The 57,671-nt window shown below is 37.3% G+C and carries 51 protein-coding genes, 1 CRISPR repeat array and 1 riboswitch (2 of these 53 cut by a window edge); of the genes, 29 read left to right on the forward strand and 22 right to left on the reverse strand.

Features of this window, described 5'->3' with window-relative positions:
- A protein-coding gene (gene rpoC / locus FLB_RS13830) for a DNA-directed RNA polymerase subunit beta' (RefSeq protein ID WP_064716541.1) crosses the window boundary here: on the forward strand, positions 1 to 1,556 show its end. It extends 2,755 nt beyond the left edge of the window; 1,556 of the gene's 4,311 nt are visible here — the last part of the coding sequence; its start codon lies off the left edge, out of view; its stop codon occupies positions 1,554 to 1,556.
- 108 nt (positions 1,557 to 1,664) lie between these two features.
- Positions 1,665 to 1,967 carry a DUF3467 domain-containing protein gene (locus FLB_RS13835; protein ID WP_064716542.1) on the forward strand — a complete coding sequence of 101 codons (303 nt, stop codon included), beginning with the start codon at positions 1,665 to 1,667 and terminating at the stop codon, positions 1,965 to 1,967.
- 86 nt (positions 1,968 to 2,053) lie between these two features.
- Here the strand turns inward: FLB_RS13835 and FLB_RS13840 are convergent, their stop codons facing one another.
- Positions 2,054 to 3,643: a peptide chain release factor 3 gene (locus FLB_RS13840; RefSeq protein WP_064716543.1), complete on the reverse strand. Its 1,590-nt coding sequence runs from the start codon at positions 3,641 to 3,643 to the stop codon at positions 2,054 to 2,056.
- A gap of 475 nt (positions 3,644 to 4,118) precedes the next feature.
- On the opposite strand from FLB_RS13840, the gene FLB_RS13845 reads away from it, so the two are divergent.
- From FLB_RS13845 to FLB_RS13865, 5 genes are all read left to right on the forward strand, one after another.
- Entirely contained in the window at positions 4,119 to 5,522 is a 1,404-nt protein-coding gene (locus FLB_RS13845) for a peptidylprolyl isomerase (RefSeq protein WP_064716544.1), read from the forward strand.
- 75 nt (positions 5,523 to 5,597) lie between these two features.
- Positions 5,598 to 6,551: an AAA family ATPase gene (locus FLB_RS13850; RefSeq protein WP_064716545.1), complete on the forward strand. Its 954-nt coding sequence runs from the start codon at positions 5,598 to 5,600 to the stop codon at positions 6,549 to 6,551.
- Positions 6,552 to 6,878: 327 nt separating this feature from the next.
- The gene (locus FLB_RS13855) at positions 6,879 to 9,650 is read left to right on the forward strand and encodes a bifunctional aconitate hydratase 2/2-methylisocitrate dehydratase (protein WP_064716546.1); all 2,772 of its coding nucleotides are present in this window, start codon (positions 6,879 to 6,881) and stop codon (positions 9,648 to 9,650) included.
- A gap of 123 nt (positions 9,651 to 9,773) precedes the next feature.
- Positions 9,774 to 12,041 carry an aconitate hydratase gene (locus tag FLB_RS13860; protein ID WP_064716547.1) on the forward strand — a complete coding sequence of 756 codons (2,268 nt, stop codon included), beginning with the start codon at positions 9,774 to 9,776 and terminating at the stop codon, positions 12,039 to 12,041.
- A gap of 240 nt (positions 12,042 to 12,281) precedes the next feature.
- The gene (locus tag FLB_RS13865; protein WP_064716548.1) at positions 12,282 to 13,727 is read left to right on the forward strand and encodes a peptidoglycan endopeptidase; all 1,446 of its coding nucleotides are present in this window, start codon (positions 12,282 to 12,284) and stop codon (positions 13,725 to 13,727) included.
- 1 nt (position 13,728) lies between these two features.
- Here FLB_RS13865 and FLB_RS13870 read toward each other — a convergent pair whose 3' ends face one another.
- The 7 genes from FLB_RS13870 to cas1 form a co-directional block, all read right to left on the reverse strand.
- The gene (locus FLB_RS13870) at positions 13,729 to 15,030 is read right to left on the reverse strand and encodes a TIGR00341 family protein (protein WP_064716549.1); all 1,302 of its coding nucleotides are present in this window, start codon (positions 15,028 to 15,030) and stop codon (positions 13,729 to 13,731) included.
- A gap of 29 nt (positions 15,031 to 15,059) precedes the next feature.
- Positions 15,060 to 15,602 carry a YceI family protein gene (locus tag FLB_RS13875; RefSeq protein WP_064716550.1) on the reverse strand — a complete coding sequence of 181 codons (543 nt, stop codon included), beginning with the start codon at positions 15,600 to 15,602 and terminating at the stop codon, positions 15,060 to 15,062.
- A gap of 79 nt (positions 15,603 to 15,681) precedes the next feature.
- Positions 15,682 to 16,227 (reverse strand): acyl-CoA thioesterase, encoded by a 546-nt coding sequence (locus FLB_RS13880; RefSeq protein WP_064716551.1) that lies wholly within the window; start codon positions 16,225 to 16,227, stop codon positions 15,682 to 15,684.
- 3 nt (positions 16,228 to 16,230) lie between these two features.
- A complete protein-coding gene (locus FLB_RS13885; RefSeq protein ID WP_064716552.1) occupies positions 16,231 to 16,596 on the reverse strand; it encodes a hypothetical protein in 366 nt (121 codons plus the stop codon).
- A 5-nt stretch (positions 16,597 to 16,601) separates the two neighbouring features.
- Positions 16,602 to 17,972 carry a DNA recombination protein RmuC gene (rmuC, locus tag FLB_RS13890; protein ID WP_064716553.1) on the reverse strand — a complete coding sequence of 457 codons (1,371 nt, stop codon included), beginning with the start codon at positions 17,970 to 17,972 and terminating at the stop codon, positions 16,602 to 16,604.
- 123 nt (positions 17,973 to 18,095) lie between these two features.
- Positions 18,096 to 18,783: direct repeats of the CRISPR family, unit length 38 nt; unit sequence AGTTGTGGTTTGATTAAAGATTAGAAGACACGATATTT.
- Between the two features lie 110 nt (positions 18,784 to 18,893).
- Entirely contained in the window at positions 18,894 to 19,223 is a 330-nt protein-coding gene (cas2, locus tag FLB_RS13895) for a CRISPR-associated endonuclease Cas2 (protein WP_064716554.1), read from the reverse strand.
- Positions 19,214 to 20,107 (reverse strand): type II CRISPR-associated endonuclease Cas1, encoded by an 894-nt coding sequence (cas1, locus tag FLB_RS13900; protein WP_064716555.1) that lies wholly within the window; start codon positions 20,105 to 20,107, stop codon positions 19,214 to 19,216. Before cas1 ends, cas2 begins: the two co-directional genes overlap by 10 nt.
- Positions 20,108 to 20,267: 160 nt before the next feature.
- On the opposite strand from cas1, the gene FLB_RS13905 reads away from it, so the two are divergent.
- The gene (locus FLB_RS13905) at positions 20,268 to 21,458 is read left to right on the forward strand and encodes an ectonucleotide pyrophosphatase/phosphodiesterase (RefSeq protein ID WP_064716556.1); all 1,191 of its coding nucleotides are present in this window, start codon (positions 20,268 to 20,270) and stop codon (positions 21,456 to 21,458) included.
- Between the two features lie 236 nt (positions 21,459 to 21,694).
- On the opposite strand, the gene FLB_RS13910 is transcribed toward FLB_RS13905, so the two are convergent.
- From FLB_RS13910 to FLB_RS13940, 7 genes are all read right to left on the reverse strand, one after another.
- Positions 21,695 to 22,528 carry an outer membrane beta-barrel protein gene (locus tag FLB_RS13910; protein ID WP_064716557.1) on the reverse strand — a complete coding sequence of 278 codons (834 nt, stop codon included), beginning with the start codon at positions 22,526 to 22,528 and terminating at the stop codon, positions 21,695 to 21,697.
- Positions 22,529 to 22,664: 136 nt separating this feature from the next.
- Positions 22,665 to 29,765, reverse strand: coding sequence for an MBG domain-containing protein (locus tag FLB_RS13915; RefSeq protein ID WP_064716558.1), 7,101 nt, complete (start codon positions 29,763 to 29,765; stop codon positions 22,665 to 22,667).
- 149 nt (positions 29,766 to 29,914) lie between these two features.
- Complete coding sequence (locus tag FLB_RS13920) at positions 29,915 to 30,841, reverse strand: methionyl-tRNA formyltransferase (protein ID WP_082923302.1); 927 nt, start codon at positions 30,839 to 30,841, stop codon at positions 29,915 to 29,917.
- Between the two features lie 4 nt (positions 30,842 to 30,845).
- Positions 30,846 to 31,970 (reverse strand): ABC transporter substrate-binding protein, encoded by a 1,125-nt coding sequence (locus FLB_RS13925; protein ID WP_064716560.1) that lies wholly within the window; start codon positions 31,968 to 31,970, stop codon positions 30,846 to 30,848.
- Between the two features lie 78 nt (positions 31,971 to 32,048).
- Complete coding sequence (locus FLB_RS13930) at positions 32,049 to 32,594, reverse strand: phage tail protein (protein WP_082923303.1); 546 nt, start codon at positions 32,592 to 32,594, stop codon at positions 32,049 to 32,051.
- 26 nt (positions 32,595 to 32,620) lie between these two features.
- Entirely contained in the window at positions 32,621 to 33,169 is a 549-nt protein-coding gene (locus FLB_RS13935; RefSeq protein ID WP_064716562.1) for a phage tail protein, read from the reverse strand.
- A gap of 63 nt (positions 33,170 to 33,232) precedes the next feature.
- Entirely contained in the window at positions 33,233 to 33,775 is a 543-nt protein-coding gene (locus FLB_RS13940) for a phage tail protein (RefSeq protein WP_064716563.1), read from the reverse strand.
- A gap of 249 nt (positions 33,776 to 34,024) precedes the next feature.
- On the opposite strand from FLB_RS13940, the gene FLB_RS13945 reads away from it, so the two are divergent.
- The 4 genes from FLB_RS13945 (at position 34,025) to FLB_RS13955 (ending at position 35,718) form a co-directional block, all read left to right on the forward strand.
- Entirely contained in the window at positions 34,025 to 34,609 is a 585-nt protein-coding gene (locus FLB_RS13945; RefSeq protein WP_064716564.1) for a pseudouridine synthase, read from the forward strand.
- Positions 34,610 to 34,651: 42 nt separating this feature from the next.
- The gene (locus FLB_RS14290; protein WP_157490622.1) at positions 34,652 to 34,825 is read left to right on the forward strand and encodes a hypothetical protein; all 174 of its coding nucleotides are present in this window, start codon (positions 34,652 to 34,654) and stop codon (positions 34,823 to 34,825) included.
- The gene (locus FLB_RS13950; RefSeq protein WP_064716565.1) at positions 34,812 to 35,183 is read left to right on the forward strand and encodes a type II toxin-antitoxin system VapC family toxin; all 372 of its coding nucleotides are present in this window, start codon (positions 34,812 to 34,814) and stop codon (positions 35,181 to 35,183) included. The genes FLB_RS14290 and FLB_RS13950 overlap by 14 nt, the downstream gene beginning before the upstream one ends.
- Positions 35,184 to 35,253: 70 nt before the next feature.
- The gene (locus tag FLB_RS13955; RefSeq protein ID WP_064716566.1) at positions 35,254 to 35,718 is read left to right on the forward strand and encodes a tRNA (cytidine(34)-2'-O)-methyltransferase; all 465 of its coding nucleotides are present in this window, start codon (positions 35,254 to 35,256) and stop codon (positions 35,716 to 35,718) included.
- Positions 35,719 to 36,181: 463 nt separating this feature from the next.
- On the opposite strand, the gene FLB_RS13960 is transcribed toward FLB_RS13955, so the two are convergent.
- From FLB_RS13960 to FLB_RS13975, 4 genes are all read right to left on the reverse strand, one after another.
- Positions 36,182 to 36,967, reverse strand: coding sequence for an ABC transporter ATP-binding protein (locus FLB_RS13960; RefSeq protein ID WP_064716567.1), 786 nt, complete (start codon positions 36,965 to 36,967; stop codon positions 36,182 to 36,184).
- A gap of 186 nt (positions 36,968 to 37,153) precedes the next feature.
- A complete protein-coding gene (locus FLB_RS13965) occupies positions 37,154 to 37,567 on the reverse strand; it encodes a GxxExxY protein (protein ID WP_064716568.1) in 414 nt (137 codons plus the stop codon).
- A gap of 291 nt (positions 37,568 to 37,858) precedes the next feature.
- Positions 37,859 to 38,830 (reverse strand): iron ABC transporter permease, encoded by a 972-nt coding sequence (locus FLB_RS13970; protein WP_231891089.1) that lies wholly within the window; start codon positions 38,828 to 38,830, stop codon positions 37,859 to 37,861.
- 61 nt (positions 38,831 to 38,891) lie between these two features.
- Positions 38,892 to 40,034, reverse strand: coding sequence for an ABC transporter substrate-binding protein (locus FLB_RS13975; protein WP_064716591.1), 1,143 nt, complete (start codon positions 40,032 to 40,034; stop codon positions 38,892 to 38,894).
- 261 nt (positions 40,035 to 40,295) lie between these two features.
- On the opposite strand from FLB_RS13975, the gene cobU reads away from it, so the two are divergent.
- The 7 genes from cobU (at position 40,296) to FLB_RS14010 (ending at position 48,434) form a co-directional block, all read left to right on the forward strand.
- A complete protein-coding gene (gene cobU / locus FLB_RS13980; protein ID WP_064716569.1) occupies positions 40,296 to 40,811 on the forward strand; it encodes a bifunctional adenosylcobinamide kinase/adenosylcobinamide-phosphate guanylyltransferase in 516 nt (171 codons plus the stop codon).
- Positions 40,812 to 41,128: 317 nt separating this feature from the next.
- Positions 41,129 to 42,808 carry a nicotinate-nucleotide--dimethylbenzimidazole phosphoribosyltransferase gene (gene cobT, locus FLB_RS13985; RefSeq protein ID WP_064716570.1) on the forward strand — a complete coding sequence of 560 codons (1,680 nt, stop codon included), beginning with the start codon at positions 41,129 to 41,131 and terminating at the stop codon, positions 42,806 to 42,808.
- A 389-nt stretch (positions 42,809 to 43,197) separates the two neighbouring features.
- Positions 43,198 to 43,638: an IS200/IS605 family transposase gene (tnpA, locus tag FLB_RS13990; protein WP_064716571.1), complete on the forward strand. Its 441-nt coding sequence runs from the start codon at positions 43,198 to 43,200 to the stop codon at positions 43,636 to 43,638.
- A complete protein-coding gene (locus tag FLB_RS13995) occupies positions 43,635 to 44,435 on the forward strand; it encodes an adenosylcobinamide-GDP ribazoletransferase (protein WP_064716572.1) in 801 nt (266 codons plus the stop codon). Before tnpA ends, FLB_RS13995 begins: the two co-directional genes overlap by 4 nt.
- Complete coding sequence (gene cobC / locus FLB_RS14000; protein ID WP_064716573.1) at positions 44,420 to 44,962, forward strand: alpha-ribazole phosphatase; 543 nt, start codon at positions 44,420 to 44,422, stop codon at positions 44,960 to 44,962. Before FLB_RS13995 ends, cobC begins: the two co-directional genes overlap by 16 nt.
- Positions 44,963 to 45,222: 260 nt before the next feature.
- A riboswitch (cobalamin riboswitch) is annotated at positions 45,223 to 45,489 on the forward strand.
- 31 nt (positions 45,490 to 45,520) lie between these two features.
- The gene (locus tag FLB_RS14005; protein ID WP_064716592.1) at positions 45,521 to 47,374 is read left to right on the forward strand and encodes a TonB-dependent receptor plug domain-containing protein; all 1,854 of its coding nucleotides are present in this window, start codon (positions 45,521 to 45,523) and stop codon (positions 47,372 to 47,374) included.
- A gap of 4 nt (positions 47,375 to 47,378) precedes the next feature.
- On the forward strand, positions 47,379 to 48,434 hold the full coding sequence (locus FLB_RS14010) for a YncE family protein (protein WP_064716574.1): 1,056 nt from the start codon (positions 47,379 to 47,381) through the stop codon (positions 48,432 to 48,434).
- 72 nt (positions 48,435 to 48,506) lie between these two features.
- Here the strand turns inward: FLB_RS14010 and FLB_RS14015 are convergent, their stop codons facing one another.
- Both FLB_RS14015 and FLB_RS14020 read right to left on the reverse strand, forming a co-directional pair.
- Positions 48,507 to 49,133, reverse strand: coding sequence for an N-acetylmuramoyl-L-alanine amidase (locus FLB_RS14015; protein ID WP_064716575.1), 627 nt, complete (start codon positions 49,131 to 49,133; stop codon positions 48,507 to 48,509).
- Between the two features lie 97 nt (positions 49,134 to 49,230).
- Positions 49,231 to 50,676 (reverse strand): S41 family peptidase, encoded by a 1,446-nt coding sequence (locus tag FLB_RS14020; protein ID WP_064716576.1) that lies wholly within the window; start codon positions 50,674 to 50,676, stop codon positions 49,231 to 49,233.
- A 125-nt stretch (positions 50,677 to 50,801) separates the two neighbouring features.
- On the opposite strand from FLB_RS14020, the gene FLB_RS14025 reads away from it, so the two are divergent.
- The 5 genes from FLB_RS14025 to FLB_RS14045 all read left to right on the forward strand — a co-directional run bounded on the left by FLB_RS14025 (position 50,802) and on the right by FLB_RS14045 (position 54,412).
- A complete protein-coding gene (locus tag FLB_RS14025) occupies positions 50,802 to 51,311 on the forward strand; it encodes an RNA polymerase sigma factor (RefSeq protein ID WP_064716577.1) in 510 nt (169 codons plus the stop codon).
- On the forward strand, positions 51,298 to 51,765 hold the full coding sequence (locus FLB_RS14030) for a hypothetical protein (protein ID WP_064716578.1): 468 nt from the start codon (positions 51,298 to 51,300) through the stop codon (positions 51,763 to 51,765). The genes FLB_RS14025 and FLB_RS14030 overlap by 14 nt, the downstream gene beginning before the upstream one ends.
- A 13-nt stretch (positions 51,766 to 51,778) precedes the next feature.
- Positions 51,779 to 52,354: a DUF4252 domain-containing protein gene (locus FLB_RS14035; RefSeq protein ID WP_064716579.1), complete on the forward strand. Its 576-nt coding sequence runs from the start codon at positions 51,779 to 51,781 to the stop codon at positions 52,352 to 52,354.
- A gap of 225 nt (positions 52,355 to 52,579) precedes the next feature.
- A complete protein-coding gene (locus tag FLB_RS14040; RefSeq protein ID WP_064716580.1) occupies positions 52,580 to 53,116 on the forward strand; it encodes a DUF4252 domain-containing protein in 537 nt (178 codons plus the stop codon).
- A 777-nt stretch (positions 53,117 to 53,893) separates the two neighbouring features.
- Positions 53,894 to 54,412, forward strand: a complete 519-nt coding sequence (locus FLB_RS14045; RefSeq protein WP_064716581.1) for a DUF421 domain-containing protein — start codon at positions 53,894 to 53,896, stop codon at positions 54,410 to 54,412.
- 182 nt (positions 54,413 to 54,594) lie between these two features.
- Here the strand turns inward: FLB_RS14045 and FLB_RS14560 are convergent, their stop codons facing one another.
- Positions 54,595 to 54,669, reverse strand: a complete 75-nt coding sequence (locus FLB_RS14560; protein WP_410503418.1) for a DUF6527 family protein — start codon at positions 54,667 to 54,669, stop codon at positions 54,595 to 54,597.
- A gap of 534 nt (positions 54,670 to 55,203) precedes the next feature.
- On the opposite strand from FLB_RS14560, the gene FLB_RS14050 reads away from it, so the two are divergent.
- The 5 genes from FLB_RS14050 to FLB_RS14065 all read left to right on the forward strand — a co-directional run.
- Positions 55,204 to 55,959 carry a hypothetical protein gene (locus FLB_RS14050; RefSeq protein ID WP_064716582.1) on the forward strand — a complete coding sequence of 252 codons (756 nt, stop codon included), beginning with the start codon at positions 55,204 to 55,206 and terminating at the stop codon, positions 55,957 to 55,959.
- 1 nt (position 55,960) lies between these two features.
- Positions 55,961 to 56,356, forward strand: coding sequence for a DUF5675 family protein (locus tag FLB_RS14055; protein ID WP_064716583.1), 396 nt, complete (start codon positions 55,961 to 55,963; stop codon positions 56,354 to 56,356).
- Between the two features lie 9 nt (positions 56,357 to 56,365).
- Positions 56,366 to 56,584, forward strand: coding sequence for a hypothetical protein (locus FLB_RS14060; RefSeq protein ID WP_231891088.1), 219 nt, complete (start codon positions 56,366 to 56,368; stop codon positions 56,582 to 56,584).
- The gene (locus tag FLB_RS14435) at positions 56,571 to 56,747 is read left to right on the forward strand and encodes a hypothetical protein (RefSeq protein ID WP_197488971.1); all 177 of its coding nucleotides are present in this window, start codon (positions 56,571 to 56,573) and stop codon (positions 56,745 to 56,747) included. Before FLB_RS14060 ends, FLB_RS14435 begins: the two co-directional genes overlap by 14 nt.
- 594 nt (positions 56,748 to 57,341) lie before the next feature.
- Positions 57,342 to 57,671, forward strand: partial view of a fibronectin type III domain-containing protein gene (locus FLB_RS14065; protein WP_064716584.1) — the 5' end (the start) only. The gene runs 1,737 nt beyond the window's last position; only the first 330 of its 2,067 coding nucleotides appear in the window; its start codon is at positions 57,342 to 57,344; the stop codon falls past the right edge of the window.

Below are 57,671 nucleotides of genomic sequence, written 5' to 3' on the forward strand. Positions count from 1 at the left end.
CTACTGGTAAGATGACGCAAAAAGGAGAAGCTGTTGGAGTTATTGCTGCACAGTCTATTGGTGAGCCAGGTACACAGTTGACATTGCGTACATTCCACGTTGGAGGGGTTGCCGGAGGTATCTCTGAAGATTCTAGTATTATTGCTCGTTTTGCAGGTAAATTAGAAATCGAGGATTTAAAAACAGTTAAAGGAGAAGATAGCGAAGGAAACTCTGTTGATATTGTAGTGTCTCGTTCTACTGAATTGAAATTAATCGATGAAAAAACAGGTATTTTATTAAGTACAAACAATATTCCTTACGGTTCTAGTATCTATGTAGCCGATGGTCAATCAGTTGCTAAAGGAGAGGTTATCTGTAAATGGGATCCATATAACGGGGTAATCGTTTCTGAATTTACTGGTAAAATTGAATACGAAGATTTAGAGCAAGGACAATCGTTCATGGTTGAAATCGATGAGCAAACTGGTTTCCAAGAAAAAGTAATTTCTGAGTCAAGAAACAAAAAATTAATCCCAACATTACTGGTTTACGGTAAAGATGGTGAATTGATACGTTCTTACAACTTACCAGTTGGAGCTCACTTGATGGTAGAGAATGGAGAGAAAATTAAAGCAGGTAAAGTATTGGTGAAAATCCCACGTCGTTCTTCAAAATCAGGCGATATCACGGGAGGTTTACCAAGAATTACAGAGTTGTTAGAAGCTCGTAATCCATCTAATCCAGCGGTAGTTTCTGAAATTGACGGGGTCGTTTCTTTTGGAAAAATCAAAAGAGGTAATCGTGAAATTATCATCGAGTCTAAATTTGGTGATGTTAGAAAATACTTGGTGAAATTATCAAGCCAGATTCTGGTTCAAGAAAATGACTTCGTAAGAGCAGGAGTGCCATTGTCTGATGGTGCAATTACTCCAGACGATATCTTAAGAATCCAAGGGCCAGCTGCGGTACAACAATACTTAGTAAATGAAATTCAAGAGGTTTACCGTTTACAAGGGGTAAAAATCAATGACAAACACTTTGAGGTAGTTATCCGTCAGATGATGCGTAAAGTAAGAGTTCAAGATCCAGGAGATACTTTATTCTTAGAAGACCAATTGATTCATACCAAAGATTTCATCGTTCAAAATGATAATCTTTACGGAATGAAAGTGGTAGAAGATGCAGGTGATTCTGCAGTATTGAAACCAGGTCAAATCGTTACTCCACGTGAGTTGCGTGACGAAAATTCTTTATTGAAACGTACGGATAAAAACTTGGTTGTGGCTCGTGATGTTATTACAGCAACTGCTACTCCAATATTACAAGGTATTACAAGAGCATCGTTACAAACGAAATCATTTATCTCTGCTGCTTCTTTCCAAGAAACAACTAAAGTGTTAAACGAAGCTGCTGTGGCAGGTAAGGTTGACTTGTTAGAAGGCTTGAAAGAAAACGTAATTGTAGGTCATAGAATTCCTGCAGGTACGGGTATGAGAGAGTATGACAATACTATTGTAGGTTCAAAAGAAGACTACAATGATATGATGGCTAACAAAGAAGAGTACATATACTAATTTTTAGTCATTAGTGGATAGTAATTAGTGATTAGTCTTTCGGCTAATCACTTTTTGCTATTATTGAGTTACTAATCATTGTTTATTAATCGTTAAATTTTCAGTAAGATGAAAGATCAACAAGAACAAATTAATATTGAGCTAGACGAGAGTATTGCAGAAGGAGTATATTCTAACTTGGCAATTATCAATCATTCCTCTTCGGAGTTTGTTTTGGATTTTGTGAGTATTATGCCTGGTTTGCCAAAAGCAAAAGTAAAGTCCAGAATAGTATTGACGCCACAACACGCGAAACGATTAATCAAAGCCTTGGCTGATAATGTGCATCGTTTTGAGTTAGCTCACGGTGAAATTAAAGATACAGAGCAAGCGCCAATTCCTTTGAATTTTGGTCCAACAGGACAAGCTTAAATACAAAAAAGACTTCGTTAAGAAGTCTTTTTTTTTGGAAATATAAGTAAAAACAAAAGCCAACTTTTTGAGTTGGCTTTCTTGTATTAATCAAATTCGGAAGTAAAAAATAATTTCACACTCGGGAATTTGCTTTGTGTCATTTGGATAGTAAAATCAGAATCGGCAAGAAATACAAGTTGGTTGTATTTGTCTTTGGCCAAAAATTTCTGTTTGATACGCTTAAATTCTTTGAATTCCTCGTTTTTAGCATCGTCTGGTTTTACCCAACACGCTTTATGAACAGGGAAGTTTTCATAGGTACATTTTGCACCATATTCATGCTCTAAACGATACTGAATTACCTCATATTGTAGCGCGCCAACGGTTCCAATTACTTTACGATTATTCATTTCGAGTGTGAACAACTGGGCAACACCTTCATCCATTAATTGATCAACACCTTTGTCTAATTGCTTTGCCTTCAAAGGATCGGCATTATTGATGTACCTAAAGTGTTCTGGTGAAAAACTCGGAATTCCTTTGAAACTCATAATCTCGCCTTCGGTCAGCGTGTCTCCAATTTTGAAATTTCCTGTATCGTGTAATCCCACAATATCGCCAGGATAAGAGATGTCAACGATTTCTTTTTTCTCCGCAAAAAAAGCATTGGGGCTCGAAAATTTTAGGTTTTTCTTTTGGCGAACATGATAATAGGGCTTATTTCTTTCAAAAGTTCCCGATACAATTTTTATAAACGCCAAACGATCTCTGTGTTTTGGATCCATATTAGCATGAATTTTAAACACAAAACCAGACATTTTCTCTTCTTTAGGATCGACCAATCTTGTTTCTGATTCTTTGGCTCTTGGCGATGGAGCGATGGCTACAAAGCAATCTAATAACTCTCTTACCCCAAAATTATTCAAAGCCGAACCAAAAAACACCGGTTGAATTTTTCCGTCTAAATACTCTTGACGCTCAAATTTAGGGTAGACTTCATCAATTAATTCTAGCTCTTCACGAAGTTTGTCCGCAGGTTTTGCGCCGATAATTTTTTCTAATTCTGGACTTTGTACATCAGAGAAAGCAATCGTTTCTTCAATATTTTTTCGGCTATCACCGCTAAAAAGGTTAATGTTTTGTTCCCATAAATTGTAGATTCCTTGAAAATCGTACCCCATACCAATCGGGAAACTCAATGGCGTTACAGTAAGCCCAAGTTTTTGTTCTACTTCATCCATCAAATCAAATGCGTCTTTACCCTCACGGTCTAATTTGTTAATGAAAACAATCATCGGAATGTTTCTCATTCTACAAACCGCCACTAATTTTTCAGTCTGTTCCTCGACCCCTTTCGCAACGTCAATCACCACAATAACACTGTCTACCGCCGTTAAAGTTCGGAATGTATCCTCAGCAAAATCCTTGTGTCCAGGCGTATCCAGAATGTTGATTTTTTTATCCTTGTAATTAAAAGCCAAAACCGAGGTAGAAACCGAGATGCCTCTTTGGCGTTCAATTTCCATAAAGTCACTGGTAGCCCCTTTTTTAATTTTGTTGTTTTTAACGGCTCCTGCCTCTTGAATAGCACCCCCAAAAAGCAATAATTTTTCGGTAAGTGTAGTTTTTCCGGCATCCGGATGCGAAATGATGCCAAACGTTCTTCTGCGTTGTATTTCTTGTAAAAAACTCATAGCTGCTTTAAATAGTTTGCAAAAGTACTATTTATAAACACGAATTAAAAAAAAGCAAGTACAAATCTGTTTTTTATCGATTTAAAATGAAAGTATAGCCCAGCAAAAGAAGCATTAGGAGCAGGAAACAACTAGCTTTTTTGTGATCATCGTCCCGCTATCCGTTACAATCCCCGCAAAAAAAAGCGGGGGATTTTCACTGCTATCGGGGCTAAAGAGCCACATTTTACCTTTTTGGTTTCACTTTAAATCCGCTCAATTAATGTATGTTAATAATTTTTTGTTAATAGTAGGGCCTATAGTTGTATTATGTCTTTGAATTGCTATTTTTGTTGGCAATTTATATGCTTTTTCTTAATAGTAATTTTTATAAACAGAATACGTTACAATAGATACTAAGAAGTTAAAAAGTGTAATACGCAAGAAATCAACAGAGCAAAAAATAATTTAATACATACAATTTAACCTTTTTTCGATGAAGTTTTTAAAATACAATTTTGTACTTCCTATTTGTTTCGTTTTAATGGCTTCTTTCGCAATGAATGCGCAAGAAGTGATCAAGGAAAAAACTACTGAGGTGGTAAAAGAAAATCCAGCCAAACGACAAAAAGTAGACGGAGTAATTGCAACCGTTGGAGATTATATAGTATTAGATTCAGATATAGATAAATCCTTTTTAGAAATCACAGCGGCTGGTGGTTCTGTAAGTGGTGTGTCGAGATGCCAAATGCTTGGAAAGCTACTAGAAGATAAACTCTATGCGCACCAAGCCATTCAAGATAGTGTTGTAGTTTCAGACTCCGATATCAAAGGAATGATGGAAGAACGTCTTAACTATATGGTCGAGAATTTAGGTTCTATGGATAAAGTGGTAGAGATGTATAAAAAAAGCTCCGAAGAAGAACTGAGGTCTACATTTTTTGACGTGTTAAAAGAGCAAAAACTAAGCTCAGAAATGGGTAAAAAAATTGTAGATGGCGTAGAAATCACTCCAGAGGAAGTTCGTAATTACTTTAAAGCGATTCCAAAAGCGGATTTGCCTACGTTTGGCGCCGAAATGGAAGTAGCACAAATTGTTGTTGCGCCAGTAGTAACTCAGGAAGACAAACAAAAAGTGATAGATCGTTTGAAAGGCTTCAAAAAAGAAGTTGAAGGAGGTGCCAGTTTTTCTACCAAAGCAGTTTTATATACACAAGATCCTGACGGGCGAAGAACAGGTGGGTTTTATAAAATCAACAGAAGAACACCATTTGTTAAGGAGTTTAAAGAAGTCGCTTTCAAATTAGCAGAAGGTGAAATTTCAGAACCTTTTGAAACCTCTTTTGGGTTTCATATCATTTTAGTAGAGAAAATAAAAGGACAAGAATTAGAATTACGTCATATTCTGCTTACGCCAACCGTTTCTGAAGCATCTGTTAAAGAAGCCAAAGAAAAGATCGATTTGATTAGAAAGAGAATCGTAGATAAAGACATTACTTTCGCTGAAGCAGCAAGAACACTTTCAGATGAAAAAGAAACAAGAGCCAATGGCGGAGCTTTGATCAACCCAAAAACCCAAGACACTCGTTTTGAGTTGACCAAAATGGATCCAAGTTTATACAGCAGAGTTTCAAATTTGAAAGACCAAGAGATTTCTCAGCCATTTATGGAAGAAGACCAAGGAAAGAAGACGTTTAAGATTATTACCGTTACCAACAGAATCGACGAGCATACTGCTGATTATGCTAAAGATTATATCAAGATTAAAGATTTGGCTTTAAAAGAAAAACAAATCAAAGCGGTAGGAAAATGGTTTGATGAAAAGATTAAAGAAACCTATATTAAAATTATTGGAGAGTACCGTGATTGTGCCTTCACCAATAACTGGTTGAAAAAATAATTTTTATAAAATAAATAAAAAGGGTTAGTTTTATGATTTCATAAACTAACTCTTTTTTAATTAAAACATACTTATATGTCAGATGTTGATGCGATTCATGCTTTAGTCCAAAAGCGAAACCAACTCAAATCAGAGATTGCGAAAATTATAGTAGGTCAAGATGATGTGATCGATCAAATTGTGCTTTCTATTTTTTCTGGAGGGCACGCATTATTGGTGGGCGTTCCTGGTTTGGCAAAAACGCTTATGGTGAATACTTTGGCACAAGCTCTTGGTTTGGATTTTAAAAGGATTCAGTTTACTCCAGATTTGATGCCTTCGGATATTTTGGGAAGTGAAATTTTAGACGAAAACCGACAATTTAAATTCATTAAAGGGCCAATTTTCTCCAATATTATTTTGGCAGATGAGATCAATAGAACTCCTCCAAAAACCCAAGCCGCTTTGTTAGAAGCGATGCAAGAACGAGCTGTAACTATTGCGGGTCATAATTATAAATTAGATTTGCCCTATTTTGTGTTGGCTACTCAAAATCCAATCGAGCAAGAAGGAACCTATCCTTTGCCTGAGGCACAGTTAGATCGTTTTATGTTTGCAATCAAGTTAGATTATCCTTCCTTTTTGGAAGAAGTACAAGTAGTTAAAAACACAACTTCTGATGTTAAGTTAGCTATTAATTCATTATTTACAGCTGAAGAAATAATCGCATATCAGCATTTGATTCGTCGTATTCCGGTAGCTGACAACGTGATTGAATATGCAGTTACTTTAGTGAGTAAAACGCGTCCTAATAACCCTTTGTCTAATGATTACGTAAAAAATTATTTGGATTGGGGCGCAGGTCCAAGGGCTTCGCAAAATTTGATTATTGCTGCCAAAGCCAATGCGGCTTTTAATGGTAAGTTCTCGCCTGATATTGAAGATGTGAAGGCAGTGGCTATTGGAATTTTGCGTCATAGAATCATCAAAAACTATAAAGCTGATGCCGAAGGAATTTCGGAAGAAATGATCATCGAAAAGCTTTTATAACGTTATAGTTGTCTAATTTAGAAAGGTTCTTTGTTTGAAATACAACAAAGAACCTTTTTTTATTTTAGGTCCTATTTTGATATTGATAAAAAAATCTTTTTAAAATATTGAATTGGTAAAATTTTAATATTAAATTGATTTTTTATCAATAAAAATCAGTAATGTGCTGTTTTTAGCAATAATAATTTCCAAAAAGGGGAGTTCTATTAAATTTTTTTAATTCTCAGCTTTAATTCCTAAATTTGCATAAAAAAATAAAAACACTTAATTATTATGGCTTTTGGTATTGAAAAAAAACAATAAAAAGGGTCATTAACATACTACATTATGAGCATTTATCACGATTACATCAAGGAGATCGAAGAACGAAAAATCCAAGGATTACACCCTAAGCCAATTGATACTGCTGAGTTGTTGAGCGAAATCATTGCGCAAATTAAAGATGTTGATAATCAATATCGAGCTGATTCTCTTCACTTTTTCATTTACAATACGTTGCCAGGTACAACTAGTGCTGCTGGTGTAAAAGCAAAGTTTTTGAAAGAGATTATTTTAGGAGAATCTGTTGTGAAAGAAATTACTCCTGCCTTTGCGTTAGAGTTGTTATCGCACATGAAAGGTGGCCCTTCTATAGAAGTGTTGCTTGACTTAGCATTAGGTAATGATGCTACTATCGCTAAAGAAGCAGCATCAGTACTTAAAACACAAGTGTACCTTTATGAAGCTGACTTAAACAGACTAAAGGTAGCGTTCGAAAGTGGTAATGAAATTGCCAAAGAGATTGTTGAAAGCTATGCACAGGCAGAATTTTTTACTAAACTTCCAGCAATAGCCGAAGAAATAAAAGTAGTTGCTTATATAGCTGGAGAAGGTGATATTTCGACCGATTTATTATCTCCAGGTAACCAAGCTCACTCTCGTTCGGATCGTGAACTTCATGGAAAATGCATGATTTCACCTAAAGCACAAGAGGAAATTAAAGCGTTGCAAGCACAACATCCTGATAAGTCTGTAATGTTGATTGCAGAAAAGGGAACCATGGGAGTGGGTTCGTCAAGAATGTCTGGTGTAAACAATGTGGCACTTTGGACTGGAAAACAAGCCAGCCCTTATGTACCATTTGTAAATTTTGCACCGATTGTAGGTGGAACAAATGGAATTTCACCAATTTTCCTTACCACTGTTGATGTTACGGGTGGAATTGGAATTGATCTTAAAAACTGGGTTAAAAAATTGGATGCAGAGGGAAAACCTCTTCGTGATGAAAATGGAGAAGTGATTCTAGAACAAGCATATTCTGTGGCAACGGGTACGGTTTTTACCATAAATACTAAAACCAAAAAACTGTATAATGGCGATCAAGAATTGATTGACATTTCTAAAGCATTTACGCCTCAAAAAATGGAGTTTATCAAGGCGGGAGGTTCTTATGCCATAGTTTTTGGTAAAAAAGTACAAACTTTTGCGGCTAAACTTTTAGGAATCAAAATTCCTTTGGTGTATGCTCCATCTAAAGAAATTACAATCGAAGGACAGGGCTTAACAGCGGTAGAGAAAATATTCAATAGAAATGCGGTTGGTACGATTTCAGACAAAGCATTGCACGCTGGTTCTGATGTTCGTGTAACGGTAAATATTGTAGGCTCACAAGATACAACAGGTTTGATGACGGCACAAGAATTGGAGTCTATGGCGGCTACGGTTATTTCACCAATTGTTGATGGCGCCTATCAATCGGGTTGTCACACGGCTTCGGTTTGGGATAAAAAAGCACAGGCAAACATTCCGAAACTGATGCAATTCATGAACGATTTCGGATTGATTACAGCTCGTGATCCAAAAGGAGTTTATCATGCTATGACAGATGTAATTCATAAAGTATTGAATGATATTACAGTTGATGATTGGGCGATCATTATTGGTGGTGACTCTCACACCCGTATGTCTAAAGGAGTTGCTTTTGGAGCTGACTCAGGAACCGTGGCTTTGGCTTTGGCTACTGGTGAAGCATCAATGCCTATTCCAGAATCAGTGAAAGTTACATTCAAAGGAAGTATGAAAGAATACATGGATTTCCGTGATGTTGTTCATGCTACACAAGCCCAAATGCTTAAGAAGTTTGGTGGAGAAAATGTCTTCCAAGGTAGAGTTATCGAGGTGCATATTGGAACACTTACTGCGGATCAAGCCTTTACTTTTACTGACTGGTCAGCTGAAATGAAAGCCAAAGCGGCTATCTGTATTTCTGAAGACAATACTTTAATCGAATCATTGGAGATTGCCAAAAGCAGAATCCAAATCATGATTGATAAAGGAATGGATAATAAAAATCAAGTGCTAAAAGGCTTAATTGATAAAGCAAATAAGAGAATCGCTGAAATTAAATCAGGAGAGAAGCCTGCTTTAACGCCAGATGCAAATGCTAAATACTACGCAGAAGTTGAAGTCGATTTGGATCAAATTGCTGAACCAATGATTGCTGATCCAGATGTAAACAACGCTGATGTATCTAAACGATATACTCACGATACCATTAGACCTTTGTCTTTTTATGGAGGAGATAAAAAAGTAGATCTTGGCTTTATTGGTTCTTGTATGGTGCATAAAGGCGACATGAAAATTTTGGCACAAATGCTTAAAAACATCGAAGCACAAAACGGTAAAGTAGAGTTCAAAGCTCCTCTAGTAGTAGCTCCACCAACGTATAATATTGTTGATGAGTTGAAAGCGGAAGGCGACTGGGAAGTATTACAAAAATATTCTGGTTTTGAATTTGATGATAATGCACCGAAAGCTGCTGCACGTACGGAATATGAAAATATGTTGTATTTAGAGCGTCCAGGGTGTAATCTTTGTATGGGTAACCAAGAAAAAGCTTCGAAAGGAGATACTGTAATGGCTACATCTACTCGTCTTTTCCAAGGAAGAGTAGTAGAGGACGCAGAAGGTAAAAAGGGAGAATCCTTACTTTCTTCTACGCCAGTGGTAGTCTTGTCTACCGTTCTTGGTAGAACACCAACTATCGAAGAGTACATTGCAGCTGTTGAGGGAATCAACTTGACTAAGTTTTCGCCATCAAACAAACAATTAGTGATGTAATTCTTTAATAAATATTTATAAAATGCAAAGCCCGAGTATATTAACTCGGGCTTTTTTTATTTGCTACTTTATTTGTCGTAAATTGGGATGTTCAAAAATGAATAACTAAAACAAATTTATCTTATGGCTTTTGATATTGAAATGATTAAGAAAGTGTACGCCAGTATGGCTGAACGTGTTGATGCTGCTAGAGAGATTGTTGGTCGGCCTCTTACGCTAACAGAGAAGATTCTTTACAGTCATCTCTGGGATACTAAGGCAGTGTCTGTTTACGAAAGAGGAAGGGACTATGTAGATTTTGCGCCTGACAGGGTAGCTTGTCAAGATGCCACCGCACAAATGGCTTTGTTGCAATTCATGCATGCGGGAAAGAAAACAGTAGCTGTCCCAACAACCGTTCATTGCGATCACCTGATTTTGGCCAAAAACGGAGCTAAATCTGATTTGGCTGTAGCCAATACGCAATCGAAAGAGGTATTTGATTTTTTATCGTCGGTTTCTAATAAATACGGTATTGGATTTTGGAAACCAGGCTCAGGAATTATTCATCAAATTGTCTTAGAGAATTATGCTTTTCCAGGCGGAATGATGATCGGTACCGACTCACATACCGTAAATGCAGGTGGTTTAGGGATGTTAGCCATAGGTGTTGGTGGAGCTGATGCGGTAGATGTAATGTCAGGGATGTCATGGGAATTAAAGTTTCCAAAGCTTATTGGTGTAAAATTAACAGGTAAATTATCAGGATGGACGGCACCCAAAGATGTCATTTTGAAAGTAGCCGATATTCTAACTGTGAAAGGAGGAACTGGAGCTGTAGTAGAGTATTTCGGTGAAGGCGCCATTAGTATGTCTTGTACCGGTAAAGGAACGATTTGTAATATGGGAGCTGAAATTGGTGCGACGACTTCTACGTTTGGGTATGATGATGCTATGCGTAGGTATTTAGCAGCTACGGGACGTCAGGATGTGGTTGATGCTGCAGACGCTGTTGCTTCCTATTTAACTGCCGACCCTGAAGTATATGGTAATCCTGAACACTATTTTGACCAATTGATTGAGATTAATTTATCAGAATTGGAGCCTCATATCAATGGACCATTTACTCCAGATAGAGGAACTCCAGTTTCGAAAATGAAGGCAGAAGCAGCAGCGAATGGTTGGCCTATAAAAGTAGAATGGGGACTCATAGGTTCTTGTACCAATTCTTCTTATGAAGATATGGCTCGAGCCGCTTCTATTGTGGAGCAAGCGGTGGCTCATGGAATTACCCCAAAAGCGGAATTTGGAATTAATCCAGGCTCTGAGCAAATTCGATATACTATAGAGAGAGACGGAATTATTGCCACTTTCGAAAAAATGGGAACCAAAGTGTTTACCAATGCCTGCGGTCCTTGTATCGGGCAATGGGATAGGGCAGGAGCGGATAAAGGAGAAAAAAATACTATTGTACACTCATTCAATCGTAATTTTTCTAAACGAGCCGATGGGAATCCCAATACACACGCCTTCGTAACTTCCCCGGAAATGGTGGCAGCGCTAGCGATTTCAGGAAGATTGGATTTTAACCCACTAACCGATAGTTTGTTGAATGATAATGGAGAACCCGTGAAATTGAATGCTCCTTTTGGTGATGAATTGCCCAAAAGAGGATTTGAGGTGGACGATACGGGTTTTCAAGCTCCGGCAGAGGATGGTTCGAAAGTACAAATCGTAGTTAGTCCAACTTCAGACCGCTTGCAATTATTGGCTCCTTTTGAAGCTTGGGATGGCAAGAACATAACTGGTGCTAAGCTTTTGATTAAAGCTTTTGGCAAATGTACTACAGATCATATTTCTATGGCTGGCCCTTGGTTGCGTTTTCGAGGCCATTTGGATAATATTTCCAACAATATGTTGATTGGAGCCATCAATGCTTTTAACCAAAAAGCAAACGAGGTGAAAAATCAATTAACGGGAAGTTATGACGCAGTTCCAGCGGTTCAGAGAGCTTATAAAGCAGCAGGAATTCCTTCTATAGTTGTGGGGGATCATAATTATGGAGAGGGATCTTCAAGGGAACATGCGGCAATGGAACCTCGATTTTTAGGCGTTAAAGCCGTTTTGGTAAAATCATTTGCACGTATTCATGAAACAAACTTGAAAAAGCAAGGCATGTTGGCTTTGACTTTTGATAATGAGTTGGATTATAATAAAATACAAGAAGACGACACCATCAATTTCTTAGACTTAACTGAGTTTGCACCTGGAAAACCCTTAAAAATAGAAGTAGTTCATGCAGAGGGAACGAAAGATATGATTTTGGCAAATCATACCTACAATGAAAGTCAAATAGGTTGGTTTGTGGCGGGTTCTGCATTAAACTTAATCGCAACGGCAGGTCAAGCGTAATACATGTAAAAAATTTATGGTAAGCTCCTTAGGTAACTTTGGAGCTTTTTTGATGATCTAGGATGAATTTATGAATTGATTTTATAATAGTTTTAACATTTTTAAATTGCCAAAAAAAGGTATATTTGTAATTCTTGATAAAAACGATGTTTTTAATCTAAAAAAACCGTTTTTTTTAATCTAATTTCTGTGAAATAGGCTTTTTGATAAAAATAACACCACAATTTGTAAAAAATAAGGATGAAGTACTTTAGAATACTATTTGGGCTCTTGGTTTGTACCACTACAACTGTTTTTTCACAAGAAAAATTTATTGAACATAAAATTTCTCAAGGGGAAACTATTTCTACCATAGCCGAAAAGTATCATGTGAGTCAAAAAGTAATTTTTGATTTAAACCCAAAAGCTTCAGGGATTTTAAAGTTAAATTCGGTTTTGAAAATTCCAAATAAGAAGTATAAAAAGGAAGCGGCTCAAAAAGAATTAGCACAGAAAAAGAAAAATACCAAGGAAATTCAGTACGAAGTTTTGCCTAAAGAAACCTTATTTGGTATTGCAAAAAAACATAATCTTACCGTAGAAGCCATAAAAAAAAGTAATCCTTCCATTGAGAAGGTAGGATTGCAAATTGGGAAAAAAATAAAATTAGTAGTTCCTGAAAACTTCGAATTAAAAGAAGAGCCAGCCATTGCTTCGGTAAGCGAATCAGAACAAAACACAGCGATTTCCTCAAATAATAACCCTATTAGTGAGTTTATAGTTCCAAATACGGTGAACGAAGAGCAACAAATTCATGAAGTAGTAGCAAGTGAAACAAAGTATGGCATCGCTAAGCGCTATGGAATTTCAGTCCAAGAACTTGAAAAATGGAATCCAAGTATTGTTGCCAAAGGCCTTGAAATTGGGAAGAAACTGAATGTACCATTGCAAAACAAAACAAATGAAGGGGGCAAAATAGTTGAAGTTTCAAATCCGTCTCCAGTTAAGACAGAAACTCCAGTTACCGTAGCCAGTGAGCAAGTTGTGACACAAACATCAGCCACTAATGCTAGTACTTCTGCTGAAACAACAGCAACTATTCATGAGGTTTTACCAAAAGAAACAAAATTCGGTATTGCTAAAAAATACGGAATTACGGTCGCAGCATTAGAAAAATTAAATCCCTCGATTCATAAAAAATTAAAAGTTGGCGAAGTACTAAAAATTAAAGAAGGTGGTAATGCCATAGCCGTGAATGAAACAGAAGCTAAGGTAGATGCGGCAGTTGCTGAACCTACTTCTACTAATTTTTTTGGGGATTACTCCATCGCAGATGATTTAATTGCCAAAGCGTCTGATAATTTAGGCATTCGTTATAGGCCAGGGGGTACAACAAGAGCCGGTTTTGATTGTTCTGGCTTAATGTGTTCTACGTTTAGTGCGCTGGATATAAAATTACCGCGTTCTTCAAGTCAACAAGCGAATATCGGCATAAGAGTTACACCAACAGAAGCCCAAAAGGGAGATTTGATTTTCTTTAAAACCCGAGGCAGTGGACGAATCAACCATGTAGGTATGGTAGTCGATGTAGTTGGGGAAGAGATTAAATTTATTCATTCTTCAACAAATAATGGTGTAATTATTTCTTCTACAAAAGAAGGATATTATAGTCGAAATTTTGCACAGGTGAATCGTGTGTTGAAATAGATTAATCTTCTTTTTCGCGATAAACTGCTATACTATTTCGGGAGATTCTTTTCTTAAGCCATTCTTTTAGTTTTTCTTCATCATTGGGAGTTAGATTTTTTGTACTCTTGTAAATGGCAATCGTTTTGGTAAATGTACTGTCACTATTTTCATTAAAAATGTGGTTGGCTACCGAAATGTTGCTTATTTCAGGAAACAAAATGGCAATTTCCTCTCGTAATGCATTATTGTTGTAGCTATACGATTTGAGTTTGTTTTCTAAATTCAGAATCATGACATCTTTTTCGTTTTCTTTAGCTTTTTCGGTAGCATTATTTTCCAATATGTATTTCTTGATATCAGTGGTGTCTTGCTTAATGACTAATTCAGTATTGTCGATATGATATTTTTTAAGCAATGCACTTAAGTTTTGAATTTCGAGCTTGGTTATTTTTTTATTTAAAAAAGCTAACTCAATACTTCTTGGGTTTTTGTTGTAATTGATTTTTTGGTACAAAATAGCAAACCCTTTGTCGTTAAATTCATCATTTAAAAAGAGCTCTACTCTTTGTTTGTATTGCTTTTCTTGGGCTAATAAATAGGCAAAATAGACACTGGGTACAATCAATAGCACGATAAGGGTTGAAATGGTATATTTTATTTGTTTGCGGTATTTTGGATTAACATGATTGACTTCAGGATACTTTAAATATTTTACAATTACAAAAGTGGAAATGCAAATGAATACGCAATTGATGGTGTAAAGAAAAAGCGCTCCTAGAAAATATTTCCAGTTCCCTATGGCTAAGCCATAGCCTGCGGTACATAAAGGAGGCATCAATGCAGTAGCAATAGCAACACCAGGAATAGGATTTCCTTTTTCGACTCTTGTGATAGCGATAACTCCTACTAGTCCACCAAAAAATGCAATCAGAATATCATAAATATTGGGTGAGGTACGCGCCAACAATTCAGATTGGGTTTCTTTAAACGGACTAAGGGTAAAATAAATCGTGGAGACCAACAAACTCACTAAAGTGGCAATAATTAGGTTTTTGGCTGCCTTTTTTAACAATTCAAAATCATAAATTCCCAAACTAAATCCCGCACCAACAATTGGTCCCATCAAAGGTGAAATGAGCATAGCGCCAATAATAACTGCGGTTGAGTTTACATTCAATCCCACCGAGGCCACCACAATAGCACATGCTAATATCCAAACGGTCGAACCTCTAAAGGAAATGTTCGACTTTACGTTTTCTAATACTTTTTGTTTGTCTTCTTCTCCTTTATGTAAATCAAGGAAATTTTGTAGTCTATTCATAGTTTATAATTATTTTGAGTGCCAATTTCTTATTCTAAAACCACAAGTTTTAAAGTAGTTTGGACTTGCTTGGATATTTTAGTAGCTACAATAAATGGTATTTCGATATTGAAATCATCTGTGTTTAAAACAAACGAGGAATTGATTTCCATGCCTTTGGGTACTTTTTTTAAGGAAGCTTTACAAATAATGGGCTTCGATTTACCGCGTATTTTGATGGTACCTTTTATTTGGTATTCAGTAGGTTCTTCCGTAAGTGATTTATAATCAAATTTGTCAATAGTACCTATGAATGTGGCTTTGGGATGACGGTGGCTTTCTAAGTAATTGTCATTAAAATGTGCGCGCATTAAGTCTTTTTTGAATTGAAATTGTTTGATGAGAATAGTGCAACTGATTGCGCTGGTTTTTAATTTTACCAAACATTTCACGGATGGGTTGACAGCTTTCACTTCTTCGAATAAAGGAACCGAAGCTTCAAAATAGACGAACCCTTTAGAAGTAGACAAACACTCCTGAGCATGAATAGGTAAGAAGTAGAAAAATAAGAAAAGAAAAGAGATTTTTTTCATAGGAACCAAGAAATTGAATCTCTTAAAGTTACATTATTTAATTGTTTTTAGCAATTATATTTTAGTAGACTATTTTCTCTTATAATTTTAAACGAATACGGTATTGCGAAAGATGTGCTAGATTTTCTGGAGAACAATATTCAAATTCTTCTTCATGTACTTCGTGCACTTTTTTGAGTTCGATTTGTTTTAAACAATTACTAAAGCGACGTACATCATCTAGGTTTTTGAGTTCTAATCCCGGAACGGAAACACTTTTGCCACTAGCGTCTTTGGCAACCATCGTAAAATAGGACGAATTACAATGCTTAATGGCGCCCGTTTGGATGTTTTCGGCTTCTACTCGGATGCCTACAATCATTGAGCTTCGTCCTACATAATTGACTGAGGCTTTCATGGTGACCAATTCGCCAACTTCTATTGGCTGTAAAAAATTTACAGTATCGACAGAGGCGGTGACACAATAATTTCCAGAAAATTTAGAGGCACTAGCAAAAGCAATTTGATCCAACAAAGATAAAATATAGCCTCCGTGAATTTTGCCACTAAAATTAGTATGCGAAGGCAACATCAATTCTGAAATAGTAACATGAGAAGCAGATACGGGTTTGAATTCGGTAGTCATTCCTTATCGATTATTAAATGGAGAGGCTTCTTTTTGAACCGAGGTGATAAAAAATCGGGTTTCGCCCCACCACATAAAAGTACGTTTTTTTTCTTCATAAGTCAAACGAACATAGTGCCCCTGAAACAACTTTAAACTGTCGATTACAGCTTGATCTTTGTCTAATACAGAAAAACGAAAAATTTGGGCACCCGAAATGCCTTGGCTCAATTCACCTTCCCAAGTTTTGATGACCACTCCTTTGTGACTCAAGCGAATCAATTCTCCAGAGCGCACACCATCACTTACAGGGATGTAATAAATAAAAGCCATATAAATAGAAACGATTAGCACTCCAGCGAGTAGCAATAAAGCGGCAATTTTTTTCATTTGTTTTAGTTTATAAGGTTGTTGGTATCATTTTCAGCTCTTTTTAATACATTTTCGGGCAAAGCTTTTTTGGCTTTGGCCCCCATCTTTTTTAATTTTTCTACACTTACAATTAGGTTGCCTTTGCCCTCCACTAGCTTATTCATGGCAGCTCCGTATTCCACTTTACTCTCGTCGATTTTCTTTCCTATTTTGATTAAATCACCTACAAAACCTTCAAACTTATCATACAAAGCTCCGGCTTGACGGGCGATTTCAACGGCATTTTCTTGTTGTTTTTGGTTGGTCCACATACTATCAATTGTTCGCAAAGTCGCCAATAGCGTAGAAGGGGTAACAATTACAATATTCTTTTCAAAAGCTTTATTGTACAAGCTGGTATCTTCATTTAACGCAATGGCAAAAGCCGGCTCTATCGGAATAAAAAGCAATACAAAATCGGGACTTTCCATTTGGTACAAATCCTGATAATTTTTCTCCCCCAATTGATCGACATGACGTTTGATGGATAAAACATGTTCTTTTAACAACTGTGTTTTGGTCAGTTCATCGTCTTCGTTAATGTATTTTTCATAGGCAGTTAAAGAAACTTTCGAATCGACAATCATTTTTTTGCCATCAGGCAGGTTAATCACCACGTCTGGAAACACACGATTACCGGCTTCGGTAACGTGACTTTGTTGCACTTCGTATTCACGTCCTTTCTCTAAGCCCGACTTCTCGAGCACGCGTTCTAATACCAGTTCGCCCCAATTCCCTTGCATTTTACTATCGCCTTTTAATGCTTTGGTCAAGTTGATGGTTTCCTTGCTCATTTGTAAATGCATTTCGCGAAGCCCTAGAATTTGCTGACGCAGCGCCGCATGATAATCAATGCTTTCTTTGTGGGTATCTTCGACTTTTTTCTCGAATAACTGAATCTTATCTTGAAGCGGACTTAAGATATTTTTCATGTTTTCTTTGTTTTGCTCAGTAAATTTATTCGATTTTTCATCTAGAATTTTGTTGGCCAGATTTTCAAATTCTTTGGTGAATTTTTCCTGAAGTTGTTCCACCTCATTTTTTTGTTCTTTATGACGCTCTAACAAATTATCAAAATCCACTTCTTTTTTAGAGAGTTGAATGGCCAAACTATCTTTTTCATTTCGAATGATTTCTTTTTCTTGAAGACTATTTTGCAATTGTTTTTCGAAAGTAGTTTTATCAAGTATAGCTTGTTCTTTTTGTTGTTGTAGCAAATGTTGAGCAGCATTGATTTTTTCTTCTAAGCTTATTTTTTGAGTGTCAAAACGAGCCGAAAACAACAGTTTGCCTATAAAAAGACCAAGACCAAGCGCAACGATAAAAACCAATAAAAAAGAAAATAATTCAGACATGGAGGATAGTTTTTTTTGAAAAGTAAAAGTAAGAATTAAAAATGTAGTTTTAAGTGGACTTAAAGATATAAAAAAAGTCCCACCGAAGCAGGACTAAAGGTTTTCACCTACGGCATATAGCCTTATTGTGATAAGATTAAAGATTAGAAGACACGATATTTACAAATACTACAAAGCACAGGTTAAAAAAGTTGTGGTTTGATTAAAGATTAGAAGACACGATATTTGCTTTTAGGTGTTGTGATAATGATCGTTAGTTGTGGTTTGATTAAAGATTAGAAGACACGATATTTCGTCAGGAGATGTACTTATCGCGTGAGAGTTGTGGTTTGATTAAAGATTAGAAGACACGATATTTCGCTTACTTTATCGAATTCAGATTGCCAAGTTGTGGTTTGATTAAAGATTAGAAGACACGATATTTGCAAAACAAAATTACAAGTATGCGTGAACGTTGTGGTTTGATTAAAGATTAGAAGACACGATATTATTATCTCTAACGGTATTTGCTTAACGCCTGTTGTGGTTTGATTAAAGATTAGAAGACACGATATTATAATTCTTCAATCAACGGAAGTCCGCTTAGTTGTGGTTTGATTAAAGATTAGAAGACACGATATTTTCAGGAAAATATTGCAAAAGCCAGACAAAGTTGTGGTTTGATTAAAGATTAGAAGACACGATATTTGTGTGTGTGTGTGTGTGTGTGGTTGTGGTTTGATTAAAGATTAGAAGACACGATATTATTGGAGCGCAAAGGTAGTGATTGTCTGTGTTGTGGTTTGATTAAAGATTAGAAGACACGATATTAGTTGGTGTGCTACCTTCTAATAATCAAGAGATTAATTGAAAATATCGTCATAAAAAATGCCTCTTTTTTGCCCTGATAAAGCAAGATTGAGGCATTTTTTATTTTGTAGTTTAAAACAGTTCCAATTGTGTGGGTTGGGGAGCTTTTGGTACTTCGGCTTTGCCCCAAAAATTCATAATGTTGCCAAATTGTTTGTCGGTGATGCGAAGTATACTTACTTTTCCCATAGGAGGTAAGAGTTGGTGAATCCTTTTTTCGTGTACATCGGCGCTTTCACTACTGGCACAATGCCGGATATATACCGAAAATTGCATCATACTGAAACCGTCTTTGAGCAAATTACCTCTAAATTGAGAAGCGTTTCTTCTATCCTTTTTGGTTTCGGTGGGCAGGTCAAAAAATACAAATAACCACATAATTCGGTAGCCGTTTAAGTCCATAGTTTAGGATATTTTATTTTCTTGCGTTCGCCAGTATAGCATTGCTGCAAGGAACTGGCGGTTTTTTGTAACGCCACCATCAACGGACTCTTTTCGTCTTCAAAATAAACGGTTTGCGTTAGTAGTTGTAATAAGTCAGCTTTGATCTTAGTGTTGAGGTCTTGTTCTTCATGCTGATGTACGATTGCAAATACTTTTTCATCCACGAGCGGGCGAAAGGGTTCCATAATATCATCGGCCAGCGCAAAAGCATTGTATTTGCTTTTATGATGAATACCTAAGGTGTTCAATAGTCCGCTACCCGAAAGGGCTCTTGCAGTGGCGGCTCTCAAAATTGCATAACCGTAATTGAGAAAATTATTGGGATAATCACCAAATCGTTCCCTTTTGAAGGCGATGTCCGTAGTTTCAAAAAAGCGTTTCCAATAGTGACTTGCAGCAACGCCTTCCATATTGCTACTATCGCCACTCAATACTTTGGAAGCCAAAAAAGGCAAGGTGTTTTGTTGGCCAGTTAATTTTTGGAGTAAAAGACCTTGATTAGTAATTTTTTCGATTATGGTTTGCTGCCACAATTGTTTTTTGAGAGGTAAGGAGGCTTCGATTTGATTTTTGAAGATTTCTTGCTGGATATGATGGCTATTCAAATTGAGAAATTGCCCGTTGGGGAGGTGGTTTTTATTACAAATAATCACTGCCGAATTGTTTTCGATTAACAAATTCATGGCGGGAATGCTTATGTAAATTTCGGGATGATCCAAAACCAAAAAACCGATTTCTTCAATGGGAATGGTTCCTTCTCTAGTTTCGGATTTAATGATGAGCTGTAAATTTTTGGCTGAAATAGATGATTTGTTTTCTATTAAAAGGGTTTTTTTTAGCATTTTATTTGGTTTAAGTGGTTGTTAGTGAGCGAAATAGTATCAAAAGGCATGCCCCTTTCATTGCTATTGCTAAGGGGTGATTTATTTAACGATTCCTTATAGAGTTCTGGTTTGTTTAATGATAAAACGATGTCGTATATTTGTTGACAAAATACTACAGATGAAATACTTATATTTAGCGGTGCTATGGATAGTCAGTTTTGGAATAACAGCGCAAGAGCAACAAAAACCATATGTAATTTTAGTTTCCTTAGACGGATTTAGATGGGATTATCCTCAATATTTTGAAACCCCCAATTTGGATAGCTTGGCAAAATATGGGGTAAAAGCCGAGTCCATGCAACCCAGTTACCCAACCAAAACCTTTCCTAATCATTATGCTATGGTTACAGGTTTATATCCAGACCATCATGGGATAATCAATAATAATTTTTATGATCCCGCAACCCAAAAAATATTTACCCTAAAAACCGCTGCCAAAAAAAATGGCGAATTCTATGGAGGGAATCCCATTTGGAATCTTGCCGAAGAACAAGGGGTTAAAGCAGCTTGTTTCTATTGGCCAGGTTCAGACACCGGTGTAAAAAGTGCCAGTATTTTCAAAGAATATGACGAATCAGTCAGTTATGAAAGCAGAATTAATACCGTAATCGAGTGGCTCAGCCTTCCCGAAGCCAATCGTCCGCATTTAATTACCTTGTATTTTGATCAGCCCGATGAAACAGGACACAATTACGGCCCCATGTCGGAAGAAAATAAAAAAATGGTGCCACAAGTAGATGCTGTTATTGGGCAACTTATGCAAAAGTTAGACGCACTTCCAATCGGAAAAGAAATCAACTTGATTGTAGTTTCAGATCACGGAATGACGGACATTAGCAACGACAAAAAAGTCGCTATTTTAGACTATCTGAAACCAGAATGGTACGGATATGCCGCTGTAATCAACCCGATTATGAGTATTGAAGCTAAACCTGGATATAAAAAAGCTATTGCCGACGCTTTAAAAAATGTGCCCCACATCAAATGGTATCCTACTAACGAAGTACCTGAAAGATTTCATTTTGGTACCAATCCAAGAGCTTTAGATTTTGTAGTTGAAGCAGAGGCGGGGTATAGTTTGGTCAACAAACTAGAGCAAAAAGTAAGCGGTGGCACGCATGGTTACGATAATACTATGAAAGACATGCAAGCAATTTTTTATGCCAAAGGCCCGAATTTCAACAGGGGAAAAGAAGTAAAGTCTTTTCGTAACGTTAGTGTTTATCCATTAATTGCTACTATTTTGGGATTAAAAACGGAGACTATAGATGGTGATTTGGATGAGGTAAAAGAGATGTTGAAAAAGTAAAATAGCAAGGAGGCTGCAGGACTATCCGTAGCTGACGCCAAATAGTCAAAGGATTAAAACATATTTTGCCTCGCTGTGCCTTTGTGTGCAATTGGTTTTGCAAAGCCACAGTATACAGTTAAGATGAGTGAAAAGGGATGGCCAATGCAGATCAAAAGGATGCTTTGAAAGAGAACCTTTTGAAAAAAAAGGCCTTGATTGAGTCAAGACCTTTCGCAGTAATTTAAAAAATAGACTTATTTAAAATTCCATCCTAGTGTTACACCAAAAGCTATAGGTTTAATCTCCGCATCTTTATCAGTACTGTACAAACCATTAGCTGCTCTATCAGAAACAGAGGTTGGGTTATAACCAATATAGGACTCATTCTTGTTTTGGTTCAAAATGGTACCATATCCATTTTCAAAAAACATGGCCGCATAGAGCGAATGCTTACTGCCCATATCAAATGTAAATCCTAGTTCAAAGGAACTCATTATAATGCCTTTAGTGCTATACTTTCCTGATGAAGAATAATTAGCCTGACCACCAAAACCATATTCTGGTAAATCATCAATAGTCAGGTTTACATCTGGATAATAAGCGCTACCATTTACGTAATCGGCAGTTGCTTTAACTTTATAGTTTACAGGTAAAAAATAGTTAACACCGGCTCTAAAGTTAACTTCAATACCCTTGTTGGCAATTGTTTTATACTGCACGAAAAGAGGAATTTGCAAAGCATGTAAAGTTTGCCTTTCTCTGTAATTCTTCGTGCTAACGTTATAGTTAAACGCTGAAGTTGAAGCGTCAATTTCGAAACTAGTAAGCGTTGCAGAAGGCTCAGACAAAAAAACTTCTTGTTGGTATTGTGAGAATTCTAGCCCCGAACCAATACCGAAATGAGTTGTTAAAGAGTAGATATAACCTGCCTTTACAGCTCCGCCTAGGCGATTACCTGTTTTTAGACCTGCAATATCACTCTGAATAACTCCTATTCCCGACTGTATACCTACATAAAACTGTGCAGCTATTCCTTGGGAAATTAAGAAAGCTATAGTTCCAATTATGTTTTTACTATTGAATTTCATAGATGTAATTTTTTTTAGCGTTTCTGTATGTTATCACCTTTTATTTATTGGTTTTTTGCTTACGCAAACTTGTTTTTGATAAGCATAAACCATCCTCATTCATTAAAAATGAGGAGGTCTTATGCAATAAATTACTTTAATTTTTTACTAAAAGGTTTTTAGTGAAATATTTACCATTGGTTAAGGTCATTTTCACAATATAAAGTCCCTCAACACTCGGAGCGATCATGTCAATAGTGTTTTGACTTGTATTTATAGTAGTTAACAAGTTTCCTATTAAATTAAAAAGCTCAACACGCGCATTTTGTAATTTACCTGAACTAACATTCGTAGTCAATTGGAAACTCGCATTACTTCTAACAGGGTTTGGAACAATTCTTATATACTCATCTTCCACTGATGGAGATAAAGTTAATGGACAGGTTGTAATTAATGTTCCATCTAATTTTGTTGCTACAGCATAATAAGTTCCATTCAAGGCGCCACTTTCTTTGAAATATTGCGAAGTTTGACCCGGCACTAAAACCCCATTTTTATACCAGCTATACGATTTAAAACTCGTAGAACTATTGTCAAAGAAGATAATATTTTCAAATTGTTTTCTAATCAGGTTAGGCTGACTAGCCACTACCGGTAAAACTACAGGTGGAGCTGCATTATAATTCATGTTGCCCGGTTGTGAAGCTGTTATAGTGGCGGACCCGTAATTTTGGAAAAGTACTGATTTATTTGATACACTAGCAATAGCCGGATTGGATGAAGTGTAATTTACGGCTAAACCACTAGAAGCAACAGCAGTCATAACAAGACTAGTTTCTCCATTACAACCTAATCCCAAGGTCTGATTCCAAGTAATTGCCTGATCTGCTTTGGTAATTGTAAAATTGGAGCCATTATATAGGATGGTATAATTTGAACCTGCACTTAACGATCCTTGTGTTATAGGGTAAGCACCCACATTCACTCCATCAACTCTTGTTAAAGCTCCAGTGAAAGAATCACCGCTTACTAAACTCGGAGAAACAGTATAGGTAAAAACAGGATCTATTGTTCCATATACTTTGGTTTGTGAAGCATTTGCCGTTACTGTGATTGGTTTCGCAGTAATAGTAAAATCGTTTCTTATATAAGTAATCGTATAATTAGATCCAGCACTTAAACTTCCTTGTGTGATAGCATAGTTTCCAATGTCCTCACCAGCAGTTCTTAGTAAAGTTCCAGTAAATGAATCACCACTAACTAAGCTTGGCGAGAAAGTATAAGAGTAAACTGGATTGGCACTTCCATAAACTTTTGTTTGTGAAGCATCAGCGGTTACGGTAATAGGTTTGGCGGTGATAACAAAATCTTTACTGACATAAGTAATGGTATAATTAGAACCTGAACTTAAGTTTCCTTGTGTAATGGTATAGTTTCCAGTATTTTCACCTGCAACTCTAGATAATGCTCCAGTAAAAGTATCACTACCAACTAAATTTGGTGAAACGGTATAAGCAAAAACAGGATCTGAGGTTCCATAAACTTTTGTTTGCGAAGAAGTTGCGGTTACGGTAATTGGTTTTGCCGTAATAGTAAAGTTAGCAGCTGCGTAACTAATCGTATAATTAGATCCAGCACTCAAACTTCCTTGGTTAATAGTATAAGTTCCAGTGTTTTCACCTGCAACTCTAGATAATGCCCCAGTAAAGGAATCACTGCCTACTAAACTTGGTGAAACGCTATAAACAAAAACAGGATCAGTTGCTCCGTAAACTTTCGTTTGTGATGGGGTTGCCGTTACGGTAATTGGTTTTGCCGTAATAGTAAGGTTAGCTCCAACATAAGTAATTAAATATTTTGACCCAGCTGAAAGCGAACCTTGATCAATAGCATAATTCCCAATGTCTTCACCACTAACTCTGGTTAAAGATCCTGTAAATGAATCTCCAGAAAGCAAACTTGGTGATACAGTATAAGTTAAAACAGGATCACTCTCCCCATATACTTTAGTTTGAGAAGGTGTTGCAGTTACAGTAATTGGGATTTGATTTAATTTCAAGACATAATTATAGGTAGCCGTACAACCATTAGCATCAGTAGCAGTAACCGTAAAATTACTATCAGCAATCTGAGTCGAAATACCAGTGATCTCTCCAGCTGTTGATAGCGAAAAACCAGAAGGCAAACTTCCCGCTGTAACAGCATAGGTTTTAGTTCCTGTTCCTCTTGAAGTCACTATAGTTTGACTATACCCATTATTATAATCATAATCAGGTAATACAGTTGTGGTAAAATCAATTGCCGTGGGTTGTGTAATAGTAAAGTCTCTAGTAGCCGTACAAGAATTAGCATCGGTTACCGTTACAGTATAGGTTCCTGCACTTAATCCGGTTGCAGTAGCAGCCGTTCCACCTGAAGGTGACCAAGAATAAGTATAGCCACCAGCCCCTCCCGAAGGCATAACGGTAGCCGAACCATTAGAGCCGCCATTGCAAGAGACATTGGTTTGCGAACCAGTTGCCATACTCATACCCGTGGGCTGTGTAATAGTAAAGTTTCGAGTAGCCGTACAAGAATTAGCATCGGTTACGGTTACGGTATAACTTCCAGCGGCAAGACCAGTAGCGGTAGCAGCCGTTCCACCCGAAGGCGACCAAGAATAGGTATAAGGCCCAACACCTCCCGAAGGGGTAACGGTAGCTGAACCATTAGATCCACCATTGCAAGATAGATTGGTTTGTGAACCAGTTGCTGTACTGATAGCCGTGGGTTGTGTAATAGTAAAGCTTCGAGTAGCCGTACAAGAATTAGCATCGGTTACGGTTACGGTATAATTTCCAGCAGAAAGCCCAGTAGCTGTTGCAGCTGTTCCACCTGAAGGCGACCAAGAATACGTATAAGGACCAACACCTCCCGAAGGGGTAACGGAAGCTGAACCATTAGATCCGCCGTTACAAGATACATTGGCTTGCGAACCCGCAGTTGCGGTTAAAGCCGTGGGTTGTGTAATGATAAAGTTGCGAGTAGCCGTACATGCGTTAGTATCGGTTATGGTTACGGTATAACTTCCAGCCGAAAGTCCAGTAGCTGTCGCAGCCGTCCCACCTGAAGGCGACCAAGAATAAAGATAAGGACCAACACCTCCCGAAGGGGTAACGGAAGCTGAACCATTAGAACCACCGTTACAAGATACATTGATTTGAGAACCCGCAGTTGCGTTTAAAGCCGTAGGTTGTGTAATAGTAAAATTTTGATTTCTGGTACAACCATTAGCATCCGTCACAGTACAAGTCCAAGTTCCAGCAGACAATCCAGTTACAGATCTTGTGCCATCTCCGGTTGGATTCCCCGGTGTCCAATCGTAGGTGTATCCACCAGCTCCTCCTGTTGGAGTATTGATAGTAGCGGCACCATTTGAACCTCCAAAACAAGATACATTAGTTTGTGAAGCAGGTGTTACTGAAATAGCAGGTGGTTGTGTAATTGTGAAATTTTGCGTGCTGGTACAACCATTAGCGTCAGTCACAGTACATGTCCATGTTCCGGCAACTAAACCTGTCACTGATGTAGTTCCATCACCTGTTGGAGTTCCAGGAGTCCAATTATAAGTGTAACCACCCGCGCCACCTGTTGGAGTATTGATAGCAGCAGCACCATTTGAACCGCCAAAACAAGATACATTCGTTTGTGAAGCAGGTGTTACTGAAATAGCAGGTGGTTGTGTAATTGTGAAATTTTGCGTGCTGGTACAACCATTAGCGTCAGTCACAGTACATGTCCAAGTTCCGGCAACTAAACCTGTCACTGATGTAGTTCCATCACCTGTTGGAGTTCCAGGAGTCCAATTATAAGTGTAACCACCCGCGCCACCTGTTGGAGTATTGATAGCAGCAGCACCATTTGAACCGCCAAAACAAGATACATTCGTTTGTGATGCAGGCGTTACTGAAAGAGCTGTTGGTTGGGTGATCGTAAAACTTCGAGTAGCCGTACAAGAATTAGCATCGGTTACGGTTACAGTATAATTTCCAGCGGCTAGTCCAGTAGCTGTAGCAGCCGTTCCGCCCGAAGGCGACCATGAATAAGTATAAGGACCAACACCTCCCGAAGGCGTAACGGTAGCTGAACCATTAGAACCACCGTTACAAGATACATTGATTTGAGAACCCGCAGTTGCGTTTAAAGCCGTAGGTTGTGTAATGGTAAAGTTTCGTGTGACCGTACAAGAATTAGCATCGGTTACAGTTACGGTATAACTTCCAGCGGATAGTCCAGTAGCTGTCGCAGCCGTCCCTCCTGAAGGCGACCAAGAATAAGTATAGCCACCAGCCCCTCCCGAGGGCGTAACGATAGCAGAACCGTTAGATCCACCGTTACAAGAGACATTGGTGGAACTAGTTGATGTACTGATAGCTGTTGGTTGTGTAATAGTAAAGCCTCGAGTAGCCGTACAAGAATTAGCATCGGTTACGGTTACGGTATAATTTCCAGCCGAAAGCCCAGTAGCTGTTGCAGCTGTTCCACCCGAAGGCGACCAAGAATAAGTATAAGGACCAACACCTCCCGAAGGTGAAATGGTAGCTGAACCATTAGAACCACCGTAACAAGATACATTGATTTGAGAACCCGCAGTTGCGTTTATAGCCGTAGGATGTGTAATAGTAAAGCTTCGATTAGCCGTACATCCATTGGCATCGGTTACTGTGCAAGTCCAAGTTCCTGCAACTAAACCAGTTACGGAAGCGGTTCCATCGCCTGTTGGGTTTCCAGGTGTCCAATTGTAGGTGTATCCTGGTGTACCACCAGTTGGGGTATTTACAGAAGCTGCTCCGTTAGAGTTCCCAAAACAAGATACATTGGTCTGTGAAGCAGCAGTAACATTTAAAGAACCTGGCTCCGTAATGGTAAAGGTAACGGTAGTAGTGCAGTCATTAGAATCCGTTATAGTGCAAGTCCAATTTCCTGCAATTAAACCAGTTACGGATCTGGTGCCATCACCTGTTGGGTTTCCGGGTGTCCAATTGTAAGTATAACCAGGCGTACCTCCAGTTGGAGTATTGATTGAAGCTGCACCATTAGAGCCTCCAAAACAAGAAACATTGGTTTGCGAAATAGCAGTAGCTGTTAGAGCAGTTGGTTGGGTAATGGTAAAATTTCTTGAAGTTGAACATCCATTTGCATCGGTTACGGTACAAGTCCAAGTTCCCGCTGTCAAACCAGTAACAGAAACCGTTCCATCACCAGTTGGGTTTCCAGGTGTCCAGTTGTAGGTATAGGGGCCTGTTCCTCCAGTAGCAGCATTTACGGTTGCAGCTCCTGTTGAACCACCATTGCAAGCAACGTTTGTTTGAGATACTGCTGTTAATGTTATTGAAGTAACTGATCCCGAAACAGCTACGTTCTGTGTAGTTGCACCTGTCGAAGTACAACTTACATTACCTGAAGGTGTACCTGTGGCAGTCGCTGATAATCTAACATATACCGTTGTGGTAGCTACCGTACCACCTGTTTGTGTTAGGGTTATTGATGAAGCATAGCCACTATCAGCAGTTAACGAAACCTCAAAACCAGTAGGAGCGGTAACCGTTATATTGGCTGTAAGTTCAGAGCCGCTTACAGTAAAATTTTGTGCTGTTGATACTGAACCTGCACAACTAGTAAATGCAGTTGTAGTACCTGAAGTTAAAATTGTTCCAGTTATAGTTGCACCATAAATTTTGCCCACCCATACATCCTGTCCTCCAATTCCTCCTGCATTGCTTAGCGAAATAACATTTCCATTCGACGATGGCGTCCAACTTACTGGTCCTGTATTGAACTGTCCTGTTGCATACACTGTTCCTGAGGTATTTTGTGCGGCACAAACACCTCTTGCTTGGTCTAATAAACTTCCGTTATCTGTTCCTTGCACCGCCCAAACTCCTGTACCCCCAACCGTTAAAGCGGCAACAAAAATTTCCATTGCCGGTCCTGTGGAAGTAACTTGTGTGGCAGCACCTGATCCAAAATCGATGGTTCCTGCACCAGAAAACCAGCCTGCAATGTATATGTTTCCATTGGCGTTAGTGGCTATGTCGTAAGCACGATCACTGCTCGAAAGACCAAAGGACTTTGCCCAAGAAAAAACACCATTGGGAGCTGTTGCATTGGGGGTAAAACGGCCTACAAAAATATCACCACTGGCACTGGCTTGAGCCAACGTACCAAAACCGGGAAGCGTTAAACTGCCCGACATTTGTCCAGCAAGAAATATATCGGTAGTATTTGGGTCATAAACAATACCTCCACAGTCTTCTGATGCACCTGTGCCACCAAAACCAAAAGCACTTAAAAAATCACCCGTCGTAGGGTTTAGTTCTGTTAAAAAAATATCATTGTTACCACCTGCAGCTCCAATTGATAATGAACCAAAACTGGCAGCAGTAGTACTATTATAAACGCCACTAGCAGTAAGTCTGTCTAAATTTGTATTATAAGTTATGCCGCTACCAGATATCCCAGCACCATCTGACCCTGTTCCGCCGGCAGTTGTGGCCCATTGCCAGGTACCAGCAGCATTTAATTTTCCAAAAAATACTTCTGGATCAGCTGTAGAAATTTGTGGGAGTGCTCCTAGTGTAAACGTTCCGTTGCATTGTCCGCTCACATAGACATTGCCTGTTGGGTCTAAACACAAACCTTGTCCGTTATTTTGTATTAATCCATTGCCTCCAAAAGTGTTGATCCATTGCCATGTACCAGTCGCGGCATCGAGTTTTCCAACAAAACCTCTTGTCGTAGTTGCATTTGAAGGTACTGTACAAGTGGTACAGCTGCCAACTGGTGTGAAGGTTGCACCGTTTGAGCTAACAGCCAAACTGCCTACTACATAAACGTTTGTGCCATCTGTTTTTATAGAGCCTAAATTACCAGAATTATTATCGCTGGAATTAGTAACACCACCGTTTGCTACCCACTGAAAGACGCCCGCAGCATTGTATTTTGCAATAAATAAATCGGAACCTGTCCCACTGGCTGTAGCAGTGGTAGACGCTCCGCTTGGATCAAAATCTGCAGTGCCTGAAAATATCCCATATACATAGGTATTACCAGCAGCATCAATACAAATGCTTCTGCCTACTTCCACGCCAGAGGTTGAAGTTCCAATGCTAAAGACCGTAGGGGTTCCTGAGGTAGGTTGATTCCAACCCACAACTTGGGCTTGAAGGGAGCACGCTAAAAATAAAAAAAGTAGCACATAGTGTAAATGTTTTTTCATAATAAGTTAATTTTAATGATGAGGTAAACAAAGTTGGATTTATGCTATTGTATAATTCTATGTTTTTATGCGATATGATTGATTTTAAGATGTAAAAAAATAAGTTACTAGTATAAAAATTGGCACATGTTTTCTTAAAATAATCAATTTCACTCTAATTTTTCTCCTTTTCGTAAACCAAATTGCGTCATTTTTTGTCCAGAAAAATAGCCTTCTTCACAATAGATTACTTCTATCTTTATTGATTTCCCATCAGCGCAGGCTATTATTAAACCGTTCGATGCATCAAGGGCTATTACAGTGCCAGGATGGGTGTTAGGTTCTACCGGTACAAAGGAGAGGGATACGTCTGTGATGCCAAATACCCAACCCTTATTGCTCGTTCTTGCTCCTTTTTGCCAAGGATTACATGCTTTTACCAAAGCTCGAACGTCTAAGGATGTCATCGTTTTCCAATCAATAAATAAATCTCTGGTTTCAGGTTGGCTATACCATTTTACTTGGGAGCCAATTTGTTTTTTTGGGGCTAATGTTTTGTCTACCAAACCTTGTAGCAAAGTCGTTGTAAGTTCTAAACCAACATAAGCCAATTGTGCAATAAGCATTCCGAAACTAGCTTCTGGATATATAGGCACCTCTTTGGTAAAAAGGATATCGCCTGTATCCAAATGCTCATCCATTTGATGGACGGTTACAGCACCGCTTGATTCACGGTTTCGAATCATCCAAAATAAAGGATTACTTCCTCTAAATGCAGGTAATGGTGCATAATGAAAATTAATAAATCCGCCTGTAGGAATAGAAAGAACAGTCGCTGGAATTTTCCAAGGAAATGTCTTGACAAATACTACGTCAGGTTGATGGAGTTTAAGCCATGCGGTAAGCGTAGTTTCTAAATTATTTTTTGCAAAAACTTGAAATGGCACTAATACTGAGTCACATTGTTTTTCCAACAACAAAGTGGTTTCGCTAACACGATCAGATGTACCAACTGCAACCACCAACTGCTGCTGCTGCAGCAAGTATTGCATTGCGGGTAGTCCTAGTCGGTCATTACAAAGTATAGCTATTTTCATAATTTTAGGTGCAAAAAAAGTTATTCTTCCATCCAGAATGGATTCCCTCTATTTTTTGTGAGCACGTTTGTCTATGTTCTTCTTGCGTAATCTCCAATTTCTTATCAATTTTTAACTTGCATTTTCCGTCGGCATCCGACACAATTATTCCTTGGTATAAAGGAGCATAACTGGTTTGTGTTTCAGCATCAAATACAACTTGGCCACGTGGGCTATCAAACGACCAGTTCGCCAAGGATTGTGGCCCTTCATTCAATAATTTAAAAGTAACAACTGCCGCTTCCCAACCTAATAAATGAAATAAGTTGGCTACTTTATTTTTTTGTTCTTGAATACTTTTTAAAAATAAAAATTGCGCTTCGTTATCCAGAGAGGTTGCCCATGGTACTATGGTGTGAAATTCTCCTGTGGGAAAATCACATTTTGTTAGTATGGTTTCTTCTGCCATAAATGGTGAACAATAGAAGGGTAAGGGTGTTGCTAACGAACGGTTCTCTTTTAATTCTTTCATAAATAGTGCTGTAAGGTAAATGCTAAAATTTGCTAGTACTACTTGCGGTGAATTTTCATTCAGTAACTCAAGATACCTAGCAATCGAGAATTCACTAATTTTATGAGTGCTAACATAATTTCCAGACACTTTTCCTCCCTCGTCATCAATACCTTTTACATTAAAAAGCGAACCTCTATATCCTGCATCAAAAAACGAACTAGCCATCAATACGTTTCTTTTTCCTTTCGCTGCTAATTGTCCTAAACGATAAGAAGCATCAATGCCTTGCAAGGACAAAAACCAGTTATTCGGCAGTTTATCTTCTGTGGGCATTTGCATTCCAGCATCTAAAAAAAGAAAAGCCCTGCCCGAAGATTGTGCCAATTGGTATAATGGTTCGGCATTTAGAACACCACTATAGGCAACCAGTAATTGCACATCGTCTTCTAATAACAATTTTTCTGCTTTTGCATAATAAAGCTGTTGATTGTCTCCGTATCCTATGTTTTCTGTTATGAGTTGCAAATCGTCAACTCCTAACAATTGAAAATGAATGCGAAAGGCATCCAAAATATCAAAACCCATAGCAGGATAATCAGTGGAACGAGGCAATAAAAAACCAATTCGAGTAGGCATAATGTAAATAGATATAGTGTTTTCAAAAATGAAAATAGAAACAAATGAGTCTCATTTTCAAGATGTAATTATTTGAAGTTAGTTACGTGATGGATACACACCATATTCACAAATAATGTAATTTAAGCCTAAATAGGGATCCACGATTGACAACGGAACTGAGCCTGATCCTGCATTTGCCATAGCAATGTTTCCTGCAAAAGGTTTTAAACCAATATTGGCAGGAGTAGCATATGGGGTGCCTCCAGAACTATCACTTCCATACGTATTGTTTGTTGGTGTAGAAGCACTAGCTCCTGTATTAGAATCCTGAATAATGGTGTATGAAACAGGATGTACGTGTGCTGGCATTTGTTGTGGTGTAAGAGAAACTGACTCTAAACCACCAGCTTGACCAAGGCTGTAAAAAGAAAGTCCAGGGCCTTGTCCAGCACCTATAACACTTCGTCCTTTCAAATTAGGAAGCATAAAAGTGGTAGTTCCATTGCCTCCATAAGTCGTTCCCAAGATAGAAAACAAAGCGGTATTGCTCGCAATGTTGATCGTTTGTCCGTTGCAAAAGTCCCAGTACTTAGGGGCGAAATTTCCTGCGAAAAGTGTTGTAAATCCAATAACTCCTTCCATAATGTTTTTTTTAAGTGTAGTAAAAATTAATTTCTTGAAGGAAAAATTCCTTCTACAGTAATAATGTAATTCATGGCTAGGTAAGGTGCAATGGTGGGAACAGGCATGTTGTTTCCTGCAGTTACTGTAACACCTGTACCAGAGTAGGGACCCATTGCTATACCTTCAGGTGAACCATAAATAGGGGCGCCCGCCGCTGGTACAGTGGAGCTATTTGGCGTAGCTAATCCTGTGGTATCGGTAGATCCTTGTGGCGTTCCCGTTAAAACAGGACTGCCGTGATTGTGCATTGGAAGATTTGCTGAAAGAAGTGTGGTTTGCTCTGCGCCAACCGATTCCCCTATCAAATAAGTAGGAAGGGCTGGTCCTTGACCATAGTGAATACCTCTACGACCTCTAAGATCTGGAAGAGCAAACGTGTTTTGTCCATCGCCGCCATAAGTGGTACCGATCAATGCATAAAGAGTTGAATATTCATTTATGGATAATAATTGTCCTTGACAAAACATCCAATTTAGTGGGGCAAAATTCCCCCCAAAAATAGTTACCGTTCCGATATATGGGTCTACAAACATAATTTTATTTTCTATGAGTTATAATTTTCTACATTTTGCCTTTTAAATGCATGTTATTATGTATTAGTTCCGACTTGGGAAGATACCTTGTACACAAATTAAATAATTCAGTGCTAAGGTTGGCGATAAAATACTAAATGCTACACTTCCACCTGCACTGCCTATGGAGGCTTGCAGACTCAACGGTTTTGCCATGGTCGTATTATTATTGGTGCTAAAACTGTTTGCAGTACCGCCAGCAATGTTATTGTTCTCTGCAGTAGAATCAAATCCTATTGTATTGGAAGCTCCCAAAGAGATATTAATTGGTCCGTTGTGGTTGTGAGCAGGGATGTTGTTTAGTCCTAAAGTAGCTGTATTGCTGCCGCCTATTTGACCAAGAGCGTAAGGGGTACCTAGGGTGCTAGTACCAGTACCTACTGCAGCGCGTCCACGTAAATCGGGTAATTGAAAAGTGCTGATTCCATTGCCGCCATAGGTTGTACCTAATAAGGAAAATAAAGCTGAATTCGTTGAAATTGATAACAATTGACCATTACATTGAAGCCAAAATTTAGGCGTAAAATCATAGGCTACTGGAGTTATTACTGCCATTGTTCCTTCCATGATGTTTTTGATTTAAATGTTGAATAGATTTTTTTTAAACTTTAGATTATAATCAAGTATATTTTTCTGTTTACTTACTTGAAATAAAGGTAATTATGGTTTGTTTTTAATACCTCTTAAATGACATGACTAGTCTTTTTACTGTCATAAAAGAAGAATAATGAGGTATAGTTAAGAAACACTTTGTAGGTTAGTTTTTTTTAAAAAATAGAATAACCCGCTATATTTGTAGCTTTATTTCCAAAATACATGCACCACCATTTTATTCTTCACAAGCCTTATGGCTATCTTAGTCAGTTTATTTATGAACTCAAACGAAAGAAACGTTTACTAGGAGAACTATATAATTTTCCGGAAGGTACTATGGCAATCGGTCGTTTAGATGAAGACTCAGAAGGGTTATTACTCTTGACTACCGATGGAAAAGTCAGTGAGCAAATTAGAAGCAAAAAAGTGGATAAAGAATATTATGTTCAAGTAGATGGTGTAATCACTCCCGAAGCGATTGAGCAAATAAAAAAAGGAGTTGAAATAGGTTGCAATGGAACCAAATACGTAACCAAACCTTGCGAAGCTTTTATTTTGAATAAAATCCCTAATTTTGGCCCACGCGGTAAGAAAATTAGAGACGAACGACACGGTCCCACTTCATGGGCTTCGATTATAGTCAATGAGGGAAAATTTCGTCAAGTGCGCAAAATGACGGCTGCTGTAGGTTTTCCAACCTTGCGGTTGGTTCGCGTTCGAATTGGAAATGTAAATTTGAAAGAGCTGCAAGCAGGAGAAGTTCTGGTAGTAGAGGATTTTTTTAAAATAAACTCGATTATTGATTAATAGAATTGAAAAATGCTATAATTTTGAGTAAAATCATTTGCCATGACAGTTATTATAAAGAAAAACATTGATAAGAAAGAATTTGAAGAAATTCTAACCGCTTTCAAGGAAAATAAAAAGTCCAAAGGAGTGGATACTTCAAAACATTGTGGTTCTATAAAATTAACTAAAGATTCATTAATCATTCAAAAAGAATTGAGAAATGAATGGGAATAGTATTGTTTTGGACACTAATATTATTCTTTATTTACTGAACGGTGACGAACAACTTTCAGCTATATTAAGTGGTATGGAGTTGTTTGTTTCTGTTATAAGTGAAATAGAGTTACTAGGTTATAATGGAATAGGAGAAGATGATAAGCTTAAAATTAAATTTTTTCTTTCAGAATGCTCTATAATTTCTTTGGATAATGAAGTAAAGGAATTAAGTATCAAAATCAAACAAAAATTTAAAGTTAAAACTCCGGATGCTATTATAGCTTCTACAGCAATTTTCTTCAATTTACCACTGATTACTGCCGATAAAGGTTTTGAAAAAATATCAGATTTAGATTTAATGATTTATCAAGTTTAAATTTTAAAAGTTACTTTTCACCTTCTTTGGTCTTTTTTCTAACAGTCTCTCATCTCTCATCTCAATTCAAATGCTAAATATAGTTCTCGTCGAACCCGAAATCCCTAATAATACTGGTAATATTGGTCGCTTATGTGTTGGTACAGAAAGCCGTCTGCATTTAATTCACCCGTTTGGTTTTGTTATTAATGACAAAAATCTTAAGCGCTCGGGATTGGATTATTGGGTGCATCTGGAGGTGACGGAATATCAAAATGTAGCCGAATGGATGAAGGTAATTCCAGATACTTCAAGAGTCTTTTTGATGAGTTCGCACGCGGAGCATTCCTATTTGAATATCGAATTTCAAGACGAAGACTGGTTGGTTTTCGGTAAAGAAAGCGTAGGCTTGAGCCAAGAAGTATTGGATTTGTTTGCCAAAGAAAATCAATTAAAAATCCCTATGTCGCCTCTGATTCGTAGTTTTAATATTGCCAATTCAGTTGCTTTTGTTGTAGGAGAAGCAAGAAGACAACTTTCGTTAGGCAAAATTTAGTTGGCAGTTTACAGCTGTTAGTGTTCAGTTTTTATGAGCTGGTACTATTTGCTCCTTTTACAGTTAATTTTTTACCACAAGGAAACACAAAGTAGGCACGAAGCAACACGAAGTTGTATAATTGCCTTTGCGCCCCTTGCGTAATCCCATTGTGAACTTAGCGGTTAAACTTTTTTGCCACGGATTACACGGATAAAACGGATTTATAGCAATTGTTTAATTGTTAGGGTGCTTCGTGCCTACTTTGTGAATCTTTGTGTTTGAATTTTTCAGCTAAACATTTCAAAACTAACCTTCTATGCCCTTATTTGCCTTATATGGTTCAAAATAAACAGTCAATTCAAAAAACTGTTCTGACTTATATGTTTGTATTTTTTTTTGCGCCCCCTGCGTAAATCTTTGCGTTCTTAGCGGTTAAATTTTTAGACACAGATTTTAATTATCCTTTTGGGGTTTAGGGAGCTTAACCCGTAATCACAAACTTCCCTTTATCAGCATCAAAAACAATATGCTCATCTTTAAAAAGCGTGTTGAAACTTCCTTTCGTAATCAAATTACAAGGTTCATCTTGCACAACACTTTCTGGCGTCATAATAATCATTTCGTCGCTCAATTGAATCGCCATATCGATATCGTGAGTAGAGAAAAGAATACATTTGCCCGTTTCGTGGGTGAGTTTTTTAAGTAATTTCAATAACGAAACTTTGTGCAACAAATCCAAGTGCGTCGTGGGCTCATCCAAAATAATCAAAGGTGTATCCTGAGCTAAGGCGCGTGCAATGAGTACTTTTTGCAATTGCCCATCACTAATTTGATAATGCTTTTTATCGGCCAAATGACTGATTTGAGTAAGTGACAACGCTCGTTCCACCTGAATTTTATCTTCCTCGTTCAAGGTGCCAATCCAATTCGTGTAAGGTTGACGTCCTAACGCCACTAATTCATATACCGTTAAATTACTTGGAGGTAATTTTTCGGTCAAAACCAAACTCATTTCTCGTGACAAATCGGAAACATTATAGGTGGCTATATTTTTGTCGTGTAATAAAACGTCACCCTCAAGAGGCTTTTGAATTCCAGTAATGGTTTTTAAGAGTGTCGATTTTCCAATGCCGTTTGCACCAATCAAAGCCGTTAGTTTTCCTTTTTTAAGCGCAATGGAAACATCTTTAGCAACAAAAGCACTTACTTTTTTGTTCTGATAACCAATACTTATCGATTGGGTTTGAAGGATGATAGTTTCTTCCATTTTTTAAATTTTAAATCCGTACAACGAATTTGATGTACTACATTCTGAGATTTTTTACCACATAGAAGCATAGAATTTATAGTTTTTTAAAAGAAACAAATAGACGTTTTACTCTTCACATAGATGTTCGATAAATACAACTATCTTCTATATTTTTAATTTTCAACCAATGGCTTCAAATATAATTTAGTGTTTTGGTAGTTGGTGAAAAATTTCATTAACAAATGTCATTTGTCCTTCTTTAAAGATATTAAAACAATTAAAGTTTATCAAAATTCCTTTTGGAACATTTAATAGCTTCATATAGGTAAGTAGTTGAGCTTTGTGAATGGGGTTTATTTCGGAAACGGATTTTAATTCAATAACAATATTATTTTCAATAAGTAAATCACACTTAAAATCAATTGCAAGTTTTTTTTCTTTATAAAATACAGGAATATTTTTTTCTGAAATAAAATTGATGTTTCTTATTTTTAATTCTTCTAATAAACAATGATGATAAATGTTTTCTAACAATCCCTTACCCATTGTTTTATGTACTTCAATCGCTGCTCCAATTATTTCGAATGTAAGTTCATTGAGTTGTTTCTGCGTAGTCATAAACAAGTAGTATTGAAAATAGTTTTTTATTTTAACTAGTTGGTTGCAATTATTTTAAACCATATATAAGCATATAATTTTACAGTATTTAAAGTCTTTCGTATACATTTTATCTTCAAATTGCCATTCTATGTGTGAAATAGTACTATTTCTATTTATTCTTTACCTGTTTGCTATTAATCTATGACGCTCCTATGTGGTTAAAATTCATATGCTATTTCAATTTCACCCAACTGGTTTCTTAATTGCAAAAACTATGTTTTTTATTTGGTTAAATAGAACTCATTTCCATTAGCCCATCATTTTTTGTTTTCTAACCAATAACCAAATCACTACAGGAGCCCCTAAGATAGAAGTCACCGCATTAATGGGTAGACTCACTTCGGTGCCGGGGACTTGTGTAAATATATCGCAAACCAACATAATGCCGGCTCCAAAAAGGAGTGTACTCCAAAAAAGCACGCGGTGATTACTGGTTTGAAAGGTCAATTTGGCGATATGAGGAACGGCTAATCCAACAAAGGCAATCGGGCCTGCAAAAGCGGTTATACTTCCCGCAAGTATACTAGTGGCAAAAATAATAATCAATCGTGCTTTGCTGTAGTTGAGCCCCATACTCTTGGCGTAGTTTTCACCCAAAAGCAAAGCATTTAGGGGTTTGATGCTAAAAGCACTTAAGACTAACCCAATTCCTACGCAAAGACTCAAAATCCAAACCGATTCCCAAGATAAATTTCCTAAATTTCCCAACGACCAGAAGGTGAATTTCTGCAATTGCTCTGCGGAACTAAAATAGGTGAGTGTCCCAACAATGGCCGAGGTTAAGCTGCCAAACATCAGACCAATAATGAGTATCGCCATAGTATCTCGTAAACGTTGCGATACAATGAGAACTAGTAATAGTACACTGCTGCTTCCAATGGTCGAAGCCAAAACAATACCATAGTTAGAAAGTAACAAGGGAATTAAAAAAGAAGGCATAAAACTAGCACCCAAAATCACAAAAGCAACCCCCAAACTCGCCCCAGAGCTCAATCCCAAAACATAAGGACCAGCCATTGGATTTCTAAACAACGTTTGCATCAATAAACCGCTCATAGATAAACCCATACCAACCAATACAGCCGTAATCGCTTTGGGCAATCGATAATTCAAGATAATGTATTCCCAAGTGTCTTTGGAAGCGGTTTGTCCTAACAAACTTTTCAAAACTTCCTTTGCAGGAATAGCGATAGAGCCATAACAAATGTTTGTCACAAACAGACCAAACAATCCTATGCATAAGGTTATAAAAAGAATACTATGTTTAAAGGAAGACCTCAATTTATTGTAATTTTTCGGCAAAGGTAAACGTATAATTCGGAAGTAATTCGGGATGAAAAATTTTGATATAATCTTTCAAGACCAAATCGGGTCTACTTGCTGCCAATTCATAATAAACGGTGCCACCGGTGGCTCCGTGTTTGTTTTCAAAAGTATAGACGTTTTTGTTTTTTACAGCGTCAAATTGTTGGTAATGTGGATTGCTATTTTGCAATTCCGCTAAGTTTTTGAAGGAGCCCGTGGCAATCCAATAATTAGCTTTTTGCGCTTTTTCTAAAATCTTTTCAAAGGGCAACGACAAGCTTCCAGTTCCTTTGGTAGTACTCCATAAATAATTAGATTTGGCATCTTTTAAAAACTGTGCCACCCAGCTGTCACCTTTGGCTACAAACCATTGTTCTTGGTACATTGAGCCATACAAAACGGTCGGATTTGTCTTTTTTTGAGCGACCAAGGCTAGGGTTTCGTGGTAACTTTTTACGATGTCATTAAATAAAACTTCGGCTTCTTTTTCTTTACCAAACAAGGCACCGTACAATTTTATCCATTCGGCTTTGCCTAGTGGTGTTTGTTCCATCCAATCGGCTTGAATGAGCACTTTCAAACCGCTTTTTTGTAAGTTGTCAATCGTGGGATTCGAATTATCAATGCCAAAAGCCACAATCAAATTAGGACTCAAATCAATTAATTGTTCGGTGTCTAACTTTTCATTTTGACCAATATTTTTCACCTTTCCTGCATCGATTAGTTGTCGTGTTTTTGGAGACGAAATATAATCGGTGTGCGGAAAACCTACTAATTTTTTTTCCACCCCCAACATCTCCAAAAACGGAATATTGGTGGTCGAGGTCACCACTATGCTTTGTAAAGGAACAGCTATGGTAGGGTATTTTTGCAAACTATCTGGAACAATGCCATTTTTTTCTTTCAAAATATAGGTAAAATTTTGTTTTGCATCAGGCCAAGCATTGCGAACCGTTACCACCGAAAATCCTTGATTTTTCTGTATCGAAAGTCCAGAAGCATAGCGAATACTATTGATAGCGGTAGTTTCCGAAAGAGGGGTAGTGTTACCTTTTTTCTCGCAAGCACTCAAAGAGAGCAACAAGCTTATTAAGGCAATAAGAACAATTTTAGTCTTCATAAACAAGTTTTGAAACCTTTTTAAGGCAATTTTGGACACAAATAATGAAACGTAAGACTACTAAAAGCGAAAAAATAATTTGCGAATTTGCGGTCAATTTTACTTCTCAATTTAAATCAATGGAATACTAACTTATGTGGTCTGCCTATTGATTTCCATTGCAAATGTAACGCAAAAACTAAAATTTCTTGTTTATTTTTAACACTAAAAAATTCAACAAAGACTATCTTTGCTCTTTAATGAAGCCATAAATTATCCCAAATGATGTACTTGATTACTGGAGGAGAACGTTCTGGAAAGAGCGGTTTTGCTGAAAAAATAGCCAAAGAAAAGTCGGACAACCCAATGTATGTAGCCACAGCCCGTCAGTGGGATGCCGATTTTAAAAACCGCATCGACAGACACCAAAAAGACCGTGACGAACGTTGGGAAAACATCGAAAAAGAAAAGTTTCTGAGCGAGATAAATTTCGAAAACCGTGTGGCCGTCATCGATTGTGTGACCCTGTGGTTGACCAATTTTTTTGTAGACAACAAAAACGACATCGATTTGTGTTTGGAACAAGCCAAGAAAGAAATCGATGCCCTCGCACAGCAACCCAACACCACCATCATCATCGTTTCGAACGAAATCGGGATGGGCTTGCACGCAGAGACACACATCGGTCGCAAATTCACCGAGTTGCAAGGCTGGACCAATCAATACATCGCCCAAAAAGCCGATACCGTAGTTTTTATGGTAGCTGGAATCCCAATGGTAATCAAAGGCGAAGTTTAAAATATTCAGTTGTTTGAATTCAATATGATAAAACAAAAAAATAACCACATAGAAGCATAGTCAAAGCTAATTAGACAAAGAATGAATAGAAATACTAGTATTTACACATAGGATTTCTATGTGAATAGTAAAACGTCTATTGGTTTCTTTTGAAAAACTATAAATTCTATGTTTCTATGTGGTAAAAAAAATGCCTAAAAGGTTTCGATAACAATATTTTGGGCGTTTCCACAAGGGCCGGGCTGTTCGTTATATCTTTACTGCCGAACCCCGGCAGTAAAGGATGCCACTACCATCCCTAACGCAAAACAAAGACTATGACACTACAAGAAATCATACAATCCCGTCGCGATACCCGCCACTTCACCACCGACGAAGTGCCAGAAGACGTCTTGCAAAAAGCGTTACAAGCTGGGCATTATGCACCTTCTGTTGGACTTACCGATGCCACACGATATTACGTTATACGTTCCTCCGAAGTCAAAAAAGCGATCAAACTTTTGTTTGAAGACTATGATAAAAAAGCAGCCAATGCCACCGATAACGAGCAACAAAAGCAACAATACCAAGCACTAAAACTCGAAGCCATCGAAGAAGCTCCTGTGGGATTGGTCATTGCTTACGACCGTTCGGTGCTGAATAACTTTACCATCGGAACCGTGGGGAGCAACGAAGCGATTAAGTTTAGCGCGGTTTGTGCGGCACAAAACATTTGGTTATCCTTAACCGAACAAGGCTATTCTATGGGATGGGTGTCGATTCTAAACTACCACGAATTCAAATCTATTTTAGGATTACCCGAAAACATAGAGCCTTTGGGCTATTTTTGTGTAGGCAAACCCGCCTCTAATTATGAACAGCAGCCGATGTTGCAACAACTAGGTTGGAAGAAAAAAGAGTCGTTTCCCTCTATCACTCCGATTGATTCGATACAATCAAAAGAAACTGTAATTTCTTCCTTTGAAGAAAAAGTAACGGAACCCAATGCGATTTTATCGAACCAATTGCAACACAAAATCGATAACAAAACCAAACCCACAGGAGCATTGGGAGATTTAGAAGCACTCGCTCACCAAATAGGAATGGTGTTTCAAACCACTTCGCCTCAAATTAAGCAACCACATTTAGTGGTTTTTGCTGCCGACCACGGTATTGCCAATCACGGCGTAAGTGCCTATCCACAAGAGGTAACCCGACAAATGGTGACTAATTTTCTGGAAGGTGGAGCAGCAATCAATGTGTTTTGTAAACAAAACCAAATCGAACTATCGATTGTAGACGCGGGAGTGAATTATGATTTTCCAACAAACACCAAGTTGATTCACAATAAAATTGGCAAAGGCACACAGTCGTTTTTACACACCGCTGCTATGAGTCCTTTGGAAGTAGGCACTTGTTTTTCGAAAGGTGCCGCTGTTGTGTCCCAAATTGCACAATCGGGTAGTAATTGCATCGGTTTTGGAGAAATGGGCATTGGGAATACAGCGACCGCTTCAGTGTTAATGCATTTTTTGATTCAAATTCCCTTAGCGGATTGCATCGGAAAAGGAACGGGAGTTACAGATGAAAAGCTACAAAACAAGCATCAAATTTTAGCAACTGCGATTTCGAATTACAAAGGCGCTACCGATTTAGACTCGGTTTTGGCCTATTTTGGAGGTTTCGAAATTTTACAAATCGCTGGCGGAATGCTCGAAGCACATAAAAATAAGATGCTAATTTTAGTCGACGGATTCATTGCGACAGTAGCCTTTTTGATTGCTTTTAAGAAAAACCCCGCTATTCAGAGCAATGCTGTTTTTTGTCACGCTTCGGCTGAAAAAGGACACCAACAACTCTTGGAATATCTAGGAGCAAAAGCATTGTTGCATCTTCAATTACGCTTGGGGGAAGGAACGGGTTGTGCTTTGGCTTTTCCTTTAGTACAATCAGCAGTGGCTTTTTTGAATGAGATGGCCAGTTTTGAATCGGCTGGGGTGAATAACAAAAAGGATTGATATTTTTCCTTCAGTTAAATCAGGAGTCAATTTATAAGATGAAATAATAAAAAATAGTGTTTATTTTATTGAAAAATTTGAATAGGAATGGGCTTTAGCCCATTCATTAAAATGATTTTAGCATTGGGCTTTAGCCAAACCTATTGTTATTTTGGCTAAAGCCTATTTGAAGCAAATGCTAATTTTTTCCTCCAGATAAATCTGGAGGCAATTCAAAAAAATGAAATATTAAAATTAGTGTCTATTTTATTGCAAAATTTGAATAGGGATGGGTTTTAACCCATCCTATTTTATTGCAAAATTTGTATAGGAATGGGTTTTAACCCATTCTTTAAAATAAAATCTCTAAATTGGCTTTAGCCGAATTTTAAACCACTAAAAATATAAGAATGCCATTTGTAAAAGTCTATCTTCATTGTGTTTGGAGTACTAAAAATAGAATTCCGTATTTAGATTCTATTGAATTACGCCAAAAAGTTTGGAATCATATAAGAGAGAACGCCATTCAAAAAGGAATTTATATTGATTTTATAAATGGATATTCTGACCACTGTCATTGTTTGATTTCCTTAGGTGTGGACCAGAATATTCAAAAAGTAATGCAGCTTATCAAAGGAGAATCTTCATTTTGGATTAACAAAAATGAATTGACTAAAGAAAAATTTCAATGGCAGGAGGAATATTTTGCAGTTTCTGTGTCTGAATCGATTCTTAATAAAGTTAGAGAGTATATTAAAAATCAAGAGGAACATCATAAAAAGAAGTCATTTCAAGAAGAGTATGATGAATTTATTTTAAAATATGGATTTAAAATGGTTGATAATAAATGAAAAAACAAGGCCACATCTTTTTTACCGCTTTGATGTTTTATACCCGAATTCCGTGTCCGAAGAATATTGACCATAATCCGGAATATTTAAATAAAGCGTCTCGTTATTTTCCTTTAATTGGTTGGATTGTTGGGGCAATTGCTTTTGGGGTGTATGCTGCGGCGTCTTGGTTGTGGAATGCTGAGATTGGGATAGTGCTTTCGATGATTGCGAGTGTGTTGGTTACGGGCGCTTTTCACGAAGATGGTTTTGCCGATGTCTGTGACGGATTTGGTGGCGGTTGGACTAAAACTAAGATTTTGACCATTATGAAAGACAGCGCTATTGGCGCTTATGGTGCGATGGGTTTGGTATTGCTTTTTTTGCTGAAGTATATGAGTTTGGTCAGTTTGGCCAAAGGCGATTCACTATTCACTAATTACTTTTCACTCTTCACACTTTTCTTGGTTTTCATAACAGGGCATTCTTTGAGTCGATTGGCGGCGATTTCGATTGTGTTTACTCACGAATATTCTCGAGAGGATGCTACGAGTAAAAGCAAACCCATTGCGCAACAGTATTCTTGGAAAGAAGTGGTGGGCGCTTTGTTTTTTGGGCTATTACCTTTGCTGGTTTTGATGACGAGTCACGCGATTATTGGGTTGGTGGTGTTGCCTGTTTTTTTGGCGCGTTATTTTTTGGCGCGTTATTTCCAGAAATGGATTGACGGCTACACGGGCGATTGTTTGGGAGCCACACAACAAGTATGTGAAGTTATTTTTTACCTAACCTTACTAGCGATATGGAAATTTATTTAGTGCGTCACACCGAAACGGTTTGTGAGAAAGGCATTTGTTATGGACAAAGCGATGTGGGTATTCGAGCTCCTTATGAAACGATTTTTGAAACGATTTTGGAGCAATTGCCAGAGCAAGGCGTTATGTACACCAGTCCCTTGCAACGCTGTTTGATTTTGGCACAACATATTCAAGAAGCTAAAGGAATTCCAATAGTAGCCGAAGAACCTCGATTGAAAGAAATGCACTTTGGGGACTGGGAATTGCAGGCTTGGAATGCTATTCCGAGGACTGTTTTGGACCCTTGGATGAATGATTTTGTGAATGTTGCGGTACCCAATGGCGAATCATTTATCGATTTGGACCAGCGGGTTTGGGAATTTTTGGAGGAGAAATTAGAAAAACCCAATGAAAAACCGCTGATTTTAGTCACGCATTCTGGGGTAATTCGAAGTGTTTTGTGTAGAATAAATAACATTCCTTTGCAGGAGGCTTTTTCTACACCTTTGGATTACGGAGTGGTGGTGAAAGTGGAGTATACTCGTTGAGCAGGGTTTGCGTGAGGGCAATGTCATTAAGTTAAGAGGAAAAAGAAAAAAATAGCACGCAGATTCAACAGATTTTAACTGATTTTTCATCGGGAAGCGGGAACGTACAGCCCGACCCAACTACTGAGCCTGTCGAAGTATCAGAAGGGGCACGCCCAAGTCATGAATGATGTGGTTTATATTGTTGTATTATAGTAGTTTATGATTTTTTTTACTTGTTTTTTGAATTTTAGTTTTAGTATTCCATTTTTTTAAGGCTATATTTGCATCCGAATTAAGGTTGCGTTTTACTTTTTTTAGAAAACGCATTAAAAGGGAATTAGGTTTAAAACCTAAGCTGTACCCGCAACTGTAAGCTATAAAGCTTGTTGTTATCTACAAAGCCACTGTTTTTAAAGTGGGAAATTAGAAATTAGAAAATTGAAGTGTTGCTACTTCTAACCTCTAACCTCTAACTTCTACCTTGGAATGGGAAGGTCAACAACAAGACGCAAGCCAGGAGACCTGCCTTTTTTCTTAACCAATAACGAACTTTCGGGAAAAAAGGTTCAGGAAATTATGGCACATTTTAAATCTTTTCTTTGTTTTTGCTTGCTGGCAAGTCAACTGACTTTTGCTCAGAATGATTCGATTACTCGCTTAAAAGAGGTCGTCATAGCTGATGCGAAGCTGCGTAAATTTTCAAGTTCTCAAACGATTCTTAGTTTGAACGATGCTGTTTTGTCTAAAAATAGTGCGTTGTTGACCAATTTACTCAATTACAATTCGGTTTTATACTTTAAAGAATACGGTCGTGGTATGCTATCGACGGTGGCTTTTAGGGGAACCACTGCGTCGCAAACTGCGGTGATTTGGAACGGCATCAACATCAATTCCCAAATGAATGGGAGTACCGATTTTAATACGATTTCAGGAACAGATTACAATTCGATTGCAGTTAAAGGAGGTGGAGGAAGTGTGATGTATGGCAGTGGGGCTATTGGTGGCACGGTGCATTTGAACAATGACTTGCGATTTGAGCGTTCTTTTTCAAACCAATTGCGATTGGATTATGGAAGTTTCAATACGCAGGGCATAAATTATACCAGCCAGTTTTCAAATACAAAATGGTCGGCTCAAATTGGTTTTTCTAGAAACTATTCTGATAACGATTACGATTATCCAGGTCTTTTTGATTGGAAAGGGAATCAGCGTTTTAATGAAAACGGGGAGTATGAAGTAATTGGGTTCAATGCAGCTATTGGTTTTAAAATTTCTGATAAACAAATACTAAAAGCATACAGTCAGTCTTCGAATACCGATAGGAATATTTCTTTGCTTTCGCCCTCGGAGTCTAGAACGAAATACAAGAATGATTTTAGTAGAAATTTGTTGGAATACAATGGTGTTTTCGACCAATGGACGATGAATGCTAAGATGGCTTACCTCACCGAAGGCTATCAGTATTATCCGAACAAGTCGCTACAACAATACAGTTTTGGGGAAACCAAGACTTGGATTACCAAAGCAGATGTCAGTTTTCAGGCGACGCCATCATTTTTGATAAATACGATTTTAGAATACAATACAACCCGAGGTGAAGGCTCTGGATTTGGATACCACGAAAGACAGATTGGTGCTGCTTCTGTGTTGGTCAAATATGAAATCGATTCGAAATGGCAAAATGAATTGGGGATTCGTAAGGAGTTTACCAACAATTACAAATCGCCTGTTCTTTTTTCGGCTGGAAGTGCTTTGCGCATCGCACCTTGGTACCAATTGAAAGTTAATGTTTCGCATAATTTCCGCATTCCTACCTACAATGATTTGTATTGGGAAGAAGGTGGCAATCCCAATTTAAAACCTGAAAGTGCGTACCAAGGCGAACTAGCCAATGTTTTTACTTATAAAAATATCAGCCTAACGCAAACTGCCTATTACAACAAGATTAAAGATTTGTTGCGTTGGGTTCCGGGGAATAATGGGATTTGGTCTCCTCAAAATACGGATCGCGTAACCGCTTATGGAATAGAAGCTTTATTGGCTTGGAAACAACAATTTGGAAAAAGTATTTGGCAAATCAATGGGACGTATGCCTACACCATTTCTAAGAATGAGGCAACCCAAAAGCAATTGTTTTTTGTGCCCTATCACAAAGCTACCGCAGCATTGGCCTACAGTTATAAAAAATGGAGCGCCAATTATCAATTCTTATTTAATGGTTTTGTTTATACCCAATCTGATAACGACCCTAGCGCTATCATTCCTTCGTATTGGGTGGCTAATTTGGGTGTGGATTATGAATTATTTAAGCGTAATCCCATAAAAATTGGCGCTCAAGTGCTTAATCTTTGGAATGAAAAATATGAAAGTCTGGAAAATAGAATGATGCCCGGACGTAATTTTAATTTGTATCTAATCTTTAAATTTTAATATAATGAAGTTAACTAGAGTTTTATTAGTAGCCTTTACTTTCGCCTTTTTGGCATCTTGTACTAACGAGGACAACGAGAATGTTTCCAAAGGGAATTATGATAATGGAGTATTCATTCTAAATGAGGGAAATTCTTCTGGAGGTTCGGTATCGTTTTTAGGAGAGGATTTGACTACTTTTAAACAAGATGTGTATAAAGCAGAAAACGGAGGTGATTTTTTCGGTACCTATGTGCAATCGATTTTTTTTGATGGAGATAAAGCCTATGTGATTGCAGGAGGTTCTAACGTGATTAATGTAGTGAATCGCTATACGTTTAAGTTACTTGCTAAAATCGAAACAGGTCTAGTGACACCAAGATATGGGGTGGCAAAGAATGGTAAAGCCTATGTAACCAATGCGAACACTTATGCTTATGCGAATCCAGCTACTGGAAATACAGATGATTTTGTCGCCGTTATCGATTTGGCTACCAATAAAGTGGAATCTAAAATTAACTTGAATGCTACAGCCAATCGTGTTGTTTTAGAGGGTGATAAGTTGTACATCACAGAACCTTATAATAGCGACAAAGTTTTGGTAGTAAATACAGTAACTAAGGCTTTAGAAACACCAATAACTGTTGGGTCAAGCGCCAATACAATGGAAGTAAAAAACGGTGTTTTGTATGTGTTAGCAGCTCCTTACGGAAGTGCAAGCAAAATTGTGAAAGTGAAATTATCGGAAAAATCGGTGACTGAAGTGGTGTTTCCAACGGCTTTGACAGAGGCAGGAAATTTAGATATTTATGGTTCTAAAATCTATTTCACAAAAGATACAGGAGTGTATAGTATGGATATTACAGCAACACAACCTTCAGATAAACCTATTTTTAACTACTCGTCTACTTCTCAATATGGGGTGATGTATGGTTTTGCGGTAGAGAATGATAAAATTTACATTGCCGATGGAGGAGATTTCGCTTCGAATAGTAAGGCTTATGTGTATTCATTAACTGGAGCTTTGCAAAAAGAAGTAACAGTAGGTGTGGGACCTAACGGATTCTATTTTAATAATTAAAAGCTCTAGCTTAAAAACTAAAAAGGCGTTTTCGAAATGAAAACGCCTTTTTTGTTTGGGTAGTTGTTCTTTTTATTTTAGCGTTGAAACCACATCTAAAATGGTGTTGGCAATTTTTGTTTGTTCTGTTTCGTTGGTCAAGGTGTTTTTGTCGTTTTCGTTCGTCAAATACCCTAATTCAATCAAAACACCAGGAACTGTTGCTTTTTTTAGCACCATAAAAGGGGCATTTTTTATCATAGCATTGCCTTTTAAAGCGGTTTGTTGTGTCAATCTTGCGTTAAGTTGTGTCGCAATTTCTTTAGATTGTTCAACCGTGGCAGGATTTTGTTCGTTGATGAAAAATTCCAAGCCAGATTTTTGAATGTTGGCGTTAGCATTAACATGCAACGAAAGGAATAAATCAGGTTGAATGCTATTGATAAGGGCTGCACGAGAAGGCAACTCCACGAATTCATCGGCAGTTCTAGTAAAATGTAAAACAATAGCTTGATTGGTATTCAACGCTTTGATTTTACTGGCAATTTGTGCAACGATTTCTTTCTCGAGGACAGCGTTATTTTTTGCGCCAAAATCATGTCCGCCATGTCCAGCATCAATCACTACATGAATGGTTTTGGAAGATTTCAATGCAGGTGAAATAAATGCTAAAGAAGCACACGCTAAGATTCCGATACCAATTTTAGAATACAATTTCATACTATAAATGTTTTAAAAGTTACTAATGAAGTTTCAAAAAGCATTGCTTTTCAAAACTATAGGGATAACGTTATATTTTCTAATTTTAGTATAATTCCTATAAAGATTTTAATAATCCCTCAGGAACAGTTTCCAAATACATGTCGTTTCTAAAGCCTCTGATGGATTTGCCATCTTTGAAAAATTCAAAGGTTTTCCCTTTTGCAGCTGGAACTTCTTTTTTAGTACCAGTTATTTTACCAATGGCTAGACTTAATAAAGGTTCGTTAACATCACCCAATACACCAAAAGTACTGATGGTTTCTGCTTGTTGGAAAGTTGGAGTTAATCCACTTTGATAGTCACCAAAGCCGTCAGCGTTTACAATTTTGAGTACCAAAGGTTGCATGGCATATTTGTGAGAAGGGTTCACGTTCTCTTTTTGGAAAGTTGGAGAATCATACAAAGTAATGGATCCTACGTTTTTACCAGTAGTAACATCTCCAATTTGAACAACATTGATGAAAGGTTTCAAGCCATTAATGACTAACTCACTAGCAGAAGCTGTACTTTTTGTAGTAATAATATAGACTTTGGTCAAATTCAAACTGTTGATGGGCGTGCTTTCAATTTTATCAGTGAAAAAGTTCTTGAGCGCATCAGGATTATTGGTGCTAAAGTAGGCTTCCACCTTTTTATTCCATTGTTGTTTAGCAAATACTTTTCCTTTGAATTGACCCGTAATCATACTCGCCAATCGTGTAGCCGTTTGTACGGAACCCCCACCGTTGTAGCGTAAGTCCAAAACTAAATCGGTAATGCCTTGCGATTTCAAACTGCCAAAAGCATCGTTGAGTTGGGTGTCATAATTAGCAAAAAAGCCATTGTACATCAAATACCCTATTTTTTTTCCTCCGGTTTCGATTACTTTAGTAATAAAAATCGGGTTTTCATTCAAAGTGGTTTTGGTTAAAGCCACAGATTTTCCATTACTAACAATCGTAGTTCCATTATAATCTGCTAAATTCAAAGTATAGCTTTCAGCATTTAACAATAAAGTTTGATAGTTGCTTGCGGTTAATTGCGTGCCATTAACTCCCGTAAACATATCGCCTCTTTTGATCGCTTTAGTAGCAGCATCTGAACCAGGGATAATGTAGCGAACATAACCAAAAATTTCGGTAGTACTTCCAGGTTTGTAACTTAATCCAAAATCAACACCATCGTTTTTAGTGGTACCTTGAAAGGATTGTTCTAGTGCAACATAATCATTCACAATCCAGCTAAAACGATCGATGGACTTGTCTACACGCAAAGCTTCAAATAAACTCTCCGGAGTGTATCCATTTAGGAAGGTATTTAATTCAGTTTGATTTTTAAATTTATCATCGGCCAAATTTGGCACATCGCTTTGCCATAAATAATATTGATTCATCCCTTTCCAAACAAAGTTCTGAATTTCTAAGGATTTTGGTGCGGCAATATCATCTTCATCCTTTTGGCAGCTTTGTAAAAGGAAAAGGCTTGTAAATAAAAGGAAGGCAATTTTATAAGTCGTTTTCATAAAGTAAGGTTAAGTGTAATTAGTTTTCGTAAAAATACTAACTTTAAAATTATTTTTTTATTGTTTGTAACAAAAATAATTGTCGTTCGTCTTGCTTATAAGAACCGCTAGAAACCACCATTAGAATGAACCAAAATGAGTTTGTACAATTGATTACTCCTTTCAAAGACAAGGTCTTTCGGTTGGCCAAACGATTACTCGTGAGTACCGAGGAGGCTGAAGATGCTACACAAGAGGTTTTGGTGAAATTGTGGCATAAAAACGAAAGTTTATCCGGTTATGCCAGCGTGGAAGCCTTAGCCATGACCATGACTAAGAATCATTGTTTGGATCAGTTGAAAGCGAAACGTTCCAGTAATTTGCGAATTGTGCATAACAATTACACGGATAGAGAACCAAGCTTGCAACAAAAAATAGAAGACAATGATAGTTGGAATTGGGTGGCTAAAATAATTGATCAACTGCCAGAACAGCAAAGAATGATTATTCAGCTTCGAGAAGTAGAGCAATATGAATTTGAAGAAATTGCCAAAGTAGTAGGAATGAATGAAACCGCCATTCGCGTGGCACTCTCTAGGGCAAGAAAAACCATTAGAGAACATATGTTAAAAACACACCGTTATGGAACTGTATAAAATAGAAGAGCTTTTAGAAAAATACTTTCAAGGAGAAAGCAGTATTGCCGAGGAAAAAGAGTTGACGAACTATTTTTCTTCATCGAATGTTGCGCAGCATTTAGAGCAATACCAGCCATTGTTTGGCTACTTCTCTTTAGCAAAAGAACAAATAAACCCTAAGGAAGCACCAGAATGGCACACCCAAAAGGAGGCCACTGCAAAACCAGTCTGGTGGTCATTAGCGGCTTCGGTTGTGATTTTGCTCGGAATAGGAATGTATGTTTACACGACCAATGAAACAAAAACTAGTGTAGCCTCTAGCGAATTGGGTACTTGTGATACGCCCGAAGAAGCGTTTAGAGAAACCCAAAAAGCACTAGCCCTGTTGTCAGGTCACGTAAACACCGGCATAGAAAGTGTGCAGGTCATTCAGGAATACGATAAATCAAAAGGAAAAGTTTTTAATCAATAAATCAAAAAACAACATGAAATCAACAGCTATAATCAGCAACAAAACGCGTTTTACTGCAATAACGAAAAAAGTATTTTTAGCTTTAGTAGTTTTACTAGTCGCTAACCCCATTTTTGCCCAAGGCGCCTTCGATAAATTCGATGGTCAAGATGATGTCACTTCGGTAATTGTCAACAAGAAAATGTTCGAAATGATGAGCAAAGTCAAAGTTGATGCTTCGGATAAAGAGATGCAGCAATACTTTAATTTGATCAAAAAATTAGACAATTTAAAAGTGTTTACCACCAAAAGTGCTCGCGTAGAAGCCGAAATGAAAGCCACTGCAGAGCGTTATGTAAAAACGGCAAACTTAGAAGAACTAATGCGTGTCAACGACAGCGGCAGAAGCATTAAAATTTTAGTAAAATCAGGAGCCAAAGACACGCAAATCAAAGAACTGTTGATGTTTATAGATGGCGGAAGAGGAGAAGACAGTGTCTTGATGTCTTTGACAGGTGATTTTGATTTGAATGAAATCTCAGTATTAACCGATAAAATGCGTTTTCCTGGTGGAGACGATTTGAAAAAAGCCACCAAAGGAAAGAAGTAGGAACTAGTGCTTAGCGGTTAGTAATCAGTAATCAGCTTACTTTATCCAATACTAGTTTTTAATCCAAAACTTAGAATTCCAATTCCTGCAAGGTTTTCAAAACCTTGTAGGTTTGTTTTCAGAAGCTAAAAAGTACGAAAACAAAAAAAACTAAAAGAATTGGAATAAACTTAGAGTTAAGAATAATCAAAATAGAACGCTATTAATATTAAAAAAGGTAAAAAAATGAAAGCAGTAGTTGGTTGGGCTATTTTCCTATGCCTGTGGTTGACAAGTTGTAACTCTGAACCGAGTTTGCAAAAGTATTTTGTGGAAAATACAGAAAATAAAAATTTCATAGCACTTGATGTTTCTTCTTCGATTTTGAATTTGGATCAAGCTAAACTCTCTTTAGAACAACAACAAGCCTTACAATCATTTGAAAAAATGAATGTTTTGGCCTTTAAACGAAACCCAAATAATACTGCGGAGTTTGAAACGGAGCGCGCCAAATTAAACGCAATCTTGAAAAACCCAAAATACCAACAACTGATGAAGTTTGGTTCTGGAAAAGAAGGTGCTTCGGTAAGCTTTGTAGGAACCGATGAGCATATCGAAGAGTTTGTTTTGTTTGCCAATCAAAAAGAAACAGGTTTTGCGGTAGTTCGGGTATTAGGTAAAGACATGAATCCTACACATATCATGAACATGATGTCCGTGTTGCAACAATCAAAAATCGATTTGGATCAGTTGAAACCATTGCAAGAATTAGTAAAAAAATAACAGAAAAACGTAGAATTAGGGGTTCTACCTCTAGTGGTGTGGGGTTGTAGTGAAATTTATAAGATTTTGTATGTAAGCAAGTAAGTTTCATAAAGCCTTAATTAGCTTAATTGCTTAATGGTGAAATTTCTCTAGATCGCGCATTTGCACACGAACGACGTGAACTGACGAAGTAATCCGTGCTGCCGCAAGGGATAAAAATAAATTAGGCTTGAAATTGGAAGGTACTGGTTTCTAGATAGTGATAGCGGAATTACTTCGTCAGTTCGCTATCGCTCGGGTGCATTCCGTGCCCACACAGTGTATCAGCAATCTAAAATAAATTGCTTTATACTTTGTCTACATCCTTTTCACTTAACTACAATAAAAGCTACAAAACAAACAAAAACATAACTTGTACTTCTTTGTTTTAAGTAGATTTGCTTTGTGGGCACTGATTATGTTTGTGGTTCATCGTTGTGGGAACGAATTACTTCGTCAGTGCACTTCGTTCGTGTGCAAATCCTCACTATCGCTCCTAAAGAAATATTTATACATATCCGAGCGATCGGGATATACAAAAGCTTAGGAGGTGGCTGGAAATAAAAGCATTTTTTTTGTAAGCCAAACATCTATAAAAACGCAAAATAAGAGTAGTCTTATCTTGCGTTTTTTAATGGTTTCAAATGGAATTTTGAAAAAAAACAAAAACTAGGAATCCTATAGAAATAGCTTATCTTTGAAATGCCCCTCGTTTTAGGTTGCCGTTTTTATGTAATAATTATAACCCGTTCAGCAATGAATAATCCTTATTTTGATGTCATCTTTAGAAGTGTAGCTGTTTATGCATTCATGATTGTGGCACTTCGAATTTTTGGTAAAAAACAATTATCACAACTCAATACAGCCGATGTAATTCTAATTTTATTAATTAGTAATTCGGTTCAAAATGCTATGGTGGGTAGTAATGTATCGCTAATTGGTGGGATACTTGCGGCTTTGTCTTTGTTTGTGATGAATCTTATTTTTAAAAAATTGGTATTCAAGTCTGAATGGATTAAAAATTGGATACAAGATAAACCTGAGATTTTAGTCCATAATGGTAAAATTGAATTTGAAACGGTGGCCAAGTTAGGAATCACTTCCGAAGAATTAGAAGAAGTAATGCGAGAACACGGAATAGAGCATTTTAGAGATATCAAGTTGGCGATACTTGAAATTGATGGGGATATCAGTATGATTTCTGGAGATAACGCTTTGCGACAAACCCATCATAAAAGAAAAATTCATAAATCACTGGGTGAGGTGGGAGAGTAATTAGGGTAACGATTCAACTATTTTTTTTGGACATGAATGGCATCCCACTTTAAGGGAAAGGATGAAAGTGGTAAAGGCTTTAGCTTTTTCGTTATTAAAGAGGATTACTTTTTCTAACTATAAAATCATTTTTTCTTTAGTTTTTCATTCTTCTCTCTACCTGCTTTGATTTCATCATCAATCTATATTCTTGCAAAGACAATCTTATTTTTCCTGATCCAGTAATGTGACTTACAGTCAAAACTCCAGTTGTTAATTGTAAAATTGTTCCAATTCTATGATGCTCAAAAAAACAACACTAGTAATTGAACTAGTGTGTTAAGTGGGTGTGAGCTTTGCAGACGTTTGACTGATTAAAATTATCCAACGATACAACGTGCTACATGCTCTAATTTAAGTCCAGTATACTCGCAAAATTCTTCAACAGAGATAAGTTGATGAGGCTCTTTGTTTAAGTGCTTCTTTATTTTCAACAAATACAATCTTGCTTGAGCATATTCCTTTCCCATGATGCGCTGCACGTCTTTCGGATAGATACATACCCTGATGCTGCTTTGAATCACTATTGGTGTTTTTTATGGATACGCGCTTATTAAGCAACTCAAATATAGAAAAAACAGCTAATAAAAAAAAGATGATAATAGTCGATTATTTATGGTTTTGATTGGATTTGAAAAGACGCTGTTTGAATAAAGATATTTTTGATTGAATATTTGCTCAACTCATTCAGAAGTAGTTGCAACTCAAAGTAGAATGAAAAGTGTATTTAATTAACAGTAAATTTTTAAGTTATGGCTAAACAAAATGGCATAATAAAATTGAAAGGGACTATCGGAGATATTACCTTTTATAAAACAAAAGACGGGCATTTAGCTCGTGAAAAAGGCGGTGTAGACGCCAACAGAATTGCAAATGATCCTGCATTTCAAAGAACACGTGAGAATGGTTCCGAATTCGGACGAGCAGGCAAAGCAGGCAAAATGTTGAGAATGGCTTTACGTCAGGTACTGATCAATTCATCGGATGGCCGAATGGTAAGTCGTTTGACACAATCCATGACTAAAGTTATTCAGGCTGATGCGACCAATCCAAGGGGATTACGTAACGTCATAGATGGGGAAGCGGAGTTGTTAACTGGTTTTGAATTCAACATTGGTGGAAAATTGGGCACAACTTTGTTTGCTCCTTTTGTGGGGACTATTGACCGAGTTTCTGGGGACATCGGCTTGACTTTAGCTCCCTTCGTTCCTATCACTATGATTGCAGCCCCTGCAGGAACTACTCATTTCAAAATCATCTCTGCTGGTGCAGCTATCGACTTTGAAGCAGAGAAGTTTGAAGTGGCTACTTCAGAAACAGCAGTTTTACCTTGGGATGCTACACTAACTGCACCTATCAATCAGGATAATTCAGTAAGTGCCAATAGTGCCAATCCGTTATTTTTAGCTCTAGGAGTAGAGTTTTATCAAGAGGTAAACGGACAAATGTATCCCTTGAAAAACGGAGCTTATAACCCCCTTTCTTTAGTACAAGTAGTAGGGTTGTAGGATGGTGGTAGTACTATCAAGAACTTATTTCCCCAACGGAACAAACGGTAAACTCGAAAGCGACGGTAAACTCATTTGTTATACAATTGAATTACCTTGGAAGGAAAACGAAACGAAGGTTTCCTGCATTCCTGAGGGGAAATATGTTATTAGAAAACGATACAGCAGAAAATACAACTGGCATTTGGAAGTAATAGAAGTACCCAATAGAAAGGGAATTCTTTTACATCCCGCAAATAATGCACAAGCAGAACTTCAAGGTTGTATTGCTCCAGTAACCAAAATTTCAGGTGCTGGATTAGGGTTAATGTCTAGAAAAGCTTTTGTCAGGCTAAAAAAACTAGTAGAAAAAGCACTAGATAATCGAGAAAAAGTAACATTAATTATTCAATCTTAAAAGTCTAGAATGATGAGAAAAATAATCAAAAGAGCTACGGCTCCCACACCAAAGTTTTTTAAAGTGCTTCGAACGCTTGGGTTAACATTGGCAGCTGTTGGTGGAACAATTGTCGCTGCACCAATTGCCTTACCTGTTGTGGTTTCTACCATTGGCGGATATATGGCAGTTGTAGGTGGTGTCCTTTCAGCTACAAGTCAACTTACTATTGCAGATGACAGCGAATAATCCCACCCTTAAAGGGACAGCTGGAGGTACATTTTTAAGTATGATACCCAATCTTTCTTCTGATGATATTGCCAAAACAATAATCTTAGCAGCCATAGGAGCTGTAGTCAGTTTTACGATTTCGTTACTACTTAAAAACTTAAATAAGAAGCACAGAAAATAGAGTACCTCTAGTTTAACCATCTAAGGGTAAAATAGCAGAAAGCCAAGTCGGAAGACTTGGCTTTTTTTGGTTTATGATACTAAGTTAAGAATTAATAAATTTAGGAAGTTATTAACGTATTTAATAGTATTCAATAAATATTTCTTGATTTTGAGAATTAGAAATTCATACTTTGGTAATTTTTTGTGCAATTTTCATCTAGCCTGTACATTAAACTCATGGAAGTACTTAGGAAGGCAGAATCTATAAATGAAAAAATTCAAAAGAAGAATCTTCTTTCGGTTTTATTGTTTTCTTTAATTTAATAATATCCCGAATAAAATTCTAATACCAACTCTGTTTTTATAAAGTATCAAATCAGTAAAAGGTACATATATGACTTGAAACTATCTATTATATCGCAAAACAAAACACTTGTGACTTTTAACGCTTTAAAAAATAATTATTTGTTATATGTTTGCCATTTTTTTATCAGTCGTTTTTGGTGCTAATTTTTTTACGTTTTTCAGTGTTTTATCTGCTATTTAAACAATGTTTTTTTTATACTAATAATTAGATCCAAGGGCTTATTTTTTTATTCGATACTTAGCATATATGTTGAAATTTAGATGTCTTATTTTATTGTTTTTTTTATTTTCATTAGGATTTTCGCAAAACAAACCAGCTACTGTCATGGTCAATGCCAGAGCTCAAAAAGATAAGATTTTGATTCGTTGGGCCATTAACTCTCCATCAGAATGGCAAAAAGCAAATAAAAAAGGATTTGTTGTTACCCGAAGTACGGTATTGCGGGACGGTATTGTTTTGTCGCCACCTGAAAAGAAACTACTTACACTACAACCATTGCTTCCAGAGCCTTTAGATTCTTGGCTTGATTTGGTTCAAAAAGACAATAATGCGGCTATTATCGCGCAATCAATTTTT

Origin of the sequence: Flavobacterium succinicans (assembly GCF_001662485.1) — a bacterium.
Lineage (GTDB): Bacteria > Bacteroidota > Bacteroidia > Flavobacteriales > Flavobacteriaceae > Flavobacterium > Flavobacterium succinicans_A.

Coding starts and splice junctions, on each gene's coding strand:
- FLB_RS13875 (WP_064716550.1), bottom strand. CDS start 15,602: ATGAAAAAAATCTCTTTTCTTTTCTTATTTTTCTACTTCTTACCTATT.
- FLB_RS14435 (WP_197488971.1), top strand. CDS start 56,571: ATGACAGCGAATAATCCCACCCTTAAAGGGACAGCTGGAGGTACATTT.
- FLB_RS13915 (WP_064716558.1), bottom strand. CDS start 29,765: ATGAAAAAACATTTACACTATGTGCTACTTTTTTTATTTTTAGCGTGC.
- FLB_RS13880 (WP_064716551.1), bottom strand. CDS start 16,227: ATGACTACCGAATTCAAACCCGTATCTGCTTCTCATGTTACTATTTCA.
- FLB_RS13925 (WP_064716560.1), bottom strand. CDS start 31,970: ATGCCTACTCGAATTGGTTTTTTATTGCCTCGTTCCACTGATTATCCT.
- FLB_RS13855 (WP_064716546.1), top strand. CDS start 6,879: ATGAGCATTTATCACGATTACATCAAGGAGATCGAAGAACGAAAAATC.
- FLB_RS13840 (WP_064716543.1), bottom strand. CDS start 3,643: ATGAGTTTTTTACAAGAAATACAACGCAGAAGAACGTTTGGCATCATT.
- FLB_RS13950 (WP_064716565.1), top strand. CDS start 34,812: ATGAATGGGAATAGTATTGTTTTGGACACTAATATTATTCTTTATTTA.
- FLB_RS13955 (WP_064716566.1), top strand. CDS start 35,254: ATGCTAAATATAGTTCTCGTCGAACCCGAAATCCCTAATAATACTGGT.
- FLB_RS14045 (WP_064716581.1), top strand. CDS start 53,894: ATGAATAATCCTTATTTTGATGTCATCTTTAGAAGTGTAGCTGTTTAT.
- rmuC (WP_064716553.1), bottom strand. CDS start 17,972: ATGTCTGAATTATTTTCTTTTTTATTGGTTTTTATCGTTGCGCTTGGT.
- FLB_RS14035 (WP_064716579.1), top strand. CDS start 51,779: ATGAAATCAACAGCTATAATCAGCAACAAAACGCGTTTTACTGCAATA.
- FLB_RS13960 (WP_064716567.1), bottom strand. CDS start 36,967: ATGGAAGAAACTATCATCCTTCAAACCCAATCGATAAGTATTGGTTAT.
- FLB_RS13910 (WP_064716557.1), bottom strand. CDS start 22,528: ATGAAATTCAATAGTAAAAACATAATTGGAACTATAGCTTTCTTAATT.
- FLB_RS14050 (WP_064716582.1), top strand. CDS start 55,204: ATGGCTAAACAAAATGGCATAATAAAATTGAAAGGGACTATCGGAGAT.
- FLB_RS13945 (WP_064716564.1), top strand. CDS start 34,025: ATGCACCACCATTTTATTCTTCACAAGCCTTATGGCTATCTTAGTCAG.
- FLB_RS13920 (WP_082923302.1), bottom strand. CDS start 30,841: ATGAAAATAGCTATACTTTGTAATGACCGACTAGGACTACCCGCAATG.
- cas2 (WP_064716554.1), bottom strand. CDS start 19,223: ATGGACTTAAACGGCTACCGAATTATGTGGTTATTTGTATTTTTTGAC.
- cobU (WP_064716569.1), top strand. CDS start 40,296: ATGATGTACTTGATTACTGGAGGAGAACGTTCTGGAAAGAGCGGTTTT.
- FLB_RS14015 (WP_064716575.1), bottom strand. CDS start 49,133: ATGAAATTGTATTCTAAAATTGGTATCGGAATCTTAGCGTGTGCTTCT.
- FLB_RS14025 (WP_064716577.1), top strand. CDS start 50,802: ATGAACCAAAATGAGTTTGTACAATTGATTACTCCTTTCAAAGACAAG.
- FLB_RS13975 (WP_064716591.1), bottom strand. CDS start 40,034: ATGAAGACTAAAATTGTTCTTATTGCCTTAATAAGCTTGTTGCTCTCT.
- FLB_RS13865 (WP_064716548.1), top strand. CDS start 12,282: ATGAAGTACTTTAGAATACTATTTGGGCTCTTGGTTTGTACCACTACA.
- FLB_RS13935 (WP_064716562.1), bottom strand. CDS start 33,169: ATGTTTGTAGACCCATATATCGGAACGGTAACTATTTTTGGGGGGAAT.
- FLB_RS14290 (WP_157490622.1), top strand. CDS start 34,652: ATGACAGTTATTATAAAGAAAAACATTGATAAGAAAGAATTTGAAGAA.
- FLB_RS14030 (WP_064716578.1), top strand. CDS start 51,298: ATGGAACTGTATAAAATAGAAGAGCTTTTAGAAAAATACTTTCAAGGA.
- cas1 (WP_064716555.1), bottom strand. CDS start 20,107: ATGCTAAAAAAAACCCTTTTAATAGAAAACAAATCATCTATTTCAGCC.
- FLB_RS13965 (WP_064716568.1), bottom strand. CDS start 37,567: ATGACTACGCAGAAACAACTCAATGAACTTACATTCGAAATAATTGGA.
- tnpA (WP_064716571.1), top strand. CDS start 43,198: ATGCCATTTGTAAAAGTCTATCTTCATTGTGTTTGGAGTACTAAAAAT.
- FLB_RS14010 (WP_064716574.1), top strand. CDS start 47,379: ATGAAGTTAACTAGAGTTTTATTAGTAGCCTTTACTTTCGCCTTTTTG.
- FLB_RS13885 (WP_064716552.1), bottom strand. CDS start 16,596: ATGAAAAAAATTGCCGCTTTATTGCTACTCGCTGGAGTGCTAATCGTT.
- FLB_RS13905 (WP_064716556.1), top strand. CDS start 20,268: ATGAAATACTTATATTTAGCGGTGCTATGGATAGTCAGTTTTGGAATA.
- FLB_RS14055 (WP_064716583.1), top strand. CDS start 55,961: ATGGTGGTAGTACTATCAAGAACTTATTTCCCCAACGGAACAAACGGT.
- FLB_RS13940 (WP_064716563.1), bottom strand. CDS start 33,775: ATGGAAGGAACAATGGCAGTAATAACTCCAGTAGCCTATGATTTTACG.
- FLB_RS13860 (WP_064716547.1), top strand. CDS start 9,774: ATGGCTTTTGATATTGAAATGATTAAGAAAGTGTACGCCAGTATGGCT.
- FLB_RS13870 (WP_064716549.1), bottom strand. CDS start 15,030: ATGAATAGACTACAAAATTTCCTTGATTTACATAAAGGAGAAGAAGAC.
- FLB_RS13835 (WP_064716542.1), top strand. CDS start 1,665: ATGAAAGATCAACAAGAACAAATTAATATTGAGCTAGACGAGAGTATT.
- FLB_RS14060 (WP_231891088.1), top strand. CDS start 56,366: ATGATGAGAAAAATAATCAAAAGAGCTACGGCTCCCACACCAAAGTTT.
- FLB_RS13930 (WP_082923303.1), bottom strand. CDS start 32,594: ATGGAAGGAGTTATTGGATTTACAACACTTTTCGCAGGAAATTTCGCC.
- FLB_RS14020 (WP_064716576.1), bottom strand. CDS start 50,676: ATGAAAACGACTTATAAAATTGCCTTCCTTTTATTTACAAGCCTTTTC.
- cobT (WP_064716570.1), top strand. CDS start 41,129: ATGACACTACAAGAAATCATACAATCCCGTCGCGATACCCGCCACTTC.
- FLB_RS13845 (WP_064716544.1), top strand. CDS start 4,119: ATGAAGTTTTTAAAATACAATTTTGTACTTCCTATTTGTTTCGTTTTA.
- FLB_RS13850 (WP_064716545.1), top strand. CDS start 5,598: ATGTCAGATGTTGATGCGATTCATGCTTTAGTCCAAAAGCGAAACCAA.
- cobC (WP_064716573.1), top strand. CDS start 44,420: ATGGAAATTTATTTAGTGCGTCACACCGAAACGGTTTGTGAGAAAGGC.
- FLB_RS14040 (WP_064716580.1), top strand. CDS start 52,580: ATGAAAGCAGTAGTTGGTTGGGCTATTTTCCTATGCCTGTGGTTGACA.
- FLB_RS14005 (WP_064716592.1), top strand. CDS start 45,521: ATGGCACATTTTAAATCTTTTCTTTGTTTTTGCTTGCTGGCAAGTCAA.
- FLB_RS13995 (WP_064716572.1), top strand. CDS start 43,635: ATGAAAAAACAAGGCCACATCTTTTTTACCGCTTTGATGTTTTATACC.